Genomic DNA, 57671 nt, shown 5'->3' on the forward strand with positions numbered 1-57671 from the left:
TCCTCGACCTCCGAGACGGCCTGGGACAGCGCGCCGAAGCCCCCGGCGTTGTGCGCCACCACCCGGCCCCAGATTCCGAACGTGGGCGGCAGCTCGGCCGCGTCCAGCACGGCCAGCCTGCCTGAGGTGCCGGCGCCGAAGTAGTGCACCCGGCCGCCGCCGCGCAGCGCGACGACCGCCAGATCCACCAGCCGGGCGATCTCCGGCAGCACGGACTCCACCGCCAGCGGCACCGTCGCGTCCTCGGCGTTGATGCGGCGGAGCACCTCCAGCGTGGGCAGCGTGTCGACGTCGAGGGTGCGCGGGTTGCGCCCCTCGGTGGGCAGGTCAGTGTCGATCAACGACGCCTCCGGTCGGGTCGGACGGTGCGGCCGCGGACGGCCTCGAAGGTGGCCTCCAGCGCCTTGCGGGTCGGCCCGTACGTGCGCTGGGCCACGCCGACGAACACGCAGTCGACCACCGTCAGCTGTGCCAGCCGGCTGGCGGTCGCGCCCGAGCGGAACGTGGTCTCCCTGGCCGCCGTGGTGAGGATGAGGTCGGCCACCTCGGCGATGGGCGATTTCGGGAAGTTGGTCAGGGCCACGGTCGTCACGCCCTTGGCCTTGGCCACCTCCAGGGCGTCGATGGTCTCGACGGTGGCGCCGGTGTGCGAGATGCCCAGCGCGACGTCCCCGGGGCCCAGCACCGCGGCGCTGGTGAGCATGATGTGGGCGTCGGACCACGCGCTGCAGACCCTGCCGATGCGGTGCAGTTTCTGCTGGAAGTCCGCGGCGACGAAGGCGCTGGCGCCGACACCGTAGACGTCGACGCGGTCGGCGGCCACGACCGCGTCCACGACCTGTTCGAGCATCTTGATGTCGAGCTGCGCGGCGGTCTCCTCCACCGCGCGCGCGTCGGCGAAGGTGACCTTCTCCACGATCTGCTCAAGGGAGTCGTCGGGACTGATGTCGCTGCCGATGACCCGGCCGCCGGTGGCGCTCTGCGCGCGGCCCGCCTCGGTGGCCAGGGTGAGCCGCAGCTCCGGGTAACCGTGGAAGCCGATCGCCCGACAGAACCTGATGACCGTGGTCTCGGAGGTGCCGCATGCCTGGGCGAGCTCGGTGATGGTGGAGTTCGCGACCCCCTCGGGGTCGTCGATGACGCGCTGCGCGACCCGCCGCTCGGCGGGAGGCAGTGATGGGAGCAGGGAGCGCACCCTGACGACGGTGCTCAAAGGCGTCGCGTCCTTGGCCGCCTCGGGGGGTGTCTCCCTGGAGGGGGCGGATGGCGACACCGGTGTCCTGAGCGCGGCCGGGTCCCCGGCGCTCCCCGGCTCGGGGCCGGTGGGTTTCCTCATGGAAGAAATTTTCTTACGTGGAGGATGTCGCGTCAACGGTAGAAAAGGCTACGGTCGCCATGTGTTGACCCATTTGGCCGGTCCATACGTGATCGGCATAGACGCGGGTGGCACGAAAACCCGCTGTGTCGTACTAACGCTCGGGGGCGCCGAGGCCGGTTCCGGAACCGGTCCCGGCGCCAACCCCAACTCCGGGGGCGACGCCGCGATGGCGCTGGCCACGGCCCTGCGGCAGGCGCTCGGTGACGTGGATCGTTCCCAGGTGATCGGTGGCGTCTTCGGCATCGCCGGCGCGGGCTCGGCGGGACGTCCCGCCGCGGTCGCCGCCGCGCGGTGCGCCTGGAACGCCGCGGGTCTGCGCGGCTCGCCCGCCGTCGTGACCGACATCGCGGTCGCCTTCGCCGCCGGGACCACCGCCTCCAAGGGCATCGTGGTGTTCTCCGGCACCGGCGCGGGCGCCGCGGTGATCAGCGACGGCGCGATCGTGCAGCGCGCCGACGGCTACGGCTGGCTGGTCGGGGACGAGGGATCGGCCGTCTGGCTGGGCAGGGAGGCGGTCCGGGCCGCCCTGGCCGCCTACGACGGCCGGGGCTCCCCGACGCTGCTGACCGAGGCGGTGCCGCGCGCGCTGCTCGGTGCCGCGGTCGTCCAGGAGCTGGACGCGGCCAGGCGCCGCCCGCGGGTCCACCGCGGGCTGGCGTCCCTGTCCGCCCCGTCACCGCCAGGCTCCGGCCACGCCGGTCACCTCGGTCACTCCGGCCATCCCCCTGGCCATGGAGCGGCCGCGGTGGGCCATGGCGGCGCCGCGCTCGCCCCCGGTCCCCGTCCCTACCACCCCGCACCCGTCCCCGTTCCCGCGCCGGCGCCCCTGGGCCGCGGCGCGGGAACCGCGGTACTGGAGCCGGACGAGCCCCATCCGCCAGATGGGGACGCGCTCGGTCACGCGGCCCGCGGCCGGCCACCCCGCGGTCACCCGGCCGCCGGTCCGGGCGGTCCGCCGCCCGACCGGGTGGACGGGCCGGTCGCGCCGGCCCATCCGCCCAACCCGCAACTCGCCCAGGCGATCATCAAAGAGGTGTACGGCCGCCCGCCCGCGGCGCTGGGCCGTCTCGGCCCGGTGGTCGCGGCCGCCGCGGCCGCGGGTGATCCGGTGGCGCTGCGGATCACCGCGGAGGCCGCCGAGGTGCTGCTGCGGGACGTCGACGCGGTCCGCCCGGCACTGAACGACCCGTACGCCCCCGTGGTCATGCACGGCTCGGTACTGCGCGAAGGACCCGTCGCCGAGGCGGTCCGCGCCGGGCTGCGTGACCGTTTCGCCGCCGAGCCCTGCCCGGCCGGGGACGGCGCTGTCGGCGCCGCCACCCTGGCCCTGCGCAGGCTCGGCCTCTAGAGGCGGCCGAAGGCCCACGAGGCACGGCCGCAGCGGTAGCCGTCCCGGATGTCGCCCCCGGGCCGGCCCCGCCGCCACACCGCGCGCATCACCGCGCGACGAGTGACCCCGCATCCCGCCCCAGCCTTCCGTGGGGCCGCCCATGCCTTTCCCCGGCCAGAGCTTTGCTCCGGCCTTGTCCTGAGCTCGGCCAACGCGCGCGGCGCGGGTCGACACACGCTGTACGAGCGGTTAACGTCTCCAGGGCCGTTTCAGCGACTCTGTCGTTAAGAGACCATGTCGGGGGGCCTGGTCCGTGCGTGTCTCACGATCGATCACGCTGGCCGTGGCGGCCGTCGTCCTGCCACTGGCCGGCTGCGGTGGCGGCACGCCCGACGACGGACGTCCCTCCGGCGGGGCACGGACCCCGGCCGAGACGCGGGCACCCCGGTCCGCCGCGCCCACCAGCGGCGCCTGGATCCCCGGATACGTCGCGGAGATGTCTCCGGAGGAGAAGGTCGGCCAGTTGTTCGTGCCGTCCTTCACAGGCCCGGCCGAGGCGGCGGCGATGATCAAGCGCTATCACGTCGGCGGGCTGATCTACTTCCCCGCCAACCTCGCGGACGGGCCGGAGGAGACGGCGGCGCTGTCCAACGCGCTGCAACGCTCGTCCAAGCTGCCGCTGCTGCTCGGCGTGGACGAGGAGCAGGGCCTGGTCAGCCGGGCTCCGTTCCTGACCAGGTTCCCCGGGAACATGGCGCTGGGCGCCACCGGCCGCCTGGAGGACGCCCGCGCCGCCGCCCAGGTCACCGGCACCGAGCTGCGCGCCGTCGGCATCAATCAGAACTACGCCCCCGTGGCCGACGTCAACGTCAACCCCGCCAACCCGGTGATCGGCCTCCGGTCGTTCGGCGCCGACCCCGGCCTGGTGGCGCGGATGGTGCCGGCCGCCGTCGCCGGCTACCAGTCCGCGGGGGTCGCGGCCACCACCAAGCACTTTCCCGGGCACGGCGACACCGCCACCGACAGCCACACCGGGCTGCCGGTCATCAAACACAGCCGGGCCGAGTGGGAACGGCTGGACGCGCCGCCGTTCCAGGCCGCCATCCGGGGCGGGGTGGACGCGATCATGTCGGCGCACATCGTCGTCCCCGGGCTCGACCGGTCCGGCGACCCCGCCACGCTGTCCAAGAAGGTGCTGACCGGGCTGCTGCGGGACCGGCTCGGCTACCAAGGCGTGATCGTCACCGACTCGCTCCGGATGCAGGGGGCGCGCGTGCGGTACAGCGACGCCTCCGTGGCGGTCCGCGCGGTGAACGCGGGCGCCGACCAGTTGCTCATGCCGCCCCGGCTCTCGGTGGCCTACCGCGCGGTGCTGCGCGCCGTCCGCGACGGCACGATCACCCGGCAGCGGCTGGACGAGGCCGTCGGCCGGATCCTGCGGCTCAAGGAACGGCGAGGGCTGTTCCGCGGCACCACCGCCGACCCGCGGCGAGCGCGTGCGATCATCCGGTCGGCCGCGCACCGGGCCACCGCCGAGCGGATAGCGGAACGCGCCGTCACCCTCGTCCGCAACAACGGCGGGCTGCTTCCGCTGCGCGACCGCACCGTCTACGTGACGGGCCCGCGCGAGGAGGCGCTGAGCGCCGCGCTGCGCCGCGCCGGGGTCACGGTCAGCGGGACCTACGCCGGCGCGGACGCCGTCGTCCTGACCACGCTGAACGCCGGGTCGTCGACCGCGGCCCGCATCCGGGCGTTCGGCTCGAAGCCAGTCGTGGTGGCGGCGCTGGGCCGTCCCTACGATCTCGACCGCGCCGGACGGGCCGACGCGACGCTGGCCACCTACTCCTCCGGGGCGCCCGCGGTCAGGGCCCTCGCCAAGGTGATCGCCGGGGTCGTCAAGCCCACCGGGCGGCTCCCGGTGCGCGCGGGCGGCATGCCCGTCGGGCACGGCCTCACCTACCGGTGACGAAGGCCGGTGACGAAGGCCGGTGGACGAGCGCTCCCCGCCCTGGGAGGATCCTCGGAGGTTCGCACCTTCCCCGCGGAGGTCCACGTGCCCGGCCCATCCCTTGCGTCACGCGCGTTCCGCGTCGCGGCTTCCTCGGCCGTCCTCGTTCTGGCGACCGCCGCGTGCGGAGGGACGGACGAGGTCACCATGCCGCCGCTCACACCCGAGCCGGGCCTGGAGACGCCGGCCTCCGTGGGCGCGGCAACGCAAGCCTCGGCCGCACCAAAGGACACCTTCCCGGCGCGGCTGACGCTCTTCAAATTCCTGCGCGGCATCGCGATCAACGACGCCCGGGTGTGCGCGCACCTCGCGCCCGAGTACGAGCGCACCGTGTTCGGCGCCGAGGGTGGCTGCCGCAGGGGGCTCGCGCAGGCCAGGAGCAGGCTACGGCCCCAGGACCTGACCGCGCTGCGAGGCGTGACCGTGCCCACCGCCCGGCCGGGATCCCAGCCCGGCGACCTCGTCGTGGACTTCGCGACACTGCGCTGGAGAACCGCGCCCGCCCGTCCCGGCGGCCTGCTCGCGTCCACGTACACCCTCAGGCAGGACGGCGGCCGCTGGCTCATCGTCGGATGAGCCGGCGGCCGTCTCGTTCCCTAGAGTCCCAGTTCTGCGAGGAGGGGCAGTTCGGCGCGGGCCGCGTCCTTCGCCTCACCCGCCGTACGGGCCTTACGGGCCGCCGCCGCTGCGCGCCTGCATTCGTCCAGGGTGTGCCGGGCCAGCGCGGCCCGTACCAAGGGCAGGGACGGCGCGCTCATCGACAGTGACGTCACGCCCAGCCCGACCAGCACGCAGGCCAGCGCGGGGTCCCCGGCGGCCTCGCCGCACACCCCGCACCCGCGGCCCGCGTCGGCCGCGGGGCCGGCGGTCATCGCCACCAGGTCGAGGATGGCGGGCTGCCACGGGTCCTGGAACGGGGCCAGACCGCCGATCTGCCGGTCGGCGGCACAGGCGTACTGGGTCAGGTCGTTGGTGCCGATGCTGAAGAACTCCACCTCGGCGGCCAGGTCGCGGGCGCGCAGCGCCGCGGCGGGCACCTCCACCATGATGCCCGGACGCTCGATCCCGGCGGCGCGGCACGCCTTGGCGAAGAACGCCGCCTCGTCGGCGTCGGTCACCATCGGTGCCATGACCTCCAGCTTGGCGGGCAGCCCGGACGCCGCCGCGGCCAAAGCCCGGAGCTGCGCCTGGAGAACCTCCGGGTACGACCTGGCCATGCGCAGGCCGCGCTCGCCGAGGGCCGGGTTGGGCTCCTCGCCGGGCGGCGGCAGGAAGGCCAGGGGCTTGTCGGCGCCCGCGTCCAGGGTCCGGACGACGACGCGGCCCTCGGGGAACGCCTCCAGGACCGTCCGGTACGCCCGCTCCTGCTCGTCGTCGGAGGGAGGGGTCGCGCGGTCGAGGAACAGGAACTCGGTGCGGTATAGGCCCACCCCCTCCGCCCCGTGGTGGAGCGCGGCGTCCAGGTCCTTCGGGCCGCCGATGTTGGCCAGCAGGGGGACGCGGTGACCGTCCTTGGTGGCGCCCGGGCCGGTGGACTCGCGCAGGAGCGCCGCGCGGGCGGCGGCGGCGTCGCGGGCCGTCCGCACCTCGTCCTCGGACGGGTCGATGTGCACCGTCCCGGTGCCACCGTCCACGAGCACGCGGGTGCCCTCGGCCAGTTCCATCGCGCCGGCCAGCGCCACCACGGCGGGGACGCCCATGGTACGGGCCAGGATGGCGGTGTGGCTGGTGGGGCCGCCCTCCTCCGTCACGAACGCGACCACCATCTCCGGGTCGAGCAGCGCCGTGTCGGCGGGCGCGAGATCCCGCGCGACCAGCACGAACGGCGTGTCCGACACGGGCACGCCCGGCATCGGCAGGTCCATCAGCCTGGCCACGGCGCGGTCGCGGATGTCGTCCAGGTCGCTCACCCGGGCGGCCAGGTACTCACCGGCGCTCGCCAGCAGGTCCCGGTACGTGCCGAACGCCTCGAACACGGCGCGGGCGGCGGCCAGCCCGTTGTCGATCTTGGCGGCCACCCCGTCGGCCAGGCCGGGGTCGCGGGCCATCAGCGCCTGCGCGCCCAGCACCTCCTGGCCGTCCTTGTTGCCGAGCGCGGCGGCCCGCTCGCCGCGCTCCTCCAGGTCGGCGGCCACCGCTTCGAGCGCCGCGGCGGCCGCGGCCTTCTCGGCGGCGGCGTCGCCGCCGTGGCGGGCGCCGGCGGGGGGCTCGGGCACGGCACCCGCGAGGGTACGGACGGGACCGGCGCCGACCCCGGGGCTCACGCCGGCGCCCCGCAGGACTCCCGGGCCCCGGCCCGGGACGGGGGGCATCGTGAAACCGTCAGGCACCGTCGGGCTCCGGGGTGCTCAGCAGCCGCTCCAGGGTGTCGAGCAGGTCGTCGGCGCCCTCCCCCTCGGCGGCGATCACGACCTCCTCGCCGTGGCGGGCGTCGAGGCCCAGCACGGCCAGGATGCTCTTGGCGTTCACGGGAGTCCCCCCGCGCTTGGCCACTGTGACGTCCATCGGGGCCTTGGCGGCGGTCTGCACGAACAACGCGGCCGGTCGCGCGTGCAGACCCACCCTGGACTCGATCTTGACGTTACGCTCGGTCACAGCAACTCCTCGGTAGTTCCCGTCGGCAGGTCGGTACCGCCGGGTCTCGGCACACTCTCAGCCACCCGGTACCCGCAGCGCGGGCCCCGGCACAACATCCACTTCACTCAGGTCGGCCACGACGCGGTCGGCGGCGGCCAGCGCCCGCGCCGGAAGCGTGGTGGTGACGCCGACGCAGGTCATGCCCGCGGCCTTCACCGCGTCCACGCCCGCGGGCGCGTCCTCGAACCCCACGGACCGCTCCGGCGGCGCGCCCAGCCACGCGCAGGCGGTCAGGAAGGGTTCCGGGTCGGGCTTGCCCGCGGTCACGTCGTCGGCGGTGACGACGGCGCCGAAGCAGTCCCGGACGCCCAGCTCCTCCAGCATCCTCTCGGCGTGGACGCGCTGCCCCGACGTGGCCACGCCCAGCGGGACGCCCGCGTCGCGCAGGCGCCGCACCAGCTCGACCGCGCCGGGGATGGGAGCGACGGCGGGCGAGTCCGGGCCGTGCCGGTAGGAGATCGCCTGCTGGACGAGCTCGTCGACGGTGCGGCCGGGGAACAGGTGCAGCAGCTCGGCCAGCACGTCCCTGCCGCGCCGTCCGGCGAACGAGGCGATCAGGTCGGGGCTGTGGGCGACCCCGTGCGAGTCGAACAGCCAGGCCCACACCACACGGCTGCGCGGTTCGGTGTCGATCAGCGTCCCGTCCAGGTCGAACACCACCGCGGCGGGGCGGACCAGCACCAGCGGCTCCCCCGGCTGCGTCAGCTCCAGACGAAAAGCTCGGCCCCCCTCTCGACGGCACCCGACTCCACCACGGAGCTGAGCGCGTCCTCGCCGGCGTCCAGCGCCACCACGGCGGTCACGGGGGAACGGCCGCCCGCCTCGATCGCGGCGGGGTTCCAGGCGACCAGCGGCTGGCCGGCCACCACCCGGTCGCCCTCGGCGGCAAGCAGCTCGAAGCCCGCCCCCTTGAGCTGGACGGTGTCCACGCCGAGGTGGACCAGGACCCCGTGGCCTTCGGCGTCCACGACCACGTACGCGTGCGGGTGCAGCTTGACGATCGTGCCGTCCACGGGGGCCAGCGCGTCGCCGGGCTCCCTGACGGGGTCGATCGCCGTGCCGGGACCCACCATGGCCTTGGCGAACACCAGGTCGGGCACGCCGGCAAGCCCGACGGCCGTGCCGCCGACCGGCGACAGAACTCGCGTCATCGCTACGGCTCCCTGGGGTAGGGGATGGTGAGGGGTTACTGAGGGTGACAGTTGGGTATCCGCGGGGTCTTCCGTGGCCGGAGGGTCAGTGGATGTCGTCGATCAGAGGATGTCCTCGATGTCGCTGGCGATCGTGTCGGCCTCGGGGCCGACGACGACCTGGACGACCCGGCCGCTGCGCATCACGCCGTAGGCGCCCGCCGCCTTCAGCGCCGCGTCGTCCACCTTGGCGGGATCGGACACCTCGGTCCTGAGCCGGGTGGCGCACGGCTCGATCTCCACGATGTTGCCGGCGCCGCCCAGCGCCTTCACGATGGCCTCGGCCTTGTCCATGGTCTCTCCTGCGGAGGGTTAGGGGGATCCGGTCGCGGTCGTCAGTCGGTCTGGGTCACCTTGTTGAGTCCTCGGGGAACGTCGGGGTCGGCGCCGAGCCTGCGGGCCAGCGCCTCGACCAGGATCTGCCCCGGGACGATCAGTCCCAGCGGCGCCACCCACTCGGGCAGGTCCGGGCCGGGCAGCGCGCGCGAGCAGGCCGCGGCGAGCCCGGGGCCGCCACCGACACCGTACGCTCGGGCGCCCGCGTCGCGGACCCGGTGCGCCAGCGCCACCGTCCCCGGCAGGGTCGGCCCGGAGTCCGCCGCGACCAGCAGCGCCGGGGTCCGGTCGTCCACCACGGCGATGGGCCCGTGCAGCAGATCGGCGTACGACAGGCCCATGGCGTGCAGGTAGCACGCCTCTTTGATCTTGAGGGCGAGCTCCAGGGCGGTGCCGAACGCGATGCCGCGGCCGGACACGACCGTGCCCTGCACCTCCGCCAGTTCCGCCACGATCTCGGGGAGCTGGTCGGACGCCTCGGTCAGCTCGATCAGCCGGGCCACCTCGTCGGGCGCCCGGCGCAGGTCGGCGATGTCAAGCGGTCCGCCCCCGCCCGCCGGCCCGCCTTCCTGGGCGCCCAGCCCGATCGCGAGGACGGCGAGCGCGGCGAGCTGGGTGGTGTAGGTCTTGGTGGCGGGGACGGCGATCTCCGCCCCGGCCTCGGTGATCAGCGCTACCTCGGCGCTCTCGGCCAGCGGCGAGCCGTCCCCGTTGGTGATCGCGACGGTCCTGGCGCCGCAGCCGGCCGCCCAGTCCAGGGTCTCGACGATCTCCTCGGTCTTGCCGGACTGGCTGATCGCGACGGCCAGCACCCCGTCCAGGTCCAGCCTGCCCCGGTAGGTGGTGGCGATGGACGGGGCCGCCAGCGACGCGAGCCGCCCGGCGTGCGACTCCACCAGGTACCGCCCGTACACGGCGGCGTTGTCGGACGAGCCGCGCGCGATGAACAGCACCTGCCGGGTCTCCCCGGCCAGCGCGGCCAGGTCGGGGACGCGCGGCAGCAGCGCGTCGATCGTCCTGCGCAGCGCCTCGGGCTGCTCGCCGATCTCCGCGCGCATCCTGGTGGTGGTCATCGTCATGCGTCCCCCCGCCGGTCTCTCGAGTACACCTCATGCCCCGCGATCCAGGTGGCACGCGCTCGGTGCCCCTCGTCCAGCCACACCAGGTCGGCCGCGGCGCCGCGGGCGATGCGCCCCAGGTCGGGACGGCCGATCAGGTCGGCGGGCACGCGGGTGGCCGCGTCGACGGCGGTGACCGGGTCCACCCCGATCCGCACGGCGTTGGCGATCGCCTCGTCCAGGCGCAGCGCGGAACCGGCGATCGTGCCGTCGGCGCGGAGCGGCGGGCCTTCCGCGGGCATCTCGATGGGCTCCCCGCCCAGGTCGTAGGTGCCGGGCGGCATCCCGGCCGACGCGGCGGCGTCGGTGACCAGCACGACCCGTCCGGCCGCCGCCTGGAACACCAGCCGGCAGGCGGGCGCGGACACGTGGTGCAGGTCGAGGATGAGGCCGGGACTCAGCCGGGTGTCGGCGAGCGCCTGCACGGCCACGCCCGGATCGCGGTGATGGACGCCGGACTGGGCGTTGAAGATGTGGGTGACCTTGCGCGCCCCGGCGTCGGCCGCCGCGGCGACCTGGCCGGCGGTCGCGTCGCTGTGCCCCACGCTGACCAGCACTCCGTTGGCCACCAGGGTCCGGATGGCCTCCAGCGCGCCGTTCCGTTCGGGGGCGAGGGTGACCAGCTTGACCAGCCCGGTCTCCAGCAGCGCGCCGATCGCCTCGGGTGTGGGGTCGGTGAGGTACGCGGCGTTGTGCGCGCCCTTGCGCTTCTCGGAGAGGAACGGCCCCTCCAGGTGGACGCCCAGCACGCGGGTGGTGTTCTCCGGCAGCGCGGGCAGCAGGTCGCGGGTGCGGCGCAGCGCCCCGACCAGCGCCTCGACGGGCGCGGTGATGAACGTGGGCAGGAACGAGGTCACCCCGGTCTCCGGCAGCCGGCTCACGACGGTGCGCCAGCCGGCCTGGTCGGCGTCCACCATGTCGAACCCGTAATACCCGTTGACCTGGAGGTCGACGAGTCCGGGCGCCAGCGTTCCGCCGTCCAGCTCGACGTCGGGCGCGCTCCCGGGACGTCCCTCGCCCACGTCGACCACCACGCCGTTTTCCATCCGGACGTATCCCGGGGACAAGACGCGGGTAAAGCCATCCTCAGGGGAGGCAATCACGCTGCTAGCGGTGACCAGAAGTGATGCCATGAGCGCGCACTCTCTGTGACTCCGTGAACACGGATCGCCGCCTTGGCGGCGTACTGGTCTAGTCCGGACTAGACCAGTACGCACCATATCCCACAAGTCAACGAAACAGATAGAGCGCCAGCAAACCGACGTTCCACGCTTCGGTCCGCTGGATCGCTCCGGATCTCTTCGGGGGAGGTCGTCGGACCTTGGGCTCCATGGCGTACGAACACGGCACCGGCCGGGACGCGGCGGGCGGCGCGGGCGGCACCGGCACGGCGGGGGGCGTCGGCGGGACCGGCGGGCCGGGCACGTCCCCGGCGCTGCTCGGCGACGACGGAAGGGGCGGGCGGGGCGGCGCGCGGCGGGGCCGCGGTGGCGGCTGGCCCGCGGCGTTCACGGTGCTGCAGCGCATCGGCCGCAGCCTCATGCTGCCGATCGCGACGCTGCCGGCGGCGGGGATCCTGCTCCGCCTGGGCCAGGACGACCTGCTGGGCCCGGACGGGCTCGGCTGGACGAGGGTCGCCGACGTGTTCGCCGCGGCCGGGGGCGCGGTGATGGACAACCTGCCCATCCTGTTCGCGGTGGGGGTGGCGATCGGCTTCGCCCGCCGCGCCGACGGCTCCACCGCGCTGTCGGCCGTGGTCGCCTACCTGGTGTTCGACCGGGTCACCAAGGTCATGTTCGCGCACTCGGAGCAGCTCCGCGACTCCGTGACCACCGCCGGGCCGGCCCTGGGCGGGTCGCCCACCGGCGCCCAGGCCATCGACCTGGGCGCCCAGAACCCGACCCAGGTCCTGGGCGGGATCGTGGTGGGCCTGCTGGTCGCCCTGCTCTTCCAGCGCTTCTACAAGACCAGGCTGCCGTCCTGGCTGGCCTTCTTCGGCGGACGCCGGTTCGTCCCCATCGTCAGCGCGGCCGCCGCGCTGCTGCTCGGGGTCGCGTTCGGGCTGGTCTGGCCCGCGCTGGGCGGCTGGATCGACTCGTTCGGCGAATGGATCACCGGGCTCGGCGCGGCCGGCGCGGGGATCTACGGGGTGGCCAACCGGCTGCTGCTGCCGTTCGGCCTGCACCACATCCTCAACTCGCTGGTCTGGTTCGTCTTCGGCGGCTACGAGGCGGCGGGCGGTGTCGCGCACGGGGAGATCGACCGCTATATGGCGGGGGACCCGGAGGCCGGAAGGTTCCTGGCCGGGTACTTCCCCGTGCTGATGTTCGGGCTGCCGGGCGCCGCCGTGGCGATCTGGCGGGCCGCGCCCCCGCACCGGCGCGGCGCGGTCGGCGGGCTGATGGTGTCGGCGGCGCTGACCGCGTTCGTCTGCGGCGTGACCGAGCCGATCGAGTTCTCGTTCATGTTCGTGGCGCCCGCCCTGTACGGGATCCACGTGGTGCTCACGGGCGTGTCCACGTACCTGATGGCGGCGGTGGGCGCGCAGCTCGGGTTCAGCTTCTCGGCCGGGCTGATCGACCTGCTGCTCAACGCCACCAAGGACAACACGCGCGAGCTGCCCCTGATCGTCGGGCTCGGGGTGGTCTACTTCGTGCTGTACTACGCGGTCTTCAGCTTCGTCATCCGGCGCTTCGACCTGCCGACCCCGGGCCGCGAACCGGAGGAAGACCCCCGCTGAAGGCCCCCCGAACGGCCACTGACCTGGAAATTCTCATCGCGGGAGGCGTCCCTGGCGAAATCCGGTCGTTATTGAATCATGCATTGACATGCCGTCGCGGGCTGTGGTCTAGTCCGGCCTAGACCAGTACGACCCAGTATGACCCAGCACGACCACGCACGAACAGGCGAACACGGCGAAACGGAAGTCCCGCCGCTCTGACCCGGCCCGCGAGGAAGCCCGTGACGACCATCGACCCGCACAGCCCGGTGCCCAAGTACTTCCAGCTCCGGGGCATTCTCCTCGACATGATCGAGGGGGCGGAGCTGCCGGTCGACGCGCCGATCCCGTCCGAGAGGGAGCTGTGCGCCCGGTACGGGCTGTCCCGGATGACGGTCCGCCAGGGCGTGGACCAGTTGGTGGCGGAGGGACGGCTGTACCGGGTCCCGGGCAAGGGCACGTTCGTGGCACGTCCCAAGATCGAGATGCCGCTCCGGCTCGTCTCGTTCACCGAGGACATGCTGTCGCGCGGGCTGCGCCCGGGCGCGGTCGACCTCGACCGCCGCACCGTGCCCGCCGACGCCCGGCTCGCCCGCATCTTCGAGGTCGAGCAGGGCACCGACATCCACATCATCGAACGGCTGCGCACCGCCGACGGCGAGCCGATGGCGGTGGAACGCTCGCACATCCTGGCCTCGCTGGCCCCCGACCTGCTCGACCGGAGGCTGGCCGACCGGTCCCTGTACGGCGTCCTGGAGGCGGTGTACGGGCTGGTCTTCGACGCCGGCGACCAGACCATCGACGCCGGGCTCGCCGACGCCACCGAGGCCAGGCACCTGCAGATCCCCCGGGGCAGCGCCGTGCTGAACCTGCAACGCCGCTCCTACTCCGGGGGCGTCTGCGCGGAACTCGGCGTATCGACCTACCGGGCCGACCGCTACCAGATCCACACCGCTCTCGGAAATCCGCCGAGACGGACGTAAACCGCCCGTCCGGGCCCTCGTCTCCAGCCCGAACAGGCCGGCCGCACCAGCGCCGGTCACCCCCCGATATTGGAGGAGCCCCTGATGAGTTCGACAACCGCAGTGGACGGGACCGCTGCGCCACGTCCAGGGTCGAAGACGCTGGCGGTCCTGCAGCGCATCGGCCGCAGCCTGATGCTCCCGATCGCCGTCCTCCCGGCGGCTGGGCTGCTCACCCGGCTGGGCTTCGGCGACGTCATCGGGAACGACCAGACCAAGGACCCGTGGATCGACTTCGCGGGCACGTCCTGGTACCCCAGCGCCGGCCAGATCGCGACGGTCCTCCAGGCCGCGGGCGGCGCCCTGTTCGACTGGCTGCCGCTGCTGTTCGCGGTGGGCATCGCCGTCGGCTTCGCCAGGAGGTCCGATGGCTCGACCGCGCTGGCCGCCGTGGTCGGCTACATGGTCTTCCACTACGTCAGCATGAACGTGTTCTTCATCCGGTTCGACGAGGCACTCAAGGCCGGGATCACCAAGAACCTGTACAACCCGGATAATCCCGCCGAACCCCAAGCCGTCCTCGACCTGGCGGCGCAGAACCCGACCAGGGTCCTGGGCGGCATCGTGATCGGGATCGTCACCGCCCTGCTCTACCAGCGGTACTACCGGATCAAGCTGCCCACCTGGCTGGCCTTCTTCGGCGGCCGCCGGTTCGTCCCGATCATCACCGCGTTCGCCGCGATGATCATCGGCATCGTCTTCGGCTTCGTCTGGCCCTTCCTCGGCAAGTGGATGGCCTCCTTCGGCGAGTGGATGGCGGACAACAGCACCGTCGGCGCCGGCGTTTACGGCGTGATCAACCGGCTGCTGCTCCCGCTGGGCCTGCACCACATCCCCAACAACGTCGTCTGGACGCAGGTCCCGGAGTGCACCGTCAACGGCAAGACCTACGCCGGCGACCTCATCTGCTACGCCAACGGCGCGGACGGCGCCGGCTGGTCAATGGCCGGTTACTTCCCCGTGCTGATGTTCGCCCTGCCTGCGGCCGCACTGGCCATCTGGCGGGCGGCGCCCCCGCACCGCCGCAAGGCCGTCGGTGGCATCATGTTCTCCGCCGCTCTGACCGCGTTCGTCACCGGTATCACCGAGCCCATCGAGTTCGCGTTCATCTTCGTCGCCCCGATCCTGTTCGGCGTGCACGCCGTGCTCACCGGCGTCTCGATGGCCATCGCGGACGCGCTGAACATGAAGCTCGGCTTCAGCTTCTCCGCCGGAGCCATCGACATGCTCATCAACGCGTCGAGGGACAACACCAAGAACCTGTTCGGGCTGATCGTCCTGGGACTGATCTACGCGGTCATCTACTACCTGCTGTTCAGCTTCCTGATCCGGGCGCTGAACATCCCGACCCCCGGCCGGGAACCCGAGGGCGAGGAATCCACCGCCGCCGACCCTGCCGCCCAACCCGAACTCGCCGGCGCCGCCGCGCCCGCGTCGTCGGCGTCATCCACGCCGTCCTCGTCGTCGGGTGAGACGGCCTCGAAGGAGAACAAGCCCACAGACGGCACGACCTGAGGGTCCTCCCCCCACGCCCACAGGAGGACTCGTCCCCAACGGCGGCGGGCGTCGCCCCCACACACGACGCCCGCCGCCGTTCTCCTTTGGCCTTCGCGTGGCCGCATGAGGTCACGCGCGTATCAAGCGGTGGGCGCGTGCCTCTGGTGGTGGTGGACATCGCCGCCTCCCGAGGAGCCCCCATGCGCGAAACCCGCCATCTCCCGGCCCTTGTACCCGGACGCCCCGCGACGCGCCGTCCCACCGTCGTACGGATCAGCGCGCGGATCGGACCCCCGCGCACCGACGGCGCCCTCGCGCTCGCTCCTGGGAACGCGGCCCGGGAACGGCGACGAACGCACCTGTCGGTGGTCGGCGCGCCGCCTCCACGCGAGACCGCCGAGACCACCCTCCGGCTGATCATCGAGGTGCTCGCCGGGACGCGCCCTCCCCGGCACCTCGCCGGACGCGCCGTCCCGGACGTGTGGCAGGGCCTGGCCGTCCAGCGGACGCCCGCGCGGCGGACCCCGGTGGCGCCTCCACGGATCCTGCGGACGTGGCTTCAGGACCTCGTACCCGGCGCCCTGGAAACGGGCGCCGTGGTCAGGCTGGGCGGCCACGTCCACGCCCTCGCCGTACGCCTCGAACACACCCGAGGCGACTGGCGCTGCACCGCCCTGGAAACCACCATCCCGGCCGCCCAACGGGCGCGGTGACCGACCAGCACCAGCGCCTTCGCCCTCGCACCGCTGTCGAATAAGCGTCGGCCCCGGAAGGGGAATCCTTCCGGGGCCGACGCTTCGGTGGCCACTGGACGGCGACTACCGGTTGCGCGGGTCGCCGTGGCAGCGCTTGAACTTCTTGCCCGACCCGCAGGGACACGGGTCGTTGCGGGAGACCCCGGCGTACTGGTCCTTGGAGTCCTCGCTGTGGTGCTCGACGCCGCCCTCACCGTCGACCGTCGGGGCCGAGTAGTCCAGCTTCTTGGCGCGCTTGGGCTTGTCCAGGCCCTTCGCCTTGATCTGCGGCGTCTCGTCCTTGGGCTCCTCCGCGTCCTTGGCCTTCTTCTCCGTGGAGACCTTCTTCTCCGTGGAGACCTTGCCGGACGGGGCGGACTTGGACACCTCGACGGGCTCGGCGCCCACCGTGGGGGCCGCCGGCTGCTCGTCGACCTCGACCTCGAGGTTGAACAGGTAGCCGACCGACTCCTCCTTGATGCCGTCGAGCATGGCGTTGAACATGTCGTAGCCCTCGCGCTGGTACTCCACCAGCGGGTCGCGCTGCGCCATCGCCCGCAGGCCGATGCCCTCCTGCAGGTAGTCCATCTCGTACAGGTGCTCGCGCCACTTGCGGTCCAGCACCGACAGCACCACGCGGCGCTCCAGCTCCCGCATGACCTCGGGGCCGAGCTCCTCCTCGCGCTTGTCGTACGCGGCCTGCGCGTCCTCGCGGATCTTCTCGGCCAGGGTCTCGGCGTCCAGCGCGGAGATCTCGCCGACCTCCTCGACCAGCTCGTCCACGGTCACCGAGATCGGGTAGAGCTGCTTGAACGCCTTCCAGAGCTTGTCCAGGTCCCATTCCTCGGCGAAGCCCTCGGCGGTGGCGCCCGCCACATAGCCGTCCACGACCTCGTCGATCATGTTGCGGACCTGCTCGTGCAGGTCCTCGCCCTCCAGCACCTTGCGGCGCTCGGCGTAGATGACCTGGCGCTGCCGGTTCAGTACCTCGTCGTACTTCAAGACGTTCTTGCGCATCTCGAAGTTCTGCTGCTCCACCTGGCTCTGCGCCGACTTGATCGCGTTCGACACGATCTTGGACTCGATCGGCACGTCGTCCGGGATGTTCAGGCGCGTCATGATCGACTCGACCCTGGCGGAGTTGAACAGCCGCATCAGGTCGTCCTCCAGGGACAGGTAGAACCGGGACTCGCCCGGGTCGCCCTGCCGACCGGAACGACCGCGTAGCTGGTTGTCGATCCGCCGCGACTCGTGCCGCTCGGTGCCCAACACGTACAGGCCGCCGGCCTCCACGACCTTCTCGTACTCGCCCTTGACGGCCTCCTTGGCCTTCTCCAGCGCCTCCGGCCAGGCCGCCTCGTACTCCTCGGGCGTCTCCAGCGGGGACAGCCCGCGGCCGTGCAGCTCCAGGTCGGCGCGGAAGTCGGGGTTGCCGCCGAGCATGATGTCGGTGCCACGGCCGGCCATGTTGGTCGCGACGGTGACCGCGCCGATACGGCCGGCCTCCGCGACGATCGCGCTCTCCTGCTCGTGGTGCTTGGCGTTCAGCACCTGGTGCGGGATCCCGCGGCGGCGCAGCATCTTGCTCAGCCGCTCCGACTTCTCCACCGAGGTGGTGCCGACCAGGACCGGCTGGCCCTTCTCGTGCCGCTCGGCGATGTCGTCGACGACCGCCTCGAACTTGGCCTGCTCGGTCTTGTAGACGACGTCGGCGACATCGTCGCGGATCATCGGCTCGTTGGTCGGGATCGGCACGACGCCGATCTTGTAGGTCTTGTTGAACTCGGCCGCCTCGGTCTGGGCGGTACCGGTCATCCCGCTGAGCTTCTCGTACAGCCGGAAGTAGTTCTGCAGGGTGATCGTGGCGAGGGTCTGGTTCTCGTCCTTGATGGCCACGCCCTCTTTGGCCTCGATGGCCTGGTGCATGCCCTCGTTGTAGCGGCGGCCGTGCAGGATGCGGCCGGTGAACTCGTCCACGATCAGGACCTCGCCGTTCATGACGACGTAGTCCTTGTCGCGCTTGTACAGCTCCTTGGCCTTCAGCGCGTTGTTGAGGAAGCTCACCAGCGGCGTGTTGACCGAGTCGTACAGGTTGTCGATGCCGAGCCAGTCCTCGACCTTCTCCACGCCGGACTCGGTGATGCCGACCGTGCGCTTCTTCTCGTTGACCTCGTAGTCACCCGGGCCGTACTGGTCCACCTGCCCGGCGGTGCTGATCAGCTCGGCCCGCTTCAGCCGCGGGACGATCTTGGCGAACTCGGCGTACCACTTGGAGTTCTGCTCGGCCGGACCGGAGATGATCAGCGGCGTCCGGGCCTCGTCGATCAGGATCGAGTCGACCTCGTCCACGATCGCGAAGTGGTGGCCGCGCTGGACGCACTCGTCCAGGCTCCAGGCCATGTTGTCGCGCAGGTAGTCGAACCCGAACTCGTTGTTGGTGCCGTAGGTGATGTCGGCGTTGTAGGCGGCGCGGCGCTCCTCCGGGGTCATCTGCGGGAGGATGACGCCCACGTCGAGGCCGAGGAACTGGTGCACACGGCCCATCCACTCGGCGTCGCGCTTGGCCAGGTAGTCGTTGACGGTGACGATGTGCACGCCGTCGCCGGTCAGGGCGTTGAGGTACGCGGGCAGCACCGAGGTCAGGGTCTTGCCCTCACCGGTCTTCATCTCCGCGATGTTGCCGAGGTGCAGCGCGGCACCACCCATCACCTGCACGTCGTAGTGCCGCTGCCCCAGCACGCGTTTGGCCGCCTCACGGGCGGTGGCGAACGCCTCGGGAAGCAGGTCGTCCAGGGTCTCGCCGTCGGCGAGGCGCTCCCGGTACTTGTCGGTCAGCTCGCGCAACTCGGCATCGCTCATCTCGAGGAAGTCTTCCTCGATCGAGTTGACCTGATCCGCGAGCTTCTTGAGCTTGCGCAGGGTTTTTCCCTCGCCCGCACGAAGGATCTTATCGATGACTGGCGGCACTCTCGGAGGCTCCTTGCAGATCGTGGGTCACCGCTTCGGGCGGCACGCACACCACACGTACGATGCCATCGTAGGCGAGACCCAGAATGGTCTAGGTCACGTCGCGACGCAATCCGCGCGGCGCGTCCCGTTTGGCTTTCCGGGTGCGAGGAAGACCCTTCGGTGCGGTTCTAAGGCCCCATCGGGATCACTCGGTCCCGGTACACGGATCGAGGGGAGCGTGAAATGTCCGAGAAAGCCCCCGGCACCCGGAAGGACGACGACGGCTCCGAAGAACAGCGGAAGGCGCCGCCCTCCGGCTCAGAGGACAAGTACCTTCCCGAGGAGAGCCACGGCTCGCACGCCGGCCGCCCCGGTTCCTGGGTGGCCGTCGCGATCATGATCACCGGCTTCGTCGTCGGCGGGGTCGCGCTGACCATCGGCCCGTCCTGGGTCATGTTCTGGATCGGCGTCGCGATCATCGTGGTGGGCTGCATCGTCGGCGGGGTAGTGAAGATCTTCTCCGATGTCGTGGTGGACGCCCCGAGGGTGATCCCCGAGATCGTCGACTACTCCGTCTTCGGCAGCCGCTCAGCCAAACGGCGCGGCGGCCGGGCCGGTGAAACACTCGACAAGCCCGTCCACACCGATACCCAACACACCCCGCACGGTTGAGCATTCCCCCGGCGCACGTACTGGGCCGACCCTGAGCCAACGCCCAGGGCCTCAGCGGCTAATCCGGCGGGTCGAGCACGAGCAGGGACGCCAGTTCGGAGGGATTGACCTTCTCCACCCGTACGGCGTCGCATCCGACCCACTCCGCCGCACGCCACAAGGCGGTGCGCAGGGCGTCGAAGGCCGTCCCCCTCCGGGCGGCCGTCTTCACCGCCCAGGGCTCCAAGGAGATCTGCCGGGCGACCAGAGTGCGTCCCTCACGTGCCGGATCGACCCTTCCCAGCAGGCGCCCTCCGGCCAGCAGCGGCATCGCGAAGTACCCGTGGACGCGCTTGGCCTTGGGCACGTACGCCTCCAGGCGATGATCGAACCCGAACATCCGTGACGTCCGGGCCCTGTCCCAGACCAGCGAGTCGAACGGCGACAGCAGCGTCGTCGCGTGCCGCCCCCGTACCGGCTCGGCCAGCGCCCCGGGGTCGGCCCACGCCCCGTTGCGCCAGCCCTGGACCTTGACCGGGACGAGCCCCGCCGCCTCCGCCACCGCGTCGACCTGGTCGGCCCTCAACCGGTAGTAGTCGGCCAGGTCCGTCCGCGTCCCGACGCCGAGATACCGCGCCGACCGGGCGACCAGGCCGGTCAGGCACTCGGTGTCGTCCGGGTCCTTGTCGAGCAGCCGGGACGGGATCGCCCGTTCCGCCAGGTCATAGACGCGCCGCCACCCGATCCGCCGGACGCACACGACCTCGCCGATGTCCAGCAGCCACTCGATCGCGATCTTGTGGTCGCTCCACTGCCACCAGTCGCCGCCCGCCTTAGCCCCGCCCAGCTCTCTGGTGGTCAGCGGCCCTTCGGCGCTGAGCCTCTTCAGGACGTCCTCGCACACGCCCTCGGGCACCTTGTGCCAGCGCCACCCCCGCGCCCGGAACGCCCGACGCCTGAACGAGAACAGCGGCCAATCCTCCAGCGGAAGCACCGAGGCCGCGTGAGCCCAGTACTCGAAGCCCGCGCCCTCGCCCCAGTAGGCCGCCTCGACCGCGTCCCGCCCGATGGCGCCGAGCCGCGCGTACGGCACCAGCTCGTGCGAACGCGCCAGGACGGAGATGGTGTCGAGTTGGACGGCGCCCAGCGCGCCCAGCAACCCCCGTATCCCGCCACGCCGCAGGCCCGACCCGAGCAGCCCCTGAGCGCGAAGCTGCAACCGCCGTGCCTCGTCCGCGCTGAGTTCGATGCCATCCACGCCGCCGATGCTAAGCGACAACACCGACAAAACCCGATTGCCGGTTCCCAAGGGCACCCGCTCCGCACCGTCCACGGCAGGGCCGGTCAGGCAATCGACAGGAGGCGGAACCTCAAAGGCCCAGCGCCCAGCCACTCCCCCGAACCGCCCAAGCCGCGCCGCTTGACCCGAAACCTGCCGAACGTCCGTCCGGGAGGCTCGTCAAAGCACGCGGCCCGGTCCTCATGGCCCGGCGAAGGCAGGCGCGGCCTCGAGCAGGTGGCGGCCTATCGTCTGGTCCCCGCTGATGGACGCGGCCACGCTGGAGGGATCGCGACGGTCGGCGGCCAGCATGCAGAACTCCAGGGCGTCCATCCGCAGCGTGACCACCGGCGCCGCCGCACCGTCCCCGCCCAGCGTCACGAGCCAGTCGCCTCCCCCAGGGCCGTCCAGCACGACCCTCGCCCGTCCTTCAGGGCTCAGCCCGCGCAACGACCAGGCCGCCGGAAGGGCACGCACCCCAAGAGCGGCGATGGCGTGGAGGTGCTGAGGCAGAGGAGCAGGCAGGTTCCGCCCAACGACCTTGGCGATGTCCGTGCTGTGCACCCACGTCTCGAAGGCACGAGCGACGACCGCGTTGTCCAACCGCATCGGCTGCAGGATGTTGACCTTCCGCCCGGCCTCCAGAGCGTTCAGCCGGGCACAAAGCTCCCGCGCCTGGCTGCGCCAACTACCCCAGGTCTCCTCAACACGCCGCCCGCGCTCGAACCGGATCGCCTCAGCCGTATAAGCCTCCACCCGATTCTCACCACCCCCTCCCTCGACCCCGGACCGCCCAGCACCCTCCTGCGGCGAACCAGCGCCCGCACGGACCCCCGGACCTCCAGAGCCCAGCCCAGAGGCATCCCGCCGGCCCCCGTTCCCACGGACATCGTTTCCCGACGCGCCAGATCGGCGATCAGCATCGCCGGTGTCTCCCTGCGACATCGCCGGAAGTTGCTCAAGCAACAAACGATCGGTGGCGGACAGATGCGCCACGACGTCTTGAACGTTCCAGTCATAGATGACCGTGGTCGCCCATTCCCCTGCGCTCAGCTCAGCCAGCAGCGCGTCCAGCACGGAGACCTGCGCCGCGTACGGCGCCGCGAACTCAGGCACCACAGGCGCGGGCGCCCGCCGCCCCACCGCAGCCCCCAGAACCCGAGCCCGCAACCCCCCAGGCACCAGCTTCGGATCATCAGGTACCGGGACGGGAGCGCCGGGCATTGGGGAATCAGGTAGCGGGTCGTCAGGGGCCTGAGGGGTGGCGGGGTTCGTTGAGGCGATCAGGCGGCGGCTTTCGTCAGCGCATTCGGCGCAGTCGGCCAGGTGTTCTCGGACGAGGGCGGCCTCCTGCGGCGAGCAGGCGCCGATCGCCCAGGCAGCCAGCAGGGGCGCCACGTCCCGGTGCGACGCCGTCATGGTGATCCCCTCCTTGGCCCGGCGTTCACTCTTCGCTCGTGGAGGCCGGGCCGGATGAAGATCCTCTGTGACCACCGACGTCCCGGTAACCCGCGGCGCCCCTCAGGTGATCTCGAGGAGCTTCTCCCTTACCGCGTATACCACGGCCTCCATCCTGGAGTGCAACTGCAACTTCTCCAGAATGTTCCGGACGTGGTTCTTGACGGTGTTCTCGGAGATGAACAGCTCCCGGGCGATCTCCCGGTTGCCCAGGCCGCGGGCGACCAGGCGCAGCACCTCCATCTCGCGTTCCGTGAGGCGGGGGGCGGGAACCTGCTGCGTGCGCTCCTCGCTGCGCTTGGCCAGCGCCGCGAACTCCGTGATCAGCTTGGACGCCATCGAGGGGCTGATCAGCGACTGGCCGCCGTGGACGGCGCGCACCGCCTGCGGCACCTCGTCGATGGAGATCTCCTTGAGCAGATAGCCGCTGGCCCCGGCCTTGATCGCCTCGAAGAGGTCCTCCTCCTCGTCGCTGATGGTCAGCATCACGATCTTGGCGCTGGGCGCCGCTTCCTTGATCGCCGTGCAGGCTTCGATGCCGCTGCGGCGCGGCATGCGGATGTCCATGAGGACGACGTCGGGTAGCAGGTCGCCCGCCATCTCGACCGCCTCGTGGCCGTCCCCGCCCTCACCGATGACCTCGATGTCGTCCTCGCCCTGCAGCACCATCTCCAGGCCGCGGCGGAACAGCGCGTGGTCGTCCACGATGAGCACGCGGATGGGATCGGCGGGGCCCTCGCCTGCCGGGGTGTCGCCGGAGGCGGCCTGCCGGGGTGCCGCCGCGGCGCCGCGAGCCTGGGGATTCTCGCTCACCTGAGTCGCGGCGTGGAGGATACGCCGCTTCCCCCCTTCACTCTGAGGTCTTGGATGGAACGGAGGGGCACGCGGGCGGGGGGCGGACCGGGGGGCGGGACCGTCCACCGCCGAGGACTCACCTCGGAAGCGCGCGCTCGGCGCGGATCCCTACTGCCCCGGACCACCGCGTCCGCGGCTTGCTGTGTTGACGCCTTTCTAGATCATGACACGCTCTCGACCGCGACGTGACGCATGCCGCACATCACTCCTCAACGAGCCGGATGACGCCGTAGTCCCAGCCTCTCCTCCTGTATACGACGGAAGGGTGGCCCGTGGCCTTGTCCCGGAAGAGGAAGAAGTCGTGACCGACCAGTTCCATCTCGAAAAGCGCCTGTTCGATGCCCATCGGGTCGGCCTTGTGGAACTTCTCACGCACGACGAGCGGGCAGTCGCCCTCCGTCGGGATCGGCACCAGATGCTCGTCCGCCCTCTCCTTGTCGCCGGCCGTCGCCGGGGCCGGGTCGGCCTGTGCAGGGTCGGCCTGTACGGAGTCGGCCTGTGCGGGCTTCGCGGGCAGGGATCGGGCGTTCCTGGCCTTGCCCTGTGGCGCGGGCGCCGCGTCCGCGGTGGCGTCGGGAATCGCCTCCATGGTCGCGAGCTTGGCCGGTGACCGGTTGCCGTGGTGGACCTTCCTGCGGTCGTGTTCGCGGCGCAGCTTGGACTCCAGCTTGCCCAAGGCCAGGTCGAGGGCTCCGTACCGATCGTCCGCCGCGGCCTCGGCCCGGATCACCGGGCCCTTGGAGCGGATCGTGAGCTCGACCCGTTCCCACTGGTCGGCCTGGCGCGGGTTGCGTTCCTGCGATACCTCGACATCGACCCTCATGACCTTGCGGTCCAGCCGTTCGATCTTGGCCAGCTTGGTGTCGACGTGGCGCCGGAACCTGTCGTTGACGTCGGTGTGACGGCCCCTCACGGTGATGTCCACGCGGGACCCCCCTTCTCCCGATTGCGATCTTCGCCCGCCCCGCCCCTTCGGACGAGCGGGACGGGCGTCACGATCCGCTGGGGTCGCACCCGCCCGGCCGACCTGGTCTTCGTCCCCACATCCGCCTGCTGAGGGGCTCGCGGCGCTCTCGCCACTACTGCCCTTCTCCCGGTTCGGGGGATGTCGGATCCCTCGACGGGGCAGGACTTACCTCTAAGGCGCACCGTGATCGGTCGACGAGAAGTCGCCTTACGTGGGCCGTTTCGCCTGCGCCTGGCATCGGCTTGCCGGACCGGCTGCCACGCTCCTGACGAGCGCCGCCATCCGACGCAACCACGGACCCGGGCGGGTGCCATGTCAGGAACGCTAACCGCTTACGCCATGAATGTCAGGGGGGTGACGCCAGGAAATACTCACGGACGGTCATCACCGATGCCCGCGCCGCCACCTGCCTCACCCCCTCCGAACCCGCTCACAAGCCGTTGCACCAACGTAATCCGCGTGCATCCCCCGTCCATCACCGGCGCAGGTCATGGCTGTCTGACCAGCCGGTGAGTTTGACAGATCTCTACCGTTCACATCACTCGACGTGACCATTGGCCGACCCCCATTCACGGAGCGTCCCGACTAAACCGGACCCCCGTCCGCTACTCCATGTAACTCAGCACCCTGTGACCGACCCCACACGAACATTCTCACCCTCGTCCCCTCCCCGCCCTCTCCGTTAGTTCGGTCAGCGGCGGCGGGAGGGGTGGTGTCTGGGGGTGGTCGCTACGGTGGCGGCGGCGTGGACGTGGGCGCCTGCTGCTGTCAGGGTGCGGGCGGCTTCGGACAGGGTGGCGCCGGTGGTGATGACGTCGTCGACCAGGATGATGTCGCGACCCGCCACCGGGGCTCCTGGGACGACGCCCAGGGCGCCCGCCAGATTGCGCGCTCGCGCGGTATGGGACAGGCCGGCCTGGTCGGCCACCCTGCGGCGGTGGTAGAGCGCGTCCAGGCCCGTGACGGGCGTACCGGACGTGCGCAGGGCGCGGACGGCGGCCACGGTCATGCGCCGGGTGGGGTCGTGGCCGCGCTTCCGCAGGGCCGCACGCGAGCTTGGGACGGGCACGACGGCCACGCCGGGACGGGTGACGGCCGTCCTGATCGCGGTGGCCAGCGCGCGGCCTAAGGGCTCCGCCAGCGGGGTGCGGCCGCGTTCCTTGTGGGCCACGATCGCGGCGCGCACCGGGCCCTCGTAGCTCGCGGCCGCCCAAGGGGACGGGAGCCCCCTCGGGATCGGGTCGGGCCACGCGGGACGGGGCACGTTCTCGGTCAGGAACGCCAGGCACGAGGCGCACAGAAGGGCGGGAGAGCGCCCACAGCCGGCGCAGAGCTGAGGAAGGAGCAGGTCGAGCAGGTCGTCCAGGAGCTTCATACGTTCAACGATGAGGCGTGAAGCCCTGGGGCGGGATAGGGCGCGGGAAATGTGGATAACCTCGCGCGAGGGCAGGTCAGCGCGGGTACGTGGGGTCGGCGCCCGGGATGTTGCAGAGCCATTCGCTGAACTGCTCGCGCGGGCTGCTCTGGCGGCAGACGCTGTTCTTCCCGTTGGAGCGGGTGCCGATCAGGACGGGTTCGTTGGGGGCCGCGGCGATCGACTGGGGGGTGCCCAGGGAGCCGCCGCCCAGGGAGCGGACGGCGCTGCCGCTGACCGGAACCAGATACGCGAGCACCTGCGAGTCGGTGGTCTTCTGGCCGAGGACGGCCAGCGTCCCGAAGTCGCTCCAGGCCAGGTCGATGGCGCCGCCCAGTTCGGAGCTGACCGGCAGGAACGAGCCGACGTCCGTGCCTCCGCCGTGGACGATGCGGCCGATCTGCACCTGCGCGCTGCCCTCCACGTCGACGATCGCGGCGACGCGCACGCCGTCCCGGGCGACCTTGAAGGCCAGCACCTTGCGCCCGCCCAGCCCCCAATGCGCGACGCGCACGGGGGCGCTCCCGCGTGACTCGCGGACCCACAGCCAGGACTGGTCGTCGGTGTACTCCACCGTCCAGAGCCTGCCCTCGCGGTCCCAGGACGGCGGGGTGAAGCGCGAGTCCTTCTGGGAGCCGTTCAGCACGGTACGGACCCTGGCGCCCGCCACCATGTGGAGGGCGAGCAAGCGGTCGTGCCCGGTGCTGAGCCCGGCGACCTCCACGAAGTCGGGCGCGACGGCGGGACGGGACAAGCGGCCTTCGCCGGTGGTGACGGGTTGCGGCTGGCCGCCCTGCTGGAGCACGTTCAGGTGACCGGTGAGGCCCACCACGTAGGCGGTCTGGTCGGCGACGACGCCGTCGGGGGCGTTCTCCTGCCACGACCGGACGGGCTGCGTGCTCGGCACGTCGGACGGCGCGATCGTCTCGCCCTCGATCTGCAGCCGCCACTGCCTGATCTCCGAGAGCTGCCGCAGTGTCCAGCTGAGCTGCGCGGACATCCGTTCGACGCTGCCGGACAGGGCCTCCCGGCTCAGGTCGACGGTGGCGACGTTCTTGCTGACCGTGACGCCCCGCCCGCGCAGCCGGGTCCCGGCGGGGAACGCGCTGTTCACGGCGGGTTCCAGCCACGGCGTCGGCCCGCCCAGCAGCGCCCGGACCAGATGGGTCGGCAGCTCCTGGCGGTTCCCCAGCGGCAGGAAGATCCCGTTCGGGACGAGGGTGCGGCGGTCGGGCGCGTAGAAGAACAGGTTCACCGGACGGAACGCGCGGTCCACGTCGTTCTTGGTGAGCAGCAGCCCGGTCTGCGCCTCGGCGGGCAGGCCGGTGAGCCGCCACACCCCGCCCGCGACCTTGCCGACCTGGAACGGCACGTCGATGGGCTTGGGGTCGGCCGTGTACTGGCCGCTGGGGTCGATCGTGCCGAGCTGCCGGCCGGTGACCAGCACCGTGGCGGCGTTCGCGGTCTCCTTGACGATCTCCAGGTCGGGCCGGTCCTGGAGGACGGTGACGGCGGGCCGCGGGGTGAGCCGCCACAGCGTGCGTCCCGCGAGGTATTCGCGGGCCACCGCGTGATCGTCGTCGAAGCTGGCAGACGCGGCCAGGAACCCCGAGACGATCTGCGCCGGTCCCCAGTCGGGACGCGGATGTACCGGAATCAGCCGGACATAGGGGTCATCGACCTGCTCGGACCCCTCGGCGGGCCGTCCCGACACGACCCGCCCGCCGCTCGGCACGCTGACGCAGCCCGCGAGCAGCGCGGCCGCCACACCCAGGCAGAACGCGGATACCCAGCGGCGCGCCCGCGATCGCCCGTCCCCCGAGGGGCCGAGCCGGGTGTGCGCGAGCGGCGGCGGTTCGGGGGTGATCAATCGCCCGCCTCCAGTTCCGCGAAGAGGGGTGGAGGGCTGTCGCCGCCCGGGGGCACCAGCGGCAGCGGCGAGCCGCGGAGTTCGGCACCGGCCACCCGTGGGAGGGAGAGGCGGAACTGCGAGCCCTGCCCCGGTTCGCCCCATGCCTGTAGCCAGCCGCCGTGGAGCTGGGCGTCCTCGCGGGAGATCGACAGGCCGAGGCCGGTGCCGCCGGTGGTACGGGCACGGGCCGGGTCGGCGCGCCAGAACCGGTCGAAGACCATCTGGCTCTCCCCCGGCTTGAGGCCCACGCCGTGGTCGCGGACCGTCACGGCGACGGCGTCACGGTCGGCGCCCACGGACACGACGATGTCCTCGCCCTCCCCGTGCTCGACGGCGTTGACCAGGAGGTTGCGCAGGATCCGCTCGACACGGCGCCGGTCGACCTCGGCCATGCACGGCTCGCCGGGCAACTGGAACACCACCTTGCTGCCCTTGCGCTCGGCCAGTCCCTGGATGTCGCCGACGGCGCGCAGCACCAGGTCGCGCATGTCCAGGGACTCGGCGTCCAGGGTGGCGGCGCCCGCGTCGTGCCGGCTGATCTCCAGCAGGTCGGCCAGCAGCGACTCGAACCGCTCCAGTTGGCTCTGCAGCAGCTCCGCGGAACGCCCCACCGCCGGGTCGGAGAAGGTGTCGCGGTACTCGTAGAGCATGTCCGCCGCGATCCTGATGGTGGTCAGCGGGGTGCGCAGCTCGTGCGAGACGTCCGAGACGAACTGCCGCTGCACCTGCGACAGGTCCTCCAGCTCGACGATCTTGTCCTGGAGGTTGGCGGCCATCTCGTTGAACGAACGGGCCAGCCGGGCCAGGTCGTCCTCGCCGCGGACCCGCATCCGCTCCTCAAGCCGCCCCGCCGCCAGCCGTTGCGCGCCCTGCGCGGCCAGCCGCACCGGGATCACCACCTGCCGGGTCACCAGGGACGCGATCGCCGCGAGCAGCAGCACCAGCACCGCCCCGACGGCGGCCAGCGAACGGCCCGTGATCGTCAGCGTGCTCTGCTCCTCCGACAGCGGGAACAGGTAGTACAGCTCGTACTGCCCCGCCTTGCCGCCGACGATCAGGCCGGGCTCGGAGGGACGGCCGATATAGGACAGCCGCCCGAAGGTGTGGTTGCGGGTGCCCGGCGGCCCCTTGGCCACCTCGTCCCTGAGGCGCTGCGGGACGCTCTCCTGCCGCAGCTCGTTGGTGGCGAACCCGTCGAAGTACGGCTCCCGCACGTCCCGGATGTAGACCTCGTACAGGCCGGAGGGGCCGCTGCGGGACTTCAGCCCGTTCAGGACGCTCTCCAGCCGCCGGTCCGCGTCCGCGCTGGACGGAGGGCTGCCCAGGTCGCGCTCGACGGCGCCCAGGCCCTCGTTCAGCTGGAGCTGCGCGGCCTTGATCTTCCCGTCCATCAGGGCGGTGGTGATCTGCTGCATCAGGAACAGCCCCAGGATCGCGACGACGATCGCGGAGATGCACAGGGTCGAGGTGACCACCCGTAGCTGGATGGAGCGGCGCCACCGCGCGTAGGCACGGCGGACCGCGCCGCGCAGCACCCGGCGTCCCGTGCCGAGCCCGCGGCGGGCGACCCGCTTGACCCTGTTCATCGCGCCCTGTTCATCGCGCTGCCCATCGCGGCCTGTTCATCGCGGCCTGTTCATCGCGGCCTGTTCATCGCGCCTGGCTCGTCGTGCGCCCGCGCGCCGCGGCGGCGGGCCCGGACGGGCTCGTTCAGGCCGGACCGGCCTTGTATCCGACGCCGCGCACGGTCACCACGATCTCCGGCCGTTCCGGATCCTTCTCGATCTTGGCCCGGAGCCGCTGGACGTGGACGTTCACCAGCCGGGTGTCGGCGGCGTGCCGGTAGCCCCACACCTGCTCGAGCAGCACCTCGCGGGTGAACACCTGGCGCGGCTTGCGGGCCAGCGCCACCAGCAGGTCGAACTCCAGCGGCGTCAGCGGGATGTGCCGGTCGCCGCGTTTGACCGAGTGCCCGGCCACGTCGATGGTGATGTCGCCGATCTGGAGCGTCTCGGGCGCCGGCTCGTCGGTACGGCGGAGCCGCGCCCGCACCCGCGCCACCAGTTCCTTCGGCTTGAACGGCTTGATGATGTAGTCGTCGGCGCCCGATTCCAGGCCCAGCACCACATCAACGGTGTCGCTCTTGGCGGTCAGCATGACGATCGGAACGCCGGACTCGGCGCGGATCTGCCGGCACACGTCGATGCCGTCGGCGCCGGGGAGCATCAGGTCCAGCAGCACGAGGTCGGGCCGGGTCTCCCGGAACGCCTCCAGCGCCTTGTCACCGTCGTGGACGAACGACGGCTCGAACCCCTCGCCCCTCAGCACGATGCCCAGCATCTCGGCGAGAGCGAGGTCGTCGTCGACGACCAGTACACGTCCTCTCATGGCCCTCATCGTCACAAAGTCGGGAGTCGGCGGCGTGCAGGGGAAGCAGAAGGCACACCTTGGCGTGCCAGGTTACCCGCGTTTGTCTCGTACATGACCCCTCCTCGCAAGCGGAACGACCTGCGTCCCCGCCCGCCACCGCGGTACGGCCCGTCCCGAGGGGCCCGAGGGCATGCGGCGGAGGGCGGCGACCGGCGGTGACCGGCGGCGAGGAGCGGGGCCTACCGCGGCCGGTGGACCGGCTTCCACCGCGCCCATCGTCCCCCGGCACGCCCGGACAGGCAATCGTGGTCCCCCGCCCGTGACAGGATGGCCGGACGAGTCATCCCCAGGGAGCCGGAAATGCCGATACCGGACGGCAGGGGCGAACGCGCCGTCCCGGACAGGGCGCCCCCGCTGGACATGGACGCGACGGTCGCGGGCGAGATCCCGTTCCGGCCGTTGTCGATCTCGGAGATGCTGGACGGGGCGATCGCCTGCGTCCGGCTGTTCCCGCGCGCCGTGCTGGGCCCGTCGCTGGCGATCACCGCGGTGATCCAGGTCGCCGGGTCCATCGCGGCCTACTACTTCGTGGGACGCACGGCCCGCGACGAGGTCAGCCCGGACTGGATCGTGCGGTCCGTCGGCACCCAGTTCGCGCTGGGGGCGTTCGGCCTGGTGCTGTCGGCGTTCGGGATCGTGGTGCTGGCCGGAATGCTCGGCCCGGTGCTGGGCCGGGCGCTGATGGGGTCGAGCGCGACGCTGCGCTCGACCTGGCGGGACACCCGGCCGCGGCTGTGGCGGCTGATCGGGATCGCGCTGATCGTCACGCTGCTGCCGCTGGCCGCCATGATCGTGCCGGTGGTGCCGTTCGTGCTGTTCCTGGCGGTGGAGGCGCATCCGGCGGCGATCCTGCTCGCCGCGGTCATCGGCTTCCCCGTCGGCGCGGTCCTCATGATCTGGCTGTACGTGCTGCTCGTGCTGGCCGCGCCCGCGCTGGTCCTGGAACGGGAGACGGCCGGCGGGGCGCTGGAGCGGGCCTGGACGCTGTCCAAGGGCCGCTGGTGGCGGACGTGCGGGACGCTGCTGCTGGCCATCCTCGTCACCGTGTTCATGGGCTTCTTCGCCTTGCGCATCCCGTTCCTGCTGATCCAGCTTCTGTTCTTCGGGGGCGCAGGGGACCAGTCCGCGACCATCCTGGCCCTCACCGTCGACACCGTGGGACGCATCGTCAGTTGGACGGTGGTGCTGCCGTTCGACGCGGGCGTGATCGCCCTGCTCTACATCGACCGCAGGATGCGCCGCGAAGGCTTCGACCTCGAACTGCGGGCCCGCGTTCACGAGAGCGCCGCCGCGCCCCGTGCCACCGGCAACGGGCAGGCCGCCGCCGGGGACGGCGAGGAGCCCGGCGACGACTTCGTCGCGCACTGGCGCGTCAGACCCTCCCTTCAGCCCGGGGCGACGAGGGGGACGCCATGAGACTCGATCCGATCGGCCGCGACGAGGCCCGGGAGCTGGCCCGGCGCGAGCTGGAGAAGCCGATCTACCACCGGGACGAGCCGTCCTGGCTGGAACGCTCGCTGGAACGCGTGGTCGACTGGCTGAACGAGCTGTTCGGCCACCGTCTGGTCCCCGAGGGGCGGGGCGAGGGCGGCGGCCGGCTCTCGCTGCTGATCATCCTGCTGCTGCTGGCCGTCGCGATCGCGCTGATCGCCTGGATCATGCGGGGACGGCGCAACACCCGTTCGCGGCAGGAGGCGCTGCTCGAGGAGGAGCCGACCACCGCCAAGGACCACCGCACGGCCGCCGAGGAGTTCGCCGCCGCCGCCGACTGGCCCAACGCGATCCGGGAACGCCTGCGCGCCCTGGCTCGCAACCTGGAGGAGCGCGCGGTGCTCGCCCCGCGGCCCGGCCGCACCGCGGACGAGCTGGCCGCCGAGGCGGGCGAGGCTCTGCCCGCGCTGGCCGACGACCTGCGCGAGGGCGTGCGGATCTTCGACGACGTCTGGTACGGCGACCGGCCCGGCAGCGCGGACGCCTACGCCCGCGTGAGGGACCTTGACGACAAGGTCCGCGCGGCCCGCCCCCGCCCGCTCGGCGACGGCGACGGCACCGGCGGCGCCGAGGACGGCGAGGAGGACGGGGACGCGGCGATGGCGGGCGCCGCCGGGGAAGGGGGCCTCCGATGGTGACCGGCACCGAGCAGGCCCCGGCCCCCGCCACACAGGGCGCGGACGGCGGGGACGTCCCGTCGGCACGGCAGATCACGGCGCGGCGCTGGAAGGCGTCGCGCAGCATCCTGGCCGCCGCGCTCGCGGTGATCGTGCTCGGGCTCGGCTTGGCCGCGCTGCGCCCGTCCGGCTCCGCCCAAGCCGGCGACCCCGAGTCCCCCACCAGGCGCGGCACCCGGGCGCTCGCCGAGATCCTGAGGGGGCACGGGACGCCCGTGCGGGTGTCCAGGGACGCCGGGGACGCCGCAGCGGCCGCCACCGCCGGGACGGTCCTGATCATCACCCGTTCGGAACGGCTGACCCGCTCCGACATCGCGCGGCTCCAGGGCGTCCAGGCCGACCTGCTGCTGGTCGAGCCCACGCGGGACGTGCTCGAAGCGCTGGCCCCGGGCGTGGAGAAGGCCGGCGACACCTTCGAGGAGACCGCCGAGCCCGGGTGCCCGCTGCAAGCGGCCACGCTCGCCGGACGGGTCGACTTCGGCGACTCCGACACCTACACCGCCCCCGCCGGAGGCACCGCCTGCTACCGCGACCAGGCGGAGACGGACTCGCGGGTGTATCGGCTCGTCCAGGTCCGCGCGGGCGAGCGGACGATCACGGTGCTCGGCTCCGGCACACCGCTCACCAACGAACGGCTGGACGAGGAGGGCGGCGCCGCGCTGGGCATGAACCTGGCCGGGGCGCGCTCCTCCGCGGTCTGGCTGATCCCCGACCTGCCCGAACCGGGCAGCGGCAGCGAGGAGGAGACCCTCACCGGCCTGCTGCCACTGGGCGTCAAGCTGTTCTTCCTGCAACTGGTCATCGGCGTCGTGCTGCTCGCGCTGTGGCGGGCGCGGCGGCTCGGACCCGTGGTGGCCGAGGCGCTGCCGGTGGTCGTCCGGTCCGCCGAGACCGTCGAGGGACGGGCGCGGCTGTATCGGGCGCACCGGGCCCGCGGCAGCGCCGCCGAGGCGCTGCGCGCCGGGGCCAGGGAACGGCTCGTCCCCCTCCTCGGGCTGCCCCGCAGCGCCGCCGACGACCCCGCCTCCGCACGGGAGATCGTCACCGCCGTCGCCCAGCGCACGACCTACGACGAGGCGATGGTCGGAGTGGCCCTGTACGGTCCTGAGCCTGCGGACGACGGCCAGCTGGTGGGCCTCAGCGACCTTCTCGACGACCTGGAAAGGCAGGTACGCACCTCGTGAACCATCCCGTCGGACTCGACAAGCAGGCCGCGGCCGATGACGCGCCGGCCGCGGCGGCCGACACCGCCAGGGCCGCCCTCCAGGCCCTCCGGGGAGAGGTCGCCAAGGCGGTCGTCGGCCAGGACTCGGTGGTCACCGGCCTGGTCATCGCGCTGCTGTGCCGCGGTCACGTGCTGCTGGAAGGCGTTCCCGGCACCGCCAAGACCCTGATGATCCGCACCCTGGCGCGCGCCCTCGACCTGGACTTCAAGCGGGTCCAGTTCACCCCCGACCTCATGCCGGGCGACGTCACGGGCTCGCTGATCTACGACAACCGGACCACGGAGTTCGAGTTCCGCGAGGGGCCGGTGTTCACCAATCTGATGCTGGCCGACGAGATCAACCGGACGCCCCCGAAGACCCAGGCGTCGCTGCTGGAGGCCATGGAGGAACGGCAGGTGTCGGTGGAGGGCTCGCCGCGCGCGCTGCCCGACCCGTTCGTGGTCTGCGCCACCCAGAACCCCATCGAGTACGAGGGCACCTACCCGCTGCCGGAGGCGCAGCTCGACCGGTTCCTGCTGAAGCTGAACGTGCCCGTCCCCACCCGGGACGAGGAGATCTCGATGCTCCAGCGGCACGCCACCGGCTTCGATCCCCGCGACCTGTCCGCCGTCCAGGCGGTGGCGGGCGCCGACGAGCTGGCCGCCGGGCGGGCCGCCGTCCGCACCGTCCACCTGGACCCGAAGGTCGCCGCGTACGTGGTGGACCTGTGCCGCGCCACCCGGCAGTCCCCGTCCCTGACCCTGGGGGTGTCGCCGCGTGGCGCCACCGCGCTGCTGGCCACGTCCCGCGCCTGGGCCTGGATGTCGGGACGCGACTACGTCACCCCCGACGACGTCAAGGCGCTGGCCCGGCCCACCCTGCGGCACCGCGTCCAGCTTCGTCCCGAGGCGGAGCTGGAGGGCGCCACCGCGGACGGCGTGCTGGAAGGCATCCTCGCCCACGTCCCCGCGCCGCGCTGATCCCCGGAACGAGGTGATGGTCTGATGGCGCTGACCGGACGGCTCGCCCTGCTCGCCCTGCTCGGCGCCCCCGTGCCGATCGTCGTGCAGAGCTGGTGGGCGCTGCTGGGCGTCTGGGCCGCGCTCCTGCTGGGCGTGGTCACAGACCTCGCCCTGGCCGGGAACGTGCGGGCGCTGCGCTTCCACCGCGAGGGCGACACCAACGTCCGGCTCGGCCAGACCGCCCGTGTCGCGCTGATCGTCGAGAACATGGGGCGGCGCAGGCTCAAGGCCGTCGTCCGCGACGCCTGGCCGCCCAGCGCCGGCGCGGCGCCCCGTACCGTACGGGTGGACGTGCCCGCGGGTGAGCGCCGCCGCGTCGAGATCACCCTGCGTCCCACCCGGCGCGGCGACCGGCAGGCGGTCACCGTCACCGTCCGCTCCCGGGGGCCGCTCGGGCTGGCCGCCCGGCAACTGTCGCGCCCCGCGCCCTGGACGGTACGGGTGCTGCCCGCGTTCCCGTCCCGCCGCCACCTGCCCGCCAAGCTGTCCAAACTGCGGCAGCTCACCGGCCAGCACGTCGCGCTCATCCGCGGGCAGGGCACCGAGTTCGACTCCCTGCGCGAGTACGTGGACGGCGACGACGTCCGTTCCATCGACTGGCGCGCCACCGCACGGCGCGCCGACGTGATGGTGCGCACGTGGCGCCCGGAACGCGACCGCCGCCTGTATCTGGTGCTCGACACCGGCCGCACGTCCGCGGGACGCGTCGGCGACATCCCCCGGCTGGACTGCTCGATGGACGCGGCGTTGCTCCTGGGCGCGCTGGCGTCCCGCGCGGGCGACCGCGTCGACATGCTCGCCTACGACCGCCGCGTGCGCGCCCGCGTGGAGGGCGCATCCCGTACCGAGGTGCTCCCGGCGATGGTGCAGGCGATGGCCCCGCTCGAACCCGAGCTGATCGAGTGCGACGCCGCCGGGATGGTGTCCACCCTGCTGTCCCGGGTCCGGCAGCGCTGCCTGGTCGTGCTGCTCACCGAGCTGAACGGCGCCGCGCTGGAGGAGGGCCTGCTGCCGCTGCTGCCCCAGCTCACGTCCCGCCACCTGGTCATGCTCGCCGCCGTGGGCGACCCCCGGGTCGGCGAGATGGCCGGCGCCCGCGGCGACCTGGCCTCGGTGTACGACGCGGCCGCCGCGGAACGCGCCCGAGCCGAACGCCGCCGCCTCACCGCCGAACTCCGCACCCACGGCGTAGAGGTCGTCGACGCCCCACCAGAAGAACTGGCCCCCGCCCTGGCCGACGCCTACCTGGCCCTCAAAGCCGCAGGACGCCTGTAACCCTTCGCGTGGTCACCGGCGAGTTCCCCAGTACCCTCTAAGGGCGAGGAGCATGCAGACCCAGCCCTTATTACGGGCATCTTCCGAGGAAGTGGACGCAAATGGGCGCATTGCCGGAATGGATGTCGTCGCTTCCTGAACAAGGACTAACGGCGGAGGAATACGATCGGATGCCGGCAGAGCACTGCCGGAACATCGAAATCGTCGACGGAAAGATCGTCGTATCTCCCTCCGCGACCCCAAGGCACAACCGCATCGTCTGGCGGCTGGCAGGCGCATTGGAGAAAATCCTGCCGGAGCCGTGGCAGGTGACGATCGACGTCGACCTGCGCATCTCCGAGGTCCCGCTGACCAACCGGCGTCCCGACGTCATCGTCTTCAAGGGCGATCCGGACAAGATTCCGGTGCTCCCGTCGTCCACCATGCTCGTCGTGGAGGTCATGAGCCAGGGCAGCGTGAACACGGATCGTCTGGACAAGCCCGCAGAATACGCATCAGTCGAAATACCGTATTTCTGGCGTATCGAACGTGATAGCGCCGGGCTGATCGTCTATACGCACATCCTGAATCCCACCACCAAGAGCTACGCACCGGCGGGCGCCCACTCCCTCACGTTGAAGACCGATCGGCCCTTCCCCATGGAGATCGATCTGACCGCTCTGGTCTGACCCACTGGTCTGATCCGCCCGCTCAGGCCGGGTCAGCCGGAGGTGGGGGCCAGATCTGGGTGGATGTCGGCGTCGCCGGTCTCGCCTTGGCGGAGGGCTCGGCGGCCGAGGATGACGACGTAGGCGAGGAAGGCGGCCTCGGCGACCACGCCGAGGCCGACGCGCAGCCAGGTGGTGTGGACCCAGCCGGTGACGAAGCCCTCGATGAGACCGGAGACCAGGAGCGCCCCGATCAGGCCGAGGGCGATGCCGACCGCGGCGCGTCCCTCCTCGGCCAGGGCCTGGCCGCGGCGGCGGCGCCCCGGGTCGATCACCGTCCAGCCGAGTCTGAGGCCGGCACCGCAGGCCAGGTACACCGCGGTCAGCTCCAGCAGGCCGTGCGGCAGGATCAGGCCGAAGAAGATGTCGCCCTTGCCGTAGGCGAACATCAGCCCGGCGACGACCCCCAGGTTGAGCTGGTTGGCCACCAGGACGGAGATCGTGGGGATGCCGAGCAGGATCCCGAAGATCAGCGCCACCGCGGACACCCACGCGTTGTTGATCCACACCTGGAACGCGAACGAGGCCGCCGAGTGCTCGGTGTAGTAGTTGGCGAAGTCCCGTTCCACCAGCTCACGGATCTCGTACGGGGTGCCGACCGCCGCCTGCGCCTCGGGGCTGCGCGCCACCCAGATCGCCAGCGCCAGCGACAGCAGGTTGCCCAGCACCGCGCAGCCGAGCCACCACCAGCGCGTCCGGTACGCGGTCGCCGGGAACGACACCGTGGCGAAGCGCGACACGTCCCGCCACAGCGGGGCCTGCGCGCCCGCGACCGCCGCCCGTCCCCGCGCCACCAGCCCCGACAGCCGCCCGACCAGCATCGGGTCGGGCGAACTCGACCGGACCACCGACAGGTGGGTGGCGGTGCGCTGGTAGAGCTCGACCAGCTCGTCGATCTCCGGGCCGGTCAGCTTGCGGCTCGAGTTGATCAGCCATTCCAGGCGCCGCCACTCGGCGTTGTGCGCGGCCACGTAGGCGTCGACGTCCACCCGGCGAGACTAACGCCTGAAACTCACCGGCGCCGCTGCGATACGGGCACAATGGACACGCACCGCCCGCTCCGGAGGAGGCCCCTTGCCCCAGCTCGTGACCGGCGAGGCCGTCGCGCTCGACATCCGGGTGGCGCGGCTCGCCAGCCGGGGATGCGCCCTTCTGCTGGACCTGTTCTTCCAGATGTTCATCCTGAACGTGCTGCTCTACCTGGCCGGGATGACCGCGCTGATCGCCGACGAGGCGTGGTCGATCGGGCTCAGCATCCTGGCGGTCGCGCTGGTGATCGTCGGGTACCCGTGCATGTTCGAGACCCTGTCGCGGGGCCGCACACTGGGCAAGATGGCCGTCGGGTTGCGGGTGGTGGCCGACGACGGCGGCCCGATCCGGTTCCGGCAGGCGCTGGTGCGGGCGCTGGCCGGGTTCGTGGAGTTCTTCGTCCTGTACGGGGCGCCCGCGCTGCTCACCTCGCTGTTCAACCGGCGCGGCAAGCGTCTCGGCGACCTGTTCGCCGGCACCGTCGTCATCCAGGAGCGGGTGCCGCACTCGGCGCTGCACGGCCCGGTCGCGGTGATGCCGCCGCAACTCGCCGGGTGGGCGCGCACGCTTGAGGTCTCGATGCTGTCCGACGAGCTGGCGATGACGGCCCGGCAGTACCTGTCCCGGTTCTGGGAACTGCGCCCCGAGATCCGGGACGAACTGGGCGAGCGGATCGCCAGGCAGGTGCTCGCCGTGGTCAGCCCGCCCCCGCCGCCCGGGGTGCGCCCGGAGATCCTCATCTCCGCCGTGCTGGCCGAACGGCGCCGCCGGGAGGAGTGGCGCCTCTGGCAGCGCCAGGAACGCCGCAGGCGCAAGCAGGGCCACGCCTGGCCCCCTGCCGTCCGGCCGCCCGCCCCCGTGCCCGCGATGGCCATGGCGGGGGCGCCTCCGGCCGCTCCGGCGCGGCCAGGGCCGCCCGCGCCTCCGCCGTTCAGCGATCCGCAACCCGGTCAGCCGCGGTTCCTGCCGCCGCCCGACTATGGCGCCGGCCCGTACCAGCAGGTCCTGAACCGCCCGCCCGGCCCGCCGCCTGGCTGGCCGGGGCCGCCTGGTCCGCGGCCGCGGTACTGACTCAGGGCAGGGACGCCAGGCTGGGCGGGGTCTCCAGGTCCGCCAGCTCGATGCCTGGGGCGTCCAGGACCACGTCCCCAGCAAGGTGGAAGACCTGCACCTCGCCTGTGGCCAGATCGGCCACCTCGTAGCGCGCGACCGGCAGCGGTTCGGTCTCGGTCTCGTAGGTGGTGACCTCCGCCAGGCGCCACCGCCGGTCGACGGTCAGCGCGGACAGCGCCGTTCCCGTGATCTGGACGAGCCGGATGTCGGCGTGCCCGCCCGGCTCCAGCCGCAGCGAACGCGACACCGCCACGAGGAACCCGGGCGACTCCCCCAGGAAGCCCAGGGCCCGCACACTTCGTTCCGTGGCCTCCGGACCCCCTCCGCGCACCCAGATCAGGTCGTGCCCGCTCACACCGCCGCGGATCCACCAGTCGGGACCGGCCAGCTCCACTCTCATCTGCCGCCAGCGGGCGTCCACGACCAGGTCCACGCGCACCCCGTCCGAGCGTTCACCGACATAGCGCCAGCCTCCGGCGCCCGGCGCGCACTGGAAGCGCTCCTCCAGGTCCGGCTCCAGGTGACGGTACGTTCCGCGCGGCACGGACGGCGCCTCAGGAGCCCAGCCGCCAGGAGTGCAGGTAGTGCTCCTGGGCATCGGTGAGGGTGTCGATGCCGATCTCCATCGAGGCCAGCTTGAGCCGCGCCACCTCGGTGTCGATCTCCTTCGGCACCTGGTGCACCGCCGGTTCCAGCGACGCGTGCGCGGACGCCAGCCAGGCGCAGGTCAGGGCCTGGTCGGCGAACGACATGTCCATCACGGCGGCCGGGTGGCCCTCCGCGGCGGCCAGGTTCACCAGCCGCCCCTCGGCCAGCAGCACCAGCGTCCGGCCGTCCTCCAGCACGTACTCGTCGGCCTGCGGGCGGACGCCCCGGTGCACGTCCACCGCCAGTTCCTCCAGCGCCCGCACGTCGATCTCGACATCGAAGTGGCCGGAGTTGGCGAGGATCGCGCCATCCTTCATCACCCGCAGATGCTCGGCGCCGATCACGTCCCGGTTGCCGGTCACGGTGATGAACACGTCCCCCTGCTTGGCGGCCTCGGCCATCGGCTGGACGGCGAAGCCCTGGAGCGCCGCGTCCAGCGCCTTCACCGGGTCGATCTCGGTCACCACCACCCGTGCGCCCAGCCCCCGCGCCCGCTCGGCGAGCCCGCGGCCGCAGTAGCCGAAGCCCGCGATCACGACGGTCTTCCCGGCCAGCAGCGTGTTGGTGGCGCGGACGATGCCGTCCAGCGTGGACTGCCCGGTGCCGTACCGGTTGTCGAACATGTGCTTGGTGTCGGTGTCGTTCACCGCCACCACCGGGAACCGCAGCGCCCCCTCACGCACCATCTGGTGCAGCCGGATGACGCCCGTGGTGGTCTCCTCGCACCCGGCCTTCACCGTGCCCAGCAGGTCCTGCCGCTCGGTGTGCAGCGTGTTGACCAGGTCGCAGCCGTCGTCCAGGACGAGGTCGGGCGCGGTCTCCAGCGCCTGGCGGATGTGCCGGTAGTACCCCTCACGGTCGGTGCCGGACCGCGCGAAGACCTCCGCGCCGTACTCCTGGACCAGCGCCGCCGCCACGTCGTCCTGCGTGGAAAGCGGGTTGGACGCCGCCAGCGCGACGCTCGCCCCGCCCGCCTGGAGGGTACGGACGAGGTTCGCGGTCTCGGTGGTCACATGCAGGCATGCCGCGATCCTGAACCCGTCCAACGGCCGGTCCTCCTCGAACCGCTCCCGGATCTGCCGCAGCACCGGCATCGTCCGGTCGGCCCACCCGATCCGTTTCACGCCCTCGTACGCAAGCGAGACGTCCGCGATGTCGCTCATCTGCTCCCTCATGAGAACTGCCGGACGGGCACGACCCGTCCGGCAGTCCCTTATACCTCAGCCGTCCAAGCGACGATCTCAGCCGGTCCGCCCCAGCCCGTGACAACCCAAGCGTTGCACCCCCTCGCACCCACCCCAGCCCCGGACGGCGCCCAGGCGTTGCGATCGCGACCGAAGGCAGGGGCGAGCGCCAGCGAGACCCTGATCGCGAAGCGAGCCCCCAGGGCGAGTCGAAGCGATGCAGCGATCACACGCAAGCACGACAAGCGACGAGCCCCCAGGCGAGGAGCGCAGCTCGTGCTTGCCAATAAACACAGCACCCACCCCAGCCCCTCACCCCAGCCCCGAACGGTCGCCCAAGCGTTGCGATCGCGTCCGAAGGCAGGGGCGAGCGCCAGCGAGACCCTGATCGCGAAGCGAGCCCCCAGGGCGAGTCGAAGCGATGCCAGCGATCGCCGCAAGCACGACAAGCGACAAGCCCCCAGGCGAGAAGCACAGCTCGTGCTTGCAATAAACACAGCCGCACCCACCCCAGCCCCCAACCCCAACCCCGAACGGTCGCCCAAGCGCTGCGATCGCGACCGAAGGCAGGGGCGAGCGCCAGCGAGACCCTGATCGCGAAGCGAGCCCCCAGGGCGAGTCGAAGCGATGCCAGCGATCGCCGCAAGCACGACAAGCGAGGAGCGCCAGCGACGAGCGCAGCTCGTGCTTGCAAATGAACTCAATACCGGTAGTGGTCGGGCTTGAAGGGGCCCTCGACGTGGACGCCGATGTAGGCGGCCTGCTCCTTGGTGAGGGTGGTGAGCTTGACGCCGAGCGCGTCCAGGTGGAGGCGGGCGACCTTCTCGTCCAGGTGCTTGGGCAGGACGTACACGCCGACCGGGTACTCGTCGGTCTTGGTGAACAGCTCGATCTGCGCGATGACCTGGTTGGTGAAGGAGTTCGACATGACGAACGAGGGGTGGCCGGTGGCGCAGCCCAGGTTCATCAGCCGGCCCTCGGCCAGGACGATGATCGAGTGGCCGTCGGCGAACCGCCACTCGTGCACCTGCGGCTTGATCTCGATCTTCTCGATGCCGGGCAGCCGGGCCAGCCCGGCCATGTCGATCTCGTTGTCGAAGTGCCCGATGTTGGCGACGATCGCCTGGTGCTTCATCGCGGCCATGTGGTCCGCGGTGATGATGTTGAAGTTGCCGGTGGCGGTGACGAAGATGTCGGCGGTGCCGACCACCTCCTCCAGGGTGGTGACCTGGAAGCCGTCCATCGCCGCCTGCAGCGCGCAGATCGGGTCGATCTCGGTGACGATCACCCGCGCGCCCTGGCCGCGCAGCGCCTCGGCGCAGCCCTTGCCGACGTCGCCGTAGCCGCACACGACCGCGACCTTGCCGCCGATCAGCACGTCGGTGGCCCGGTTCAGGCCGTCCACCACCGAGTGCCGGCAGCCGTACTTGTTGTCGAACTTGGACTTGGTCACCGAATCGTTGACGTTGATCGCGGGGAACAGCAGCGTGCCGGCCTTGGACATCTCGTAGAGCCGGTGGACCCCGGTGGTGGTCTCCTCGGTGACGCCCTTGATCCCGGCGGCGGTCTCGGTCCAGCGGCCGGGCTTCTCGGCGATGGTGCGGCGCAGCGTGTCGAGGATGATGCCCCACTCCTCGGGGTCGTCCTCGGACGCGGTGGGGACGGCGCCCGCCTTCTCGTACTCGGCGCCCTTGTGCACCAGCAGCGTGGCGTCGCCGCCGTCGTCCAGGATCATGTTGGGGCCGGACCCGTCGGGCCACTGGAGCGCCTGGTCGGTGCACCACCAGTACTCCTCCAGCGTCTCGCCCTTCCAGGCGAACACCGGGACGCCCTTCGGGTCGTCGGCGGTGCCGTCCTTGCCGACCACCACCGCGGCGGCCGCGTGGTCCTGGGTGGAGAAGATGTTGCACGACACCCAGCGCACGTCGGCGCCCAGCTCCACCAGCGTCTCGATCAGCACGGCGGTCTGGATCGTCATGTGCAGCGAGCCCATGATCTTGGCGCCGCGCAGCGGCTTCGACTCCGCGAACTCCTTGCGCACGGCCATCAGGCCGGGCATCTCGTGCTCGGCGAGCCGGATCTCCCGGCGCCCGAAGTCGGCCAGCGACAGGTCGGCGACCTTGTAATCCATGCCTGCGTAACTCCTCGTGTGTCCACTCGGGTCGGCGCCCGCCGCACCGCCGATCGGGGTGGGAGAGCCGGATCTTGCCGCGAGTCTAGGCCCGGCCCCGGCCCGAAGGCACGAGCGGAGCTGACTTTCTCACACTAATTTGTCAGAATCGACTCCATGCGCATCACGGAGGCCGCCCGGCGCCTCGGAACGTCCCCCCGGATGCTCCGCTACCGCGAGAGCCTGGGGCTGCTCCCCGCCACCCGAGAGCCGTCCGGCGCGTCCCGGACCCCTGTCGCCAACGGCCACCGCCGCTTCGGCGACGCCGAGCTCCGCGCCGTCGCCCTGGCCCTCGCCCTGGAGAAACGCTACGACGTCGGCCCCGCCGAACTGGCCTTCGGCCTGCGTGTCCTGGCCGAACCCGAAGTCCAGGCCCGCGTACGGGAACTCGGCGAACGCATAGGCCGCCTCTCCGCACCCCCGGCCCGAGCCCTCGACTTCGAAAAGGAGAAAGCCCTCCGCCTCCTCCAACGCCGCCGCCCCACCTGATCTCAGCGTTGCCCGCCCCGAAGCGAGCGTCGCAGGCATCCGGGTGCGCAACGACCACAGGAATCCGCGAGCCGATATCGCAGCATCCGTCACATATTCATCACATCATCAGCGAGTCGCCTGGCATCAGTGAGGATTGCCTCGACCTCGGCATCACTCGCGGAGCCCTCATCACGCACGAGAGGACGCGTTCGGCGAAAACGTCGAATGACGATCGCGCCTGCGCCACGAAGGCCACGACCTCGATTCCCGGCACGTACTCGCCGTCTCTGATAACCGCCATCTCGAACAGGGCCGCCGAGACAAGAGCCCCCGTAGCCGTGCGCCGACTGCCCGGATCCAACTCGTCGAGCAGGCGACCGTGCTCGTCGCCCGCCCCTCAGAAGAGCGCGTCGAATTCCTTATCATTCACGGGCATTGCCTCTCTCAAGCCTCCCGTTCACCCAATCGAGGAATCCCTGCACGCCATAGGCAACGGCCACACGAAAACGGGGGCGCGGGCGTCGCCCTCATCACCGCCGATCAGCCCTGGTCAGCGTTGTTCGCCGGGGACGACGACGCCTGCTTCGTAGGCGAGCATGACGGCTTGGGCGCGGTCGCGTAGGCCCAGTTTGGTGAAGACCCTTGCCACGTGGGTTTTGACCGTGTGTTCGCTGACCACCAGGCGTTGGGCTATCTCGCTGTTGGAGAGGCCGCCCGCGATGAGGGTGAGGACTTCGGTCTCGCGGGCGGTCAGGGTGGACAGTTCCGAGGGGGGCTGCGGGCGGTTGCGGCGCTGGCGGGTGAACTCGCGGATCAGGCGTCCGGTGACCTGGGGGGCGAGCAGGGAGTCGCCGCGGGCCACGACGCGGACGGCGGAGACCAGCTCGTCGGCCGTGGCGTCCTTGAGCAGGAAGCCGCTGGCGCCGACGGCCAGGGCCTCGTAGACGTACTCGTCCACGTCGAAGGTGGTCAGCACCAGGACGCGGACGCCCGTGGCCCACGGCTTGGCCAGGATCCTGCGGGTGGCCTCGATGCCGTCCATGCCGGGCATCCGGATGTCCATGACGACCACGTCGGGGCGGGTCTCCTCGGCCAGCCGGACCGCCTCCCGGCCGTCGCCCGCCTCGCCGGTGACGGTGATGCCCTCCTGGGCGTCCAGCAGCGCGGCGAACCCGGCCCGCACGATCGTCTGGTCGTCGACGATCAGCACTTTGATCATGCCGCCCGGCCTTCCGTCCGGCGGGACGGGCTCAGGGGCGTCCTGGTGGCGCGGGGGAACCGGGGTCACGGGTCGGGTTCTCCTCCCTCGTCAGCGGAAGCTCGGCCTCCACCACGAACCCGCCCTCGGCGGCCGGGCCGGCGGAGAACCGTCCGCCCAGCATGGTCGCACGTTCACGCATGCCCACGAGGCCATGTCCGCCGCCCTGTTCACCCGAAGCCGGGGTTTCGACCCGGGTCCGCCCGGCCGGGTCGCCGGTCGGCAGCACCATGGTGGGCGCGGACGCGCCGTCGTCCCGGACCCGTACCGCCAGGCGGTCGGGCAGGTAGGTCAGCTCGACGCGGACCCCGGCGCCCGGCGCGTGCCGCCGCGCGTTCGTCAGCGCCTCCTGGACGATCCTGTACGCCGACAGCTCCACCGTGGCGGACAGCACCCGGGGCTCGCCCCGCACGTCCAGGTCGACGTGCCCGCCCGCGCCGCGATGCTGCTGGACGAGCTCGGGCAGCCGGTCCAGGCGGGGCTGCGGGGCGGACTCCGGCTCCGGTTTCGCGTCGGCGCGCAGCACGCTCAGCAGCCGGCGCATCTCCACCAGCGCCTCCCTGGCCGTCTTGGCGATCTCGTTGTAGCCGTCCCTGGCCTCGGGCGAAAGGTTCTGCATCGTGTACGGCGCGGTCTCCGCCTGCACCGCGATCATCGACACGGAGTGCGCGACGACATCGTGCAGCTCCCGGGCGATGCGGGCGCGCTCCCGCATGACGGCCTGCTCCCGCTGGACGGTGTTGAGCCGGGTGAGGGTCTCGCTGGTGCGTTCGTGCGCCTCCGCCTGGGTCCGTCCGGCGGTCTCCACCGTACGGCGCGCGTCTCCTAGGCCGATGGCCGCCAGCACGGCGATGACGGTCGCGGGCCACGGCACGTCGTCGAGCGTGCCGGTGGCCAGGTAGACGACGGCGACGACCACGACGCTGCCCACCGCGAGCACGCCCGTGGACTGGCGCGGGAGCTGCTGCGCGAGCGCGTACAGCGTGTAGAGGGCCGCGAACGCGGTGCTCACCAGGACCGTCTGGCCCGTGAGCAGGCTGGCCGCGACCGCGCCCAGCACGATCGCCGCGACGGGACGCAGGTACTCCTTGCGCCACGCCAGCGGCAGCGTGGCCGCCAAGGCGAACCCTGCGGGGACGCTGACCGGGGACTCCAGTTGCGGTGCCAGTTCGGCGAGCGCGGCGACGGTCAGGGCGAGGCCGGTGAGCGGCGCGAAGTACCAGGACTCGGTGAACTCGTTCCAGGCGTGGATCCAGCGCGGCAGGGGCGCGGTGGCGCCGCCAGGCGCCATGCGGGTGTGCCCGTCGCTGCCGGGGCCCAGTGGACGCGAGACGCCACGCCCGTAAAGCCTGGCGCCGATACGGCGGCCGAGCGGTGCGAGCAGGTGCCCGATGCCGGTGAGGATCCACAGCAGGAGCTGGCCGACGCCCGCCACGACCCGTCCGGACAGCCGCCACGCGTGGTGGGCGACCGCCGGTCCGAACCCGGTGGCCGCCCCCCGCTCAGGCCGCGGCCCGCCGCCGGGTGGTGGTGGCTGGGGCGTCGCCGTCTGGGGGTAGTGGTCGTTGGTCACCCCCCAATACTGACCGCTGCGCGCCGTTTCGCACCTCACCGTGCGGTGTTATGCGGCGCCCCCTCATCCCCCTGCAGGACGACATCATGTCCCTCCTCTGGGTGGACGATCGCCGACCCCCGAGCCGCGTAATGTCGTGTTCGTGACCATCACGGTGATCCCGCTGGTCAGGGGGGCCCGCGGGGTCGCCGAGGTCACACCAGAACCACCCGGCTTCAGGGGTCCGGGTGGGGAGGCGCCCTCGCCGGCCGGTGGAGCCGTGTGCCCCGTCAGGGGCATGTCCGGTTAAGCCTGGGCTGGGGTCGACCGGTACGACGGCCGGCCGGCGAGGGGTCCGCGCGCGACGGGCGCCTCAGGACGAGGCCGGCGTCTCCGTCCCGCTCTCCTCCGGCGCGCTCTCCGTGCCCTCGCCGCTCTCCGCGCCCACCGTGCTCTCCGTCCCCGCCGTGGCCGGGGTGTCGAGGGCGGGCTCCAGGTAGATCAGCCGGGCCTCGGGGAACTGCGCCCTGATCTTCGCCTCGGCCGCGTCGATGCCCTGCGCCACCTGCGCCGCCGTGTCGTCGTGATTCACGGCGATCTTGGCGGCGATCAGCATCTCCTCCGGGCCGATGTACTGGGTGCGGATGTGGATGAGGTGGTCGACCTCCTCCACCGACTCCAGCGCCGCCACGATCTGCCGCTCCACTTCGGGATCGGCGCCCTCCCCGATCAGCAGGCTCTTGGTCTCGATCGCCAGGATGATCGCGATCAGGCCCAGCAGGACGCCGATGCACACCGTGCCGATGCCGTCCCAGACCCCGTTGTGGGTGACCACGGCCATGCTGACGCCGAACAGTGCCAGGATCAGCCCGACCAGCGCGCCCAGGTCCTCCAGCAGCACCACCGGCAGCTCGGGCGCCTTGGCCCGCCGGATGAACTGCACCCAGGACCGGCCGTTCCTGATCTGGTTGGACTCCTTGATCGCGGTGCGGAACGAGAAGGACTCCATGACGATCGCGACGATCAGCACGCCGAACGCCCAGCCGGGCGACTCCACGTGGTGCGGGTCGGTGATCTTGTGGATGCCCTCGTACAGCGAGAACGCGGCACCGACCGTGAACAGCACGACCGCGACGACGAACGCGTAGAAGTAGCGTTCACGGCCGTAGCCGAACGGGTGCTGGGGCGTGCGGGTCCGCTCCGACCGCTTGCGGCCGAGCAGCAGCAGGCCCTGGTTCCCCGAGTCGGCCACCGAGTGGATCGACTCGGCCAGCATGGACGACGACCCCGTGAACACGAACGCCACGAACTTCGACGCCGCGATCCCGAGATTGGCGGCCAGCGCGGCGACGATCGCCTTGGTCCCGCCCTCAGCACTCATGTATCCGCAATCCTTGCCTTGAGCTCCTGTATGGCCGACACCGGAGTCGGGTCGACACCCAACGCGATAGCCAAGTAAACCGTGATGTAGTCGGCAAGCGCGATCAAAGACGCGATTCTCTCCAGCGGATGATCGCCTTCGGCGGCGAGCTCGGTCACCGCCACGCCCCGCGCACGCGCCAGATCCACCGCGACCTCGCGGGCCTTGGCGACCTGCGGGTGCTCCTCGGTGTCGCGCAGAACGACCAGGTGCAGGCCGTGCTCGGCCTCGCCCGCCCGATCCCGGAAGAATTCGTCCTCGTCGGCCGCCGCCCCGCCCCCCGCGAAGAAACCGTCGAACGCCACCACCTGGTTGTGGGCCGCCTCGGGTAGCTCCCCGTACACGCCGGGGTACTTGGCGTTCTCGTTGAGCTGGCAGCAGAACCGGTACGCGGCCGTACCCGCGAGCGGCGACGTGCCCCACACCAGCGGCACATCCCCCATCAGGTCGAGCGCGACCCGCTTGGCCGGGTTGACGAACGGCTCGCTGCTCGGACGGCACCGATGCGCCACGTCCTCAAGGCGCTCGGCGGCCATCTCCAGCGTCGCGTCCGGCAGGTCCGCCAGCTTCAGGGCGCGGGCCGCCATCAGCAGCGGAACGGTCAGCCCCCACAACGTGGCACGCGGCTGCCCCACGGACCGTACCGGGACGAACAGCGCACGGGTCTGCTCGGCCAGCTCCGCGAGCGGCGACCCCTCCGTACCCACGAACAGCAACCGGCAGCCGCGCCGCGCCGCCTCCACCGCCACGGCACGGGTCTCCTCGGTCGAACCCGAGCACGACACGGCCATCACCAGGTCGGCCGCACCCACCCAACCGGGCAGCCGATAACCCCGGACCGTCACGATCGGGACGGGCCCGCCGCATACCGCCGCCAGCACATCCCCCGAAATGCCCGAACCGCCCATGCCCGCGACCACGATCGCCCGCGGCCGCCCGTCCTCGGCCAGCGTCTCCACGCCCGCCTCGGCCGCGCGCAACCGCGCCTCCCGCAACTGCGCCGCCGACGAGGCGACCTGGCGCAGCATCCCGCCCGGATCGGCGGCCTCGATCGCCCCGGGATCGTCCAGCCGTCCCGGATCGACCCCTTGGCTCATGGAGCAGGCGTCCTGGCCTCGTCCACGAGGAGCACCGGAATGTCGTCCCGCACGGGATACGCGTAGCCGCACGTGCCGGTGCAGACCAGCTCGCTGTCACCGTCCTCGGCGCGCAACTCGCCGCCGCAGTTGGGGCAGGCCAGGATCTCCAGCAGCCAGCCGTCCAGCTTCATCTCATCCCTCTCTCACGATGGCCAGGACCTCGTCGCGCACCGCCGCCATGGTCCGCTCGTCGCCGGCCTCCACGTTCAGCCGCAGCACCGGCTCGGTGTTGGACGGCCGCAGGTTGAACCACCAGTCGTCGGTGCCCACCGTCAGCCCGTCCAGCTCGTCGATGCTCACACCGTCCCGTCCCGCGAACGCCTCCCGCACCCGCGCGGCGGCGCCCGCCTGGTCCGACACCTCGCTGTTGATCTCACCGGACGCCACGTACCTGGTGTACTCGGCCAGCAGATCCGACAGCGGCCGGTCCTGCCCGCCCAGCGCGGCCAGCACGTGCATCGCCGCCAGCATCCCGGAGTCGGCGAACCAGAAGTCGCGGAAGTAGAAGTGCGCCGAGTGCTCGCCCCCGAACACCGCCCCGCTCTCCGCCATCGTCTGCTTGATGAACGAATGCCCCACCCGGGTCCGGACCGGCCGCCCCCCGTGCTCGGCGATGATCTCCGGTACGGCCTTGGACGTGATCAGGTTGTGCACGATCGAGGCGCCCGGGTACTTGGCCAGCTCCCGCACCGCCACCAGCGCGGTGATCGCGGACGGCGAGACGATCTCGCCCCGCTCGTCCACCACGAAGCACCGGTCCGCGTCCCCGTCGAAGGCCAGCCCGATGTCCGCCCCCGTCTCCCGCACCTTGGCCTGAAGGTCCCGTACATTCTCCGGGTTGATCGGATTGGCCTCGTGGTTGGGGAACGTCCCGTCCAGCTCGAAGTACATCGGCACCAGGTCGATCGGCAGCCCCTCGAACACCGACGGCACCGTGCGCCCGCCCATCCCGTTGCCCGCGTCCACGGCCACCTTCAGCGGCCGGATCCCCGACAGGTCCACCAGCGACTTCAGATACTCCGCGTACCCCTTGAGCAGATCGCGCCGGCTGATCCTCCCCGTGGCCCCGTTGCCGTCCGGAACCCCGCTCTCCACGAGCTCCCGGATCTCCCTCAACCCGGTGTCCTGCCCGATGGGCTTGGCCCCCGCCCGGCAAAGCTTGATCCCGTTGTACTTGGCCGGATTATGACTCGCCGTGAACATCGCCCCCGGCATGTCCAGCGCGCCACTCGCGTAATACAGCATGTCAGTCGACCCGAGCCCGGCCTCGACCACGTCCGCCCCCTGCGAGGTCGCCCCCCGCGCGAACGCCTCCACCAGCGGCTCCGACGAAGGCCGCATGTCATGCGCGGTCACCACGGACGACGCCCCCGTCACCCGCACGAACGCCGCACCGACCGCCTCCACCATCCCCGGATCGATCTCATCAGGCACCACTCCGCGAATGTCGTACGCCTTGAAGACCTTGTCGAGCCCCACTCTCGCCCCCCACTGCCCGGCAACCTGCGGAAGCCAAGAGCCTATCGCTGGTCTTATTGCAAGCACGAGCTGCGCTCGTCGCTGGCGCTCCTCGCTTGTCGTGCTTGCGGCGATCGCTGCATCGCTCCGACTCGCCCAGGGGCTCGCTCCGCGATCAGTTCCTCGCAGGCTCGGAACTGCCTCCGGACGCGATCGCAACGCCTGGCCGCCGTCCGGGCCTGGGGTCGGGGGCTGAGGTGGGCGCGACTGTGTTTGTTGGCGGTGCCTGCGGCGTCGGGCGCTGGGCGCCCTCCTTCTCCGGCACCGCGTGCGATCGCTGCATCGCTCCGACTCGCCCAGGGGCTCGCTCCGCGATCAGTTCCTCGCAGGCTCGGAACTGCCTCCGGACGCGATCGCAACGCCTGGCCGCCGTCCGGGGCTGGGGCAATGGGCTGAGGAGAGTGCGACTGTGTTCATTGGCAAGCACGAGCTGCGCTCGTCGCTGGCGCTCCTCTGTGTTTATTGGCGGTGCCTGCGGCGTCGGGCGCTGGGCGCCCTCCTTCTCCGGCACCGCGCGCGATCGCTGCATCGCTCCGACTCGCCTAGAGGCTCGCTACGCGATCAGGGTCTCGCTGGCGCTCGCCCCTGCCTTCGGACGCGATCGCAACGCTTGGGCGCCGTCCGGGGTTGGTCTGTCGGCTGAGGTAGTGCGAGGTGTGTTTGTTACCGAGAGGGGCTGAAGGGTGGTGATGAGGGGCTTTTGTGTGGGGGTGGGGTGGGGCAGAGGGACTGTGGGTGGGTGGGTCAGTCTTGGGAGGGTTGGGTGCCAGCGGGTTGGGGGCCGCTGGGGTTGGTGGGGCCGGTGGGTTCGGAGCGTAGGACACGGAGGTGGCCGCGTCGTCCTACTTCGGTGCCCTGTCCTACCGGCTCCTGGATGCCTCCGGGGGTGGGCCGGGCGGCCTCCCGTACCGCGTCGGCCAGGGCTTCCAGGTCGTCCGCGCTGGGTTCGGTCTGCTCCTCGACGGGCAGCCGGACCAGCTCCCAGCCCATGGGCGCGGTCAGCCTCTCGGAGTGCTCCGCGCACAGGTCGTAGCAGTGGGGCTCGGCATAGGTGGCCAGGGGCCCCAGGACGGCGGTCGAGTCGCGGTAGACGTACGTGAGCGTGAAGACTGCGGGCGCCTTGCAGGCGGTGCGGGAGCAGATGCGGACGGGGCTCACGATGGCCGACCGTACCCCCCTGCCGCCGACTCCGCCACCACCCGCGGGTACGTGTCGCCGTTACCCGGTCTTTTCCTGTGGAGGGCTTACATACCGTGCTCCAGGCGGCGCGTTCGGTCGCCATGGACAGAAACCACTTAAACCACCCACCTCAGCCACCGGCCCCAGCCCCGGACGGCGCCCGGCCGTCGCGATCGCGAGCGAAGCCAGGGGCGAGCGCCAGCGAGACCCTGATCGCGGAGCGAGCCCCTAGGCGAGTCGGAGCGATGCAGCGATCGCACACTCCGCTGAGAAGGAGGGCGCTCAGCGCCCGACGCCGAAGCGGAGTAATCTAAACAGCGTGGCAGGCGTACGGCGCCGCGATCGGCATGGTCGCGGCCTTCGTGGCCCTCTGACGCCCCCGCGGACGCCGGTCAGCCGCACGCGGGCGGAACGCTTCGATGATCTTGTGCGGGACGAGGTGCGCAGGCTGGGGCGCCGCTGGGGGCGTGAGCTGGCCCAGGTGGAGTTCACGGTCGAGGAGGTTCCGGCGGTCGAGCCGTGGTTCGACGGTCCGGTCCCGCTGGGGCAGACGCGGCCGGGGACGGGTGGGCGGCCGGTGCGCATCGTGATCTTCAGGCGTCCGGTGGAGGCCCGCGCGTCGGGGGAGCGGGAGACGGGGCGGCTGGTCCGCGACCTGCTGGTGGAGGAGGTCGCCGACCTGCTGGGGTTGTCGCCGGAGTCGGTGGATCCCAGTTACGACTCGCCGGACGATTAGCCCTTCAGGGGGTTATGGCGGTTTGGGTGTCGCCTACGGGCGGCAGGTGGACGGTGGTACGCGCCGGGTTTATGGGCAGGGCTGTGATGAGGGCGGTGTCGCCCTTGCCCGTGGAGAGCGTCCGTACGGCGTGGACAGGTCCCGAGCCTGGTTGGGGGACGATGACGACGCCGTAGCCCTTCTCGGCGGCCGTGAGCTTGACCTCCACGGTGCGGTCCGAGGGCACCTTGATGGTCTTGGGCGTGCTCTGGGGTCCGAGGGGTGTGATCCGTACGGTGGCGTCGCCGCGGGGGGCGGTGAGGGCGATGGTGGTGTCGAACCGGTTGTCGGAGACGACGCCGAAGCCGCCGGGGGTGAGGGGCGGGGTGGAGGTGCCGTAGGCGATGTCGGCCCCGCGTTGCGCGCTGAAGCCGGCCACGATGGGACGGTCGGACAGGAGCCGCACGGCGGCGGGTTTGCCGGTGAGGGCGCGGTCGAGGTCGAGGGTGGTGACGGTGCCCGCGGGCGCGTCCAGGGTGTCCTGGCCTTGGGGGGCGAACGTGCCGGTGGACGTGATCACCTGGAGTCGGATGGCGGCGTCCTCCTGGCCCGGTACCGCGACGAGCAGGCTGCGACGCCCGTTGCCGCCGGGGAGGCCCGGGACGATGAGCGAGGCCGCGGGCCCGGGGGATACGGGGAGCCATTCGACGCCCTTGCCGTCGCCGATCCGTACGCGGACGGACGCGGCGATGCGTCCGGTCGTGGCGCGGACCCGTAGTGACAGGTCGGAGGCCGTCTTGACGATCTCGCCCAGGCCCTCAGGGGACTTCCCCAGGCTCACCACTTTGGTGCTGTAGGGGGGTACCGGGATGCCGCGCCCATCGGGGGTGTCGAGCGGTCCTTCCCCGGAGAGGGCGGTGATGTCCACGGCGGCGGGTTCGGCGTCCACGTTGGTCAGGTGGACGTCGATGCTCTCTGCGGCGGTGGGTCCCGGCCCTAAGAACCACAGGTCGGTCCCTGGACGCGCACAGCGCAGCCCTGCCAGCCCACGGTCGTCGCCCTTCGGCCAGTGGGTGGTCTGTTCGGCCTCCAGGCCCGCGGCCATCGCGCCGGAGGCACGCACGGTGTAGGAGTCCTTGACGTCGCTGAGGTCCTTCGTCCACAGGCCGCCGGGGGTGGTGAGGGATCCGACACCGAGGCCGTTGGGCGTCTGCACGACGTCGGCGCGTCCCGGGGTACGGGCCTTCACCTTGAGGAGGTTCGGGGAGGCCCCCTGGACGCTCAGTCGTGCGTTCTCGCGGCCTGGGCACACCGATACGGCGGATGCGAGGGGGTCGTCCACGCCGCTGCCGAAGGCTTCGGCGGTCGCCTCGGGACGTGAGAGGGACGCCGCGCCGTAGAGGGCGGCGAGCGCGAGCAGGACGAGCGCGGCCGTGACGTAGCGCAGCCCGAGGAGGCGGACGATCCTTTCCAGGTTCACGAGCGCTCCTCGGAGGCGACCGCGACCTCGTCCTCATCTGCCAAGGCTTCCTCGACGGTCTCTTTGGAGGGTTCGGGGATGTCCGCGGCGGGACGGGGGTCGTGGTGGATACGGGCGCGCAACGCGTCCGTGCCACGTCCGGCACCGACCGCGGCACGGCGGGCGAGGCTTCCCGCAACCACCCGGGCCCGTTGCCCACGCCTGCGCCCATGCCGCCCAGCGCGCCCCGTTCGGCCGGAGGACGCGGCGGGCGCGGCCTCGGGAGGGGCCCCGGGGAGCGCGAGGACCACGACCAGGAGTAAGGCCACGCCCTGAACGGTCACCCAGATGTGCCGCAGCCACATGGACCGCGACAGCTCGAACAGGCCGCCGCGCGCCGGAATCTCGTACCCCTGGGCCCAGCCGTCCATCGTCCGGGACCCGACCTCGCGGCCGTCCAGCCCGGCGCGCCAGCCGCCGTCGGCGGGCTCGGTCAGCAGCAGGGTGCGGGTCGCCGAGCCGGGCGGGATCCGGACCCGCGCGGAGATCCCGTCGGGCGACGTGGCCTCCAGCGGGGTCACGGTCCCGCCGTCCAGCAGCATGAGGCGCCCGGTGGGCGACGGCAGCCGCCACAGGCCGAACGTGCCGGTGCGGCTGAGCCGGGTCAGTTCGGGCGTGGCGTCCAGGACGCGTGTCAGGGGGTCCCGCGCGGGACGGGGCACCAGGATGTACTGGACGCCCATCCGGATCAGCGCCCGCCCGTCGCCCGCGCGTCCCCCGGCCAGACCGGCGACGTGCCCGTCCAGGCGGCGGCGCACGTCCTCGCTCATGGGCGTCTCGGCCTCGCCCAGCATCGGGCGGGTACCGCGCAGCATCGTGTACGCGACCCTGCCGGTGGGCTCGCTGCGCATGACAAGGGTGCGCTCCCCCACCGACCCATGGACGAAGGCGGGGACGGCGTCGGGGTCGGTACGGCCGAGGGGGCCGCCCGCACCTGCGACCACCCACGCTCCGGCGGCGAGGACCGGGGTGCTCACCGCGGCCGCCACGATGAGGCCACCGGCGATCCGGTACGTCAGGTGCCGTGTCGTGAGGACGTCCACGGCGCGCCGTACGACGGCGGTCGCGGCCAGCAGCACCCCGGAGCCGGCCAGGAGCATCGCCACGCCGGGCCAGACGGCGGCGCGGTCGGCGCCCTCGGTGACGGTGGCCATGCTGGTCACGATCGCCACCATCAGCCCGAAGATCGCCAGCAGCCATCCGGTGAGCGCGAGCGTCCGGCGGCCGCGCAGCGCCAGCGCGCACAGGGCGACCAGCAGCAGCCCGTACAGCGTCCAGCGGGCCGGGGTGCCGGGGCCGCCCGGGTCGAGCGCCAGCAGGTCGCGGGCGGACGCGGCGGGCGTGACCGGGACGTGCAGCCCCGCCTCCAGCAGGAACCGGCTGGGATGCAGCAGCAGTCCCACCGTCCAGGGCAGGAGCAGCAGCGGCGGTACGGCCAGCGCGATGATCAGGTTGCGCCGGTCGCGGACGGCGCCGGGGCCGTCGCCGAGCTGCCCGAACAGCGCCCACATCAGCACGCCGGCGACCAGCGCGAGCGGCCAGATCAGCGGGACGAACGCCATCGCGGCCGTGAGCAGCAGCGCGACCGTCCACGCCGCGCGCCCCGTCAGTTGCAGGTCCGCCCGGTCCCGTACGCGTCCGCGCCCGGCGCGCCCGCCTCCCCGGCGCGGCAGCCCGAACATCCGGGCCGCCTGGACGGCCAGCAGCGGCAGCAGCACGATCACCACGGCCGTGCCGAGGCGTCCGCCCGCGATCGCGCCCGTCGATACGGGCAGGAGCGCGTAGACGGCGGCGAACCAGGCGCGCACCACCGGCACGGGGATCCGCGGGCCGCCCGCCGCCGCACGGCGCCCCTTCCGCGGCGACTCCACGATCAGGACCCGGGCGGCCAGGTACGCGGTGAACCCCGCCAGCGGCACGCTGCCGAGCAGCAGGATCGACACCACCAGCCACGGCTTGCCGAGCATCAGCGTGGACAGCGCCGCCAGCACCGCGATGTACGGGGGACTCCCGGCGTCGGAGCCGGCGCCGACCGGGTGCCAGCCGGACAGGTACTGGGCCCACAGGTCGCTCGCCCCGCCCCAGGCGGGGACCAGCGCGCCGCCGCCGAGCCGTCCCGCCGCGGTGATCAGGGAACGCTCGGCGGCCACGGAAACGGCGCACAGCCCCAGCATCAGCAGGACGACGGGACGGGCGAGCAGGCGCCGCAGCGGGCCGGGTCCCTCGTCGGCGAACTCGTCGTCCTCCGCGTCGTGGCGGCGGGACGCGGCACGGGCGGCGAGCCGGTTCGCGACCGCCTCGAACACCCGGCGCAGCGCGACACGGCGCGGCTGGAAGCGCCGCATGCTGTGGTAGACGCGGTTGCGGCCTTCGGCGCGAGCGGCACGGGCCTGGCGCATCCGGACCGGGTGGCGCAACACGTCACCCAGCGCGGCCAGCTCGTCCCGCGCGGCCTCCTTGCGCTTGACCGCGAGGAGGTACAGGACGCGGTGGAGGGTCGTCCAGACGTTGCGTACGAGGGCACGCGGTATCACGCGCAGCGGCAGGTTGGCCAGCAGGGCGTAGAGCGCGTTGCGGCGGTCGCGGCGGCGGCGCGACTCGGTGCTCATGCCGATCTCTCGGATGCCGCGCCAGGACGCCTCGGCGTGGTAGAGCACCGCGTCGCTGACCACGACCACCCGGTGCCCGGCCGCGTGCGCCCGCCAGCAGAAGTCGATGTCCTCGCGGAACAGCCCGAACTCGACGTCGAAGCCGCCGAGCCGCTCCCACACGTCCCGCCGCACCAGCATGCCCGCGCTGGAGACGGCCATCACGTCGCGCAGCCCGTCGTGCTGTCCCTGGTCGAACTCGCGGCGGTCGAGGCCGGTCTCGCGGCGGGCCGCGCCGTCCATGGCCACGCCGACCTCGCGGAGCGTCCGCCGGTCGTCCCAGTCGCGGAGCTTGGCGCCCAGCACGGCGGCGTTCGGATCGGAGTCGGCGACGCGCAGCAGCAACGCCAGGGCGTCCTGGGCGGGCGCGGAGTCGTCGTGCAGCAGCCAGACCCACTCGACGCGCTCGTCCTCGGGCACGTCGTCGGGCAGCGGGACGTCGAGCCGCGCGGCGGGATGCCGGAGGGCCTCGGCGACCGCCTCGCCGTACCCGGTGGTGCGGGGCAGGGTCAGCACGTTGCCGGCGCCGACCACCTCGGTGAGCACGGCGGGACCCCGGTCCGCGCTTCCGGTGTCAACCGTGACCACGCGTTGCACCGGGCGGGTCTGGGTCAGCAGCGCCTTCAGCGTCTCGGGCAGCCATCGCGCGCCGTCGTGGGCGACGAGGACCGCCGTGACGACATGGCGATCGAGAGTGGGCGACACGGGTCCGCTCGATCTGTGTTCCTGGACGGGGGGTGAACGATAGCGGGTGAGCGAGGGGGCGGGGGGCACATCCGATCAGAACGGATGGTGAGGGGCCGGGAACCGGAACAGCCGTGCCGGCCTCCCCGGCCGGCACGGCTGCCACCAGTACGCGTGACTACGCGTGACACTGTACGCGCGGCCGGGCCGGCCCGCCCCCGATCCGGTGGATCGGGACGGACCGGCCCGGCCGGTCGCCGCCGTCCGGCCGCGTGGTACGGGCCGGACGAACGGCCTGGTCAGACGGCCTGACGCTTCAGCTTGCGGCGTTCACGCTCGGACAGGCCGCCCCAGATTCCGAAGCGTTCGTCGTGCTGCAGCGCGTACTCCAAGCACTCCGCCCGTACCTCGCATGCCCGGCACACCTTCTTGGCCTCGCGAGTGGAGCCGCCCTTCTCCGGAAAGAATGCCTCCGGGTCCGTCTGCGCGCACAGGGCGCGCTCCTGCCAGCCCAACTCTTCACCGTCTGTGCCGTGCGCCAGCGGGATCACTACCTCGCTCACAGCGCACCTCCTAGCCCGTGGAGCCCCCTGGTCAATGCCTTCCCTCAGCTCCATCCCCCGAGAAGGCATAGAACTACACGCAGGAAATTACACGCGTGTGGCGCCCGCCCCGTCAAGCGGAACGAGTTTCCAGGGGGACAAACGCGACTAATTCGCGCTATGGCGGCCGGGTCTTTGGCCGAGATCATCGAAGATCCGTTAATCGCGTGTTACCGCGCCCGCGTTACCTCAGTGTGAAGGCCGGGTTGAAGGCCCGGTAGAGGGCTCACAGACCGAAGGGCCGGGTGGAGAAACCGTCACCACCGTCACTGCGGCGGGGGCGGACGGTTGTCGCGGTACCAGTCGCCGCCCTCGTCACGCTGCTCCCCCGACTGGCCGGAACCCGAGTCGCCGCCGGAACCGCCGTATGCGCGGGTCCATTCGCCGATGCCCTCTTCCTCCTGGGCGGGCTGCTGGTAACCGCCCTGGCCGTACTGCTGGCCCGCCTGCCCCTCCTGGGGCTGCTGCGGCTGCCCGTATTGGGGCTGGCCGTACTGCGGCTGCCCGTACTGGTCCTGCCCATAGCCGGGCTGGGCGGCGCCCTGCCGGTTCTCGGGAGCG

Annotated in this window: 50 protein-coding genes (2 of these 50 cut by a window edge); 17 read left to right on the forward strand and 33 right to left on the reverse strand. The window is 71.9% G+C overall.

Annotation, left to right across the window (positions count from 1 at the left end):
• Positions 1-341 carry the 5' portion of an N-acetylmuramic acid 6-phosphate etherase gene (locus tag QSK21_RS06505; RefSeq protein WP_285694365.1) on the reverse strand. The gene continues 556 nt to the left of window position 1, outside the view, so 341 of the gene's 897 nt are visible here — the first part of the coding sequence; the start codon lies at positions 339-341; its stop codon lies beyond the left edge, outside the window.
• Complete coding sequence (locus QSK21_RS06510) at positions 338-1336, reverse strand: MurR/RpiR family transcriptional regulator (RefSeq protein WP_285694367.1); 999 nt, start codon at positions 1334-1336, stop codon at positions 338-340. The genes QSK21_RS06505 and QSK21_RS06510 overlap by 4 nt, the downstream gene beginning before the upstream one ends.
• An 88-nt stretch (positions 1337-1424) precedes the next feature.
• Between QSK21_RS06510 and QSK21_RS06515 the strand changes: the two genes are divergently transcribed.
• The 3 genes from QSK21_RS06515 (at position 1425) to QSK21_RS06525 (ending at position 5292) form a co-directional block, all read left to right on the forward strand.
• Complete coding sequence (locus QSK21_RS06515) at positions 1425-2726, forward strand: N-acetylglucosamine kinase (protein ID WP_285694368.1); 1302 nt, start codon at positions 1425-1427, stop codon at positions 2724-2726.
• Positions 2727-3021: 295 nt separating this feature from the next.
• Entirely contained in the window at positions 3022-4674 is a 1653-nt protein-coding gene (locus QSK21_RS06520) for a glycoside hydrolase family 3 protein (protein WP_285694369.1), read from the forward strand.
• A gap of 87 nt (positions 4675-4761) precedes the next feature.
• A complete protein-coding gene (locus tag QSK21_RS06525; protein ID WP_285694370.1) occupies positions 4762-5292 on the forward strand; it encodes a hypothetical protein in 531 nt (176 codons plus the stop codon).
• A gap of 20 nt (positions 5293-5312) precedes the next feature.
• On the opposite strand, the gene ptsP is transcribed toward QSK21_RS06525, so the two are convergent.
• The 7 genes from ptsP to nagA form a co-directional block, all read right to left on the reverse strand.
• Entirely contained in the window at positions 5313-7028 is a 1716-nt protein-coding gene (ptsP, locus tag QSK21_RS06530; protein ID WP_285694371.1) for a phosphoenolpyruvate--protein phosphotransferase, read from the reverse strand.
• A 10-nt stretch (positions 7029-7038) separates the two neighbouring features.
• Positions 7039-7311, reverse strand: coding sequence for an HPr family phosphocarrier protein (locus QSK21_RS06535; protein WP_285694372.1), 273 nt, complete (start codon positions 7309-7311; stop codon positions 7039-7041).
• Between the two features lie 57 nt (positions 7312-7368).
• On the reverse strand, positions 7369-8034 hold the full coding sequence (locus QSK21_RS06540; protein ID WP_285694373.1) for an HAD family hydrolase: 666 nt from the start codon (positions 8032-8034) through the stop codon (positions 7369-7371).
• A 20-nt stretch (positions 8035-8054) separates the two neighbouring features.
• Positions 8055-8504, reverse strand: a complete 450-nt coding sequence (locus QSK21_RS06545; protein ID WP_285694374.1) for a PTS sugar transporter subunit IIA — start codon at positions 8502-8504, stop codon at positions 8055-8057.
• 102 nt (positions 8505-8606) lie between these two features.
• Positions 8607-8837: a PTS sugar transporter subunit IIB gene (locus QSK21_RS06550; RefSeq protein WP_285694375.1), complete on the reverse strand. Its 231-nt coding sequence runs from the start codon at positions 8835-8837 to the stop codon at positions 8607-8609.
• 41 nt (positions 8838-8878) lie between these two features.
• Positions 8879-9958: an SIS domain-containing protein gene (locus QSK21_RS06555; protein ID WP_285694376.1), complete on the reverse strand. Its 1080-nt coding sequence runs from the start codon at positions 9956-9958 to the stop codon at positions 8879-8881.
• A complete protein-coding gene (gene nagA, locus QSK21_RS06560) occupies positions 9955-11130 on the reverse strand; it encodes an N-acetylglucosamine-6-phosphate deacetylase (protein WP_285694377.1) in 1176 nt (391 codons plus the stop codon). Before nagA ends, QSK21_RS06555 begins: the two co-directional genes overlap by 4 nt.
• 197 nt (positions 11131-11327) lie before the next feature.
• Between nagA and QSK21_RS06565 the strand changes: the two genes are divergently transcribed.
• From QSK21_RS06565 to QSK21_RS06580, 4 genes are all read left to right on the forward strand, one after another.
• On the forward strand, positions 11328-12737 hold the full coding sequence (locus tag QSK21_RS06565; protein ID WP_285694378.1) for a PTS transporter subunit EIIC: 1410 nt from the start codon (positions 11328-11330) through the stop codon (positions 12735-12737).
• A gap of 221 nt (positions 12738-12958) precedes the next feature.
• Positions 12959-13699, forward strand: coding sequence for a GntR family transcriptional regulator (locus QSK21_RS06570; protein ID WP_285694379.1), 741 nt, complete (start codon positions 12959-12961; stop codon positions 13697-13699).
• Between the two features lie 84 nt (positions 13700-13783).
• Positions 13784-15253: a PTS transporter subunit EIIC gene (locus tag QSK21_RS06575; protein ID WP_285694380.1), complete on the forward strand. Its 1470-nt coding sequence runs from the start codon at positions 13784-13786 to the stop codon at positions 15251-15253.
• A gap of 182 nt (positions 15254-15435) precedes the next feature.
• Positions 15436-15948, forward strand: a complete 513-nt coding sequence (locus tag QSK21_RS06580) for an Rv3235 family protein (protein ID WP_285694381.1) — start codon at positions 15436-15438, stop codon at positions 15946-15948.
• Between the two features lie 105 nt (positions 15949-16053).
• Here the strand turns inward: QSK21_RS06580 and secA are convergent, their stop codons facing one another.
• Positions 16054-18936: a preprotein translocase subunit SecA gene (gene secA, locus QSK21_RS06585; RefSeq protein ID WP_285694382.1), complete on the reverse strand. Its 2883-nt coding sequence runs from the start codon at positions 18934-18936 to the stop codon at positions 16054-16056.
• Between the two features lie 225 nt (positions 18937-19161).
• Here secA and QSK21_RS06590 point away from each other — a divergent pair, with 225 nt between their 5' ends.
• Positions 19162-19590, forward strand: coding sequence for an HGxxPAAW family protein (locus tag QSK21_RS06590; protein ID WP_285694383.1), 429 nt, complete (start codon positions 19162-19164; stop codon positions 19588-19590).
• Between the two features lie 58 nt (positions 19591-19648).
• On the opposite strand, the gene QSK21_RS06595 is transcribed toward QSK21_RS06590, so the two are convergent.
• From QSK21_RS06595 to mtrA, 8 genes are all read right to left on the reverse strand, one after another.
• Positions 19649-20827, reverse strand: a complete 1179-nt coding sequence (locus tag QSK21_RS06595) for a winged helix-turn-helix domain-containing protein (RefSeq protein ID WP_285694384.1) — start codon at positions 20825-20827, stop codon at positions 19649-19651.
• Positions 20828-21049: 222 nt separating this feature from the next.
• Positions 21050-22267: a maleylpyruvate isomerase N-terminal domain-containing protein gene (locus tag QSK21_RS06600; RefSeq protein WP_285694385.1), complete on the reverse strand. Its 1218-nt coding sequence runs from the start codon at positions 22265-22267 to the stop codon at positions 21050-21052.
• A gap of 102 nt (positions 22268-22369) precedes the next feature.
• Complete coding sequence (locus QSK21_RS06605) at positions 22370-23119, reverse strand: response regulator (RefSeq protein WP_502871520.1); 750 nt, start codon at positions 23117-23119, stop codon at positions 22370-22372.
• A gap of 244 nt (positions 23120-23363) precedes the next feature.
• Positions 23364-24086: a ribosome hibernation-promoting factor, HPF/YfiA family gene (gene hpf, locus QSK21_RS06610; protein WP_285694386.1), complete on the reverse strand. Its 723-nt coding sequence runs from the start codon at positions 24084-24086 to the stop codon at positions 23364-23366.
• 733 nt (positions 24087-24819) lie between these two features.
• Positions 24820-25503 carry a ComF family protein gene (locus QSK21_RS06615; protein WP_285694387.1) on the reverse strand — a complete coding sequence of 228 codons (684 nt, stop codon included), beginning with the start codon at positions 25501-25503 and terminating at the stop codon, positions 24820-24822.
• 76 nt (positions 25504-25579) lie between these two features.
• Entirely contained in the window at positions 25580-27412 is a 1833-nt protein-coding gene (locus QSK21_RS06620) for an LpqB family beta-propeller domain-containing protein (RefSeq protein WP_285694388.1), read from the reverse strand.
• Positions 27409-29040 (reverse strand): MtrAB system histidine kinase MtrB, encoded by a 1632-nt coding sequence (mtrB, locus tag QSK21_RS06625; protein ID WP_285694389.1) that lies wholly within the window; start codon positions 29038-29040, stop codon positions 27409-27411. Before mtrB ends, QSK21_RS06620 begins: the two co-directional genes overlap by 4 nt.
• A gap of 124 nt (positions 29041-29164) precedes the next feature.
• Positions 29165-29842, reverse strand: a complete 678-nt coding sequence (gene mtrA, locus QSK21_RS06630; RefSeq protein ID WP_285694390.1) for an MtrAB system response regulator MtrA — start codon at positions 29840-29842, stop codon at positions 29165-29167.
• A gap of 342 nt (positions 29843-30184) precedes the next feature.
• Between mtrA and QSK21_RS06635 the strand changes: the two genes are divergently transcribed.
• The 6 genes from QSK21_RS06635 (at position 30185) to QSK21_RS06660 (ending at position 36222) form a co-directional block, all read left to right on the forward strand.
• Positions 30185-31300, forward strand: coding sequence for a hypothetical protein (locus QSK21_RS06635; protein ID WP_285694391.1), 1116 nt, complete (start codon positions 30185-30187; stop codon positions 31298-31300).
• The gene (locus QSK21_RS06640; protein ID WP_285694393.1) at positions 31297-32013 is read left to right on the forward strand and encodes a DUF4129 domain-containing protein; all 717 of its coding nucleotides are present in this window, start codon (positions 31297-31299) and stop codon (positions 32011-32013) included. The genes QSK21_RS06635 and QSK21_RS06640 overlap by 4 nt, the downstream gene beginning before the upstream one ends.
• Positions 32007-33236 (forward strand): DUF4350 domain-containing protein, encoded by a 1230-nt coding sequence (locus tag QSK21_RS06645; RefSeq protein WP_285694394.1) that lies wholly within the window; start codon positions 32007-32009, stop codon positions 33234-33236. Before QSK21_RS06640 ends, QSK21_RS06645 begins: the two co-directional genes overlap by 7 nt.
• A complete protein-coding gene (locus QSK21_RS06650; RefSeq protein WP_285694395.1) occupies positions 33233-34237 on the forward strand; it encodes an AAA family ATPase in 1005 nt (334 codons plus the stop codon). Before QSK21_RS06645 ends, QSK21_RS06650 begins: the two co-directional genes overlap by 4 nt.
• A 24-nt stretch (positions 34238-34261) precedes the next feature.
• Entirely contained in the window at positions 34262-35554 is a 1293-nt protein-coding gene (locus QSK21_RS06655) for a DUF58 domain-containing protein (protein WP_285694397.1), read from the forward strand.
• Between the two features lie 101 nt (positions 35555-35655).
• Positions 35656-36222: a Uma2 family endonuclease gene (locus QSK21_RS06660; protein WP_285694398.1), complete on the forward strand. Its 567-nt coding sequence runs from the start codon at positions 35656-35658 to the stop codon at positions 36220-36222.
• 32 nt (positions 36223-36254) lie between these two features.
• Here the strand turns inward: QSK21_RS06660 and QSK21_RS06665 are convergent, their stop codons facing one another.
• Positions 36255-37250 (reverse strand): stage II sporulation protein M, encoded by a 996-nt coding sequence (locus QSK21_RS06665; protein ID WP_285694399.1) that lies wholly within the window; start codon positions 37248-37250, stop codon positions 36255-36257.
• Between the two features lie 85 nt (positions 37251-37335).
• Here QSK21_RS06665 and QSK21_RS06670 point away from each other — a divergent pair, with 85 nt between their 5' ends.
• Positions 37336-38361: an RDD family protein gene (locus tag QSK21_RS06670; RefSeq protein ID WP_285694400.1), complete on the forward strand. Its 1026-nt coding sequence runs from the start codon at positions 37336-37338 to the stop codon at positions 38359-38361.
• A gap of 1 nt (position 38362) precedes the next feature.
• On the opposite strand, the gene QSK21_RS06675 is transcribed toward QSK21_RS06670, so the two are convergent.
• From QSK21_RS06675 to ahcY (QSK21_RS06685), 3 genes are all read right to left on the reverse strand, one after another.
• Positions 38363-38947 carry a hypothetical protein gene (locus tag QSK21_RS06675; RefSeq protein WP_285694401.1) on the reverse strand — a complete coding sequence of 195 codons (585 nt, stop codon included), beginning with the start codon at positions 38945-38947 and terminating at the stop codon, positions 38363-38365.
• A gap of 10 nt (positions 38948-38957) precedes the next feature.
• Entirely contained in the window at positions 38958-40214 is a 1257-nt protein-coding gene (gene ahcY / locus QSK21_RS06680) for an adenosylhomocysteinase (RefSeq protein ID WP_285694402.1), read from the reverse strand.
• Between the two features lie 721 nt (positions 40215-40935).
• Entirely contained in the window at positions 40936-42366 is a 1431-nt protein-coding gene (ahcY, locus tag QSK21_RS06685; protein ID WP_285694403.1) for an adenosylhomocysteinase, read from the reverse strand.
• A gap of 156 nt (positions 42367-42522) precedes the next feature.
• Between ahcY (QSK21_RS06685) and QSK21_RS06690 the strand changes: the two genes are divergently transcribed.
• Positions 42523-42894, forward strand: coding sequence for a MerR family DNA-binding transcriptional regulator (locus QSK21_RS06690; RefSeq protein ID WP_285694404.1), 372 nt, complete (start codon positions 42523-42525; stop codon positions 42892-42894).
• A 532-nt stretch (positions 42895-43426) separates the two neighbouring features.
• Here the strand turns inward: QSK21_RS06690 and QSK21_RS06695 are convergent.
• From QSK21_RS06695 to QSK21_RS06725, 7 genes are all read right to left on the reverse strand, one after another.
• Positions 43427-44095 (reverse strand): response regulator transcription factor, encoded by a 669-nt coding sequence (locus tag QSK21_RS06695; protein ID WP_285694691.1) that lies wholly within the window; start codon positions 44093-44095, stop codon positions 43427-43429.
• 31 nt (positions 44096-44126) lie between these two features.
• Positions 44127-45707: a sensor histidine kinase gene (locus tag QSK21_RS06700; protein WP_285694405.1), complete on the reverse strand. Its 1581-nt coding sequence runs from the start codon at positions 45705-45707 to the stop codon at positions 44127-44129.
• Positions 45708-46059: 352 nt separating this feature from the next.
• Entirely contained in the window at positions 46060-47067 is a 1008-nt protein-coding gene (locus tag QSK21_RS06705) for a cation diffusion facilitator family transporter (RefSeq protein ID WP_285694406.1), read from the reverse strand.
• Positions 47064-48203 carry an SIS domain-containing protein gene (locus QSK21_RS06710; protein ID WP_285694407.1) on the reverse strand — a complete coding sequence of 380 codons (1140 nt, stop codon included), beginning with the start codon at positions 48201-48203 and terminating at the stop codon, positions 47064-47066. Before QSK21_RS06710 ends, QSK21_RS06705 begins: the two co-directional genes overlap by 4 nt.
• Positions 48200-48376 (reverse strand): Trm112 family protein, encoded by a 177-nt coding sequence (locus QSK21_RS06715; RefSeq protein ID WP_285694408.1) that lies wholly within the window; start codon positions 48374-48376, stop codon positions 48200-48202. The genes QSK21_RS06710 and QSK21_RS06715 overlap by 4 nt, the downstream gene beginning before the upstream one ends.
• 1 nt (position 48377) lies before the next feature.
• Positions 48378-49724 carry a phosphomannomutase/phosphoglucomutase gene (locus tag QSK21_RS06720; protein WP_285694409.1) on the reverse strand — a complete coding sequence of 449 codons (1347 nt, stop codon included), beginning with the start codon at positions 49722-49724 and terminating at the stop codon, positions 48378-48380.
• 783 nt (positions 49725-50507) lie between these two features.
• Positions 50508-50921 carry a DUF3499 domain-containing protein gene (locus tag QSK21_RS06725; RefSeq protein WP_285694410.1) on the reverse strand — a complete coding sequence of 138 codons (414 nt, stop codon included), beginning with the start codon at positions 50919-50921 and terminating at the stop codon, positions 50508-50510.
• Between the two features lie 340 nt (positions 50922-51261).
• Between QSK21_RS06725 and QSK21_RS06730 the strand changes: the two genes are divergently transcribed.
• Positions 51262-51678, forward strand: coding sequence for a metallopeptidase family protein (locus QSK21_RS06730; protein ID WP_285694411.1), 417 nt, complete (start codon positions 51262-51264; stop codon positions 51676-51678).
• Between the two features lie 4 nt (positions 51679-51682).
• Here QSK21_RS06730 and QSK21_RS06735 read toward each other — a convergent pair whose 3' ends face one another.
• The 4 genes from QSK21_RS06735 to QSK21_RS06750 all read right to left on the reverse strand — a co-directional run.
• Positions 51683-53137, reverse strand: coding sequence for a DUF5719 family protein (locus QSK21_RS06735; protein ID WP_285694412.1), 1455 nt, complete (start codon positions 53135-53137; stop codon positions 51683-51685).
• Entirely contained in the window at positions 53134-56529 is a 3396-nt protein-coding gene (locus QSK21_RS06740; RefSeq protein WP_285694413.1) for a glycosyltransferase family 2 protein, read from the reverse strand. Before QSK21_RS06740 ends, QSK21_RS06735 begins: the two co-directional genes overlap by 4 nt.
• Positions 56530-56807: 278 nt before the next feature.
• Positions 56808-57071: a WhiB family transcriptional regulator gene (locus QSK21_RS06745; protein WP_067487041.1), complete on the reverse strand. Its 264-nt coding sequence runs from the start codon at positions 57069-57071 to the stop codon at positions 56808-56810.
• Between the two features lie 305 nt (positions 57072-57376).
• Positions 57377-57671 carry the 3' portion of a hypothetical protein gene (locus QSK21_RS06750; RefSeq protein WP_285694415.1) on the reverse strand. Its footprint extends 605 nt past the window's final position, so only the last 295 of its 900 coding nucleotides appear in the window; its start codon lies off the right edge, out of view; it ends in the stop codon at positions 57377-57379.

Source organism: Actinomadura sp. NBRC 104412 (genome assembly GCF_030269515.1).
Lineage (GTDB): Bacteria > Actinomycetota > Actinomycetes > Streptosporangiales > Streptosporangiaceae > Spirillospora.

What these genes read in the sequence shown, in the direction of transcription:
- QSK21_RS06635 (WP_285694391.1), top strand. Translation starts at nt 30,185, where the DNA reads ATGCCGATACCGGACGGCAGGGGCGAACGCGCCGTCCCGGACAGGGCG.
- ahcY (WP_285694402.1), bottom strand. Translation starts at nt 40,214, where the DNA reads ATGAGCGACATCGCGGACGTCTCGCTTGCGTACGAGGGCGTGAAACGG.
- QSK21_RS06695 (WP_285694691.1), bottom strand. Translation starts at nt 44,095, where the DNA reads ATGATCAAAGTGCTGATCGTCGACGACCAGACGATCGTGCGGGCCGGG.
- QSK21_RS06590 (WP_285694383.1), top strand. Translation starts at nt 19,162, where the DNA reads ATGTCCGAGAAAGCCCCCGGCACCCGGAAGGACGACGACGGCTCCGAA.
- QSK21_RS06715 (WP_285694408.1), bottom strand. Translation starts at nt 48,376, where the DNA reads ATGAAGCTGGACGGCTGGCTGCTGGAGATCCTGGCCTGCCCCAACTGC.
- QSK21_RS06510 (WP_285694367.1), bottom strand. Translation starts at nt 1,336, where the DNA reads ATGAGGAAACCCACCGGCCCCGAGCCGGGGAGCGCCGGGGACCCGGCC.
- QSK21_RS06640 (WP_285694393.1), top strand. Translation starts at nt 31,297, where the DNA reads ATGAGACTCGATCCGATCGGCCGCGACGAGGCCCGGGAGCTGGCCCGG.
- QSK21_RS06575 (WP_285694380.1), top strand. Translation starts at nt 13,784, where the DNA reads ATGAGTTCGACAACCGCAGTGGACGGGACCGCTGCGCCACGTCCAGGG.
- QSK21_RS06550 (WP_285694375.1), bottom strand. Translation starts at nt 8,837, where the DNA reads ATGGACAAGGCCGAGGCCATCGTGAAGGCGCTGGGCGGCGCCGGCAAC.
- QSK21_RS06615 (WP_285694387.1), bottom strand. Translation starts at nt 25,503, where the DNA reads ATGAAGCTCCTGGACGACCTGCTCGACCTGCTCCTTCCTCAGCTCTGC.
- QSK21_RS06660 (WP_285694398.1), top strand. Translation starts at nt 35,656, where the DNA reads ATGGGCGCATTGCCGGAATGGATGTCGTCGCTTCCTGAACAAGGACTA.
- ptsP (WP_285694371.1), bottom strand. Translation starts at nt 7,028, where the DNA reads ATGCCCCCCGTCCCGGGCCGGGGCCCGGGAGTCCTGCGGGGCGCCGGC.
- ahcY (WP_285694403.1), bottom strand. Translation starts at nt 42,366, where the DNA reads ATGGATTACAAGGTCGCCGACCTGTCGCTGGCCGACTTCGGGCGCCGG.
- QSK21_RS06600 (WP_285694385.1), bottom strand. Translation starts at nt 22,267, where the DNA reads ATGACGGCGTCGCACCGGGACGTGGCGCCCCTGCTGGCTGCCTGGGCG.
- QSK21_RS06545 (WP_285694374.1), bottom strand. Translation starts at nt 8,504, where the DNA reads ATGACGCGAGTTCTGTCGCCGGTCGGCGGCACGGCCGTCGGGCTTGCC.
- QSK21_RS06705 (WP_285694406.1), bottom strand. Translation starts at nt 47,067, where the DNA reads ATGAGTGCTGAGGGCGGGACCAAGGCGATCGTCGCCGCGCTGGCCGCC.
- nagA (WP_285694377.1), bottom strand. Translation starts at nt 11,130, where the DNA reads ATGGCATCACTTCTGGTCACCGCTAGCAGCGTGATTGCCTCCCCTGAG.
- QSK21_RS06580 (WP_285694381.1), top strand. Translation starts at nt 15,436, where the DNA reads ATGCGCGAAACCCGCCATCTCCCGGCCCTTGTACCCGGACGCCCCGCG.
- QSK21_RS06690 (WP_285694404.1), top strand. Translation starts at nt 42,523, where the DNA reads ATGCGCATCACGGAGGCCGCCCGGCGCCTCGGAACGTCCCCCCGGATG.
- QSK21_RS06565 (WP_285694378.1), top strand. Translation starts at nt 11,328, where the DNA reads ATGGCGTACGAACACGGCACCGGCCGGGACGCGGCGGGCGGCGCGGGC.
- QSK21_RS06555 (WP_285694376.1), bottom strand. Translation starts at nt 9,958, where the DNA reads ATGACGATGACCACCACCAGGATGCGCGCGGAGATCGGCGAGCAGCCC.
- QSK21_RS06655 (WP_285694397.1), top strand. Translation starts at nt 34,262, where the DNA reads ATGGCGCTGACCGGACGGCTCGCCCTGCTCGCCCTGCTCGGCGCCCCC.
- QSK21_RS06645 (WP_285694394.1), top strand. Translation starts at nt 32,007, where the DNA reads ATGGTGACCGGCACCGAGCAGGCCCCGGCCCCCGCCACACAGGGCGCG.
- mtrA (WP_285694390.1), bottom strand. Translation starts at nt 29,842, where the DNA reads ATGAGAGGACGTGTACTGGTCGTCGACGACGACCTCGCTCTCGCCGAG.
- QSK21_RS06710 (WP_285694407.1), bottom strand. Translation starts at nt 48,203, where the DNA reads ATGAGCCAAGGGGTCGATCCGGGACGGCTGGACGATCCCGGGGCGATC.
- mtrB (WP_285694389.1), bottom strand. Translation starts at nt 29,040, where the DNA reads ATGAACAGGGTCAAGCGGGTCGCCCGCCGCGGGCTCGGCACGGGACGC.